Here is a 57,671-nt window from a genome sequence, read left to right as displayed (position 1 = left end):
GCATCAAAAGGGATAAATGGCCATAAATAAGGTACACCTAATCCTTTGTAACCTACTAAAAGTAATAGCCACAATGTGATACCTATTATGAATCCTCCTAACCCAAAGGCGGCTGTTAATACTAATAGAGCTAGCCTTACAATACGATTTGCTAAGCTGAGTTCATAGCTTGGTGTAGCATAAGAACCTACAGCAACTGCAGCTAAATACAACACAACTTCAGGTGAAAACAATCCGACCTGAATAGCAACTTCACCAATTAAGATTGCTGCAACAAGACCTAACGCAGTTGCTAAGGCACTAGGTGTATGGATTGCCGCCATTCGTAGCATCTCAATTCCAATTTCTGCGATAATAAATTGAATAAATAGCGTAATTTCCCCTGTTTCTTGCTCACCAATAAAATTTAAAGCCTCTGGTACAAACTGCTGATGGGTTGCTAACAAATACCAAATAGGTAGAAGAAATATCGATGCACCAACAGCAATATAACGAATTAATCTATGTATTGCTCCAACAAGCGGCTTTTGTCGGTACTCTTCTGCATGCTGTAAATGGTGCCAAAAAGAGGCAGGAGTAATCATGACACTCGGTGAGCCGTCAACCATAATTAAGACGTGACCCTCCAATAAATGAGTTGCTGCAACATCTGGTCGCTCCGTATAACGAACTAAAGGATATGGGTTCAAAGAATGACCGAAAATATATTCTTCAACACTTTTATCGGCCATCGGAAACCCATCGGTGTCAATCTTTTTTAAACGCTTTCTCAATTTCTTTACAAAATGCTGATCGGCGATATCGCCAATATATACAATTGCCATATCTGATTTCGATCTTCTGCCTGCTTGCACATATTCAACCCGCATCGTTCTATCTCTAACCCGTCTTCTTACTAGTGCTGCATTTAATACTAACGTTTCTACAAAACCGTCACGTGCACCCCTAATGACTTTCTCTGTATCTGGTTCCGCTGGCCCTCGAACGGGATATTCCCTTGTATCGATTAAAATAACTCGTTCTACTCCTTCTACGAAAAGAGCCGCAGGACCTGATAATACTTGATCTATCACTTCATCTAAATCATCACTTGTTTCAATTTCAACATACGGTATTGAATGTTTAACAAGCTTATCTAACGGCTTTACTTTTAAATCATCAACAGTTAATTTAGCTAAATGTTTTTGAACCTGTGTTAAGGCGATATCCTTCCCAAACCCATCAACGAGAAATAAACTCATTTTTCTGCCACCGTGTTCAAGCTCTAAATGAATGATATCGAAATTATCATCAACGGCTAATTCTTTTTTCACATAATCAATATTCTGTTCATAATGAACGGTTACTTTTTCCATACGATCACCCCACTTACATAGATTATTTGCAAATAAGTCCAAATCCATGCAAACAGACTAGTCATAATTTATTTCACAAAAACATATACATGACAAAAACAGTTTGTCCAAAGTGGAGGATCATCAAATGAATAAATGGAAATATGCACTCATTTTTTTATGCTTATCGTTTCTCGTAGGGCTATTTCTCGTCTATACTTTAAGACCCGAACCTTTACGTGAAACATTGACTTTCTTTCCAATTGATGAACATGTACATTTTCTTGAAACACACTCTACCATCAAGCTTGATTCCACAAAAGATGAGGATGAATACACACTATATTGGGAAACTTCTTCAACGTTAGATGGAAAAGCATATTTACGACATGATATTTCACTACTCTTTGAAGATGGGTTATTAAAGGATATTCAAACAAAATGGAAGAAAAACACAGATACGATCACTATGGAAAAAAAGCTCGACTCTGACGATAGTGGCCATTATCGTGTTGTGACATTTCATCATGCCGAAATCCATTATCCAAATGAAATCATTCGGAGTGCACAAGCCCTTAGCTTTGACCGTTTATATGTCATAGACTCGCCTCTTACCCCCTTAACGACGTTTCGCATACCCGAGACAGAGGAGCAATGGAGAGTAAGAGGGTTTTAGATTATATTTAGATCAACAACAACAATATGATTGGGATGACTTATTAGAGTATTACCATTTACCTAAAGATGAGTATGATTTAATCCCACTAACGGAGTTTATTCAGTATGAAGAGTTACCCGGATTAACAACAGAACAGTCACAAGCTTTTTTAGGGGGATTGTGGGAAGGCTTATATAAACATTACGTTCTAGGGATTACACAAGAAGACGGAACGGTTGTAAACCCAATTGGCAGCACCGTCCCGCTTATACTAATTCCAAAAACAACTGATCACTTTTTTATTTTATTCCGTACACCAGAAGGTGAGCCTGTGCAGCTTATTCAAACGATCAAGCATTAATGAATGAGGCTATTTTGAAGTTCAAGATAACTTTCTTTAGGTTCTATCTCGATAGCACGGTCAATAGCTGTCCGTGCTTCTTCATACTGCCCAAGCTCAAGATAAATAACCGCCATATTATAATGGGCTTCATGAAAGTCCGGTTTTAAGCGTATTGTGTCCTCTAATAAAGGTAATGCCTCATCATAATGACCCTTCATTGCTTTTGCAACAGATAATAAAAATGCCGCCTCTGGCATAGTTGGGTCTAATTCATAAGCTCGCTTTACATGCGGATACGCAAGCTCGACTTCTTCCTCTTGCAAATACATTTGCCCAACGACGAGCTCTGTCGTGACATTGGTTAGCTTTTGTTCATTAAATAAACCAAATACGAATAAAGCAACAATGAGTATTGGAGTTACAAACGCATAAATAAGCTGACTTTTTCGATCGTTTTTGCGTTGGGAGTTGAACGATAGCAGCTGCTAAAAAACCGCCAACTAATCCACCAATATGTGCACCGTTATCAATAACGGGAACAACGAAGCCGAAAACAAGGTTAATAGCTAAAATAACGAGAACATTCATCCCCATAGTCCTGAAAAATAACGAGCGATGTACGTAACCGAAATAAAGCAGTGCACCAAAACAACCGAAAATGGCCCCTGATGCTCCAGCAGAAATACTGGCATTAAAAGCAAAACTTGCAATTGAACCAACTATGCCGGCAATGAAATAAATCCATGCAAACCGAGCCGTACCAAACATTCGTTCAACAGTCCCCCCTAAGAAGAGCAACGCCAACGAATTCATTAGTAAATGTATCAAGCCTATATGCAAAAACATCGCACTCAAAAAGCGCCACCATTCTCCATCAACGATGGCTGGATTATATTTTGCACCAAACTTGATTAAAGTCATAATATCTGTGCTACTTCCATACCACTCGATAACTCCAAACATAATAACAATAAACCCTAAAAGAATATACGTTACAAATGGTTTTCCATATTGAAATAACGCCTTTTCCTGTTCTGTTTGTGCCTTGAAAACTTGCTCAATGTTTTGCTTTATTAAATATGTATGAAGTTCAAGCTGCTCAACCTGATCAGTAAAATAAAGCTCATTTACACTAGATTTTTCAATCTCCTCTTTTGTTAAAATAACGGTGTACACTCGTGACTTTTTCTTTTGATTGGCTGCTATTGGCTTCTTAATTTCTTCCCAATCATCAACTGGTGGATACTGTGAGACATATATATTCTTCCCTTTAACCTCGCGATAATGAAGTCTTTGACGCAATTGTTCAAAAACAAGTGCTGCTTTTTCAACATCTCTCCTTAACTCCCCAGCCCAATCTAGTTCACGACGAACAAGCCTTATCATTTGCTTTGGATTCACTTGTTCATTTACAAGCCATACTTCCTGATCTTTTATGGATAGAACTTTCCATTTTTTCTTATGAACATAATCATGGACTAGTAGCCAAAATAAATACGTAAGTCTTATCGTATCCATATGTATCACCTCCTTCATGATACCGGATTTCTGTTATATTCTGCTATACGTTACTTGAAGTACAATTATACTAAACAAATGAAATAAATGCTTTTATTATGTAACAACGAAAAAAGCGGCAAACGCCGCTTTCTCCCTTTATCCAGCTTATGGTCGACTAAATTGTAATACTGAACCAACAATTTTATCACGTACAAAAGGTATTTGCATTGCAAAGCTAACTGCTAGCTTGCGTAATAAACGCTTGCTCAAAAAAAGGTTTATAACTCGGTAGCGAAATTTATACAGAAAATAAACAGTCATCAGTACAGAAATAAAAGAAATCATTCGTTGCAACATTAGAAGCCCTCCTTTTACTTTTAATGTGTAACGAAACATTTTTTTATCCCTTTCTCCTATTTACATTATCCTCCAATATATTGGCTAAATATGGACTTCGCTCTTGAAATATCTTCTGTTCCTTGTACGAGAACTCGACCATCAGGAAACAAAACGAGCCTTTCATTATTCGATAATTCGACCCTAACAAGAAAAGGAGTCTCCTTTACGTTAGCAACTTGTGATAAACGCTTAGACCAACTAGTTAAGTCTAACTTTTGACCGGTATGTATTTGTACCGTTTCTCGTCCACACAACGTCGTTATATGATCGTCTTCTTCTAGGAGGGCTGGGTATTCTTTATTCTGACAAGTTGGGCAATTTTCTTTGCTTTTTTCCAACTTCATATCAAATTGATGATTGCTCCAAATATCGAAGCTTTTTAATGTATTTCGTAATGCTCCTACAGCACCAACGAGGTATTTCAAAGTCTCGACAGCCTGGTATGATGCTACAATATCAACAACAGGCTAATGACACCGATCGTGTCACACGTTTGTCCATCATTTCCCCCTTGGCTAATAAAGCAACGTAAGCATGGTGTCTGATTAGGTACAAAAAGAGCAGACATTCCCCGTGAGCTAACGGCACCACCATAGGCAAACGGGACTCCCCGTTTAAAAGCCATATCATTCAATAAAAAACGAGTCTGAAAATTATCGGTTCCATCTAACACAACATCCACACCATCCATTAAAGCAGGGAGTGTTTCTTTTGTTACATCTGTTACGAACGCTTCAATTTTAATAGTAGAGTTTATAGCCTCTAATTTTTCCTTAGCAGCAATTGCTTTTGGTGTTGAATTTTTAACGTCTTCTTCATCAAACAACATCTGTCTTTGAAGATTACTTTTTTCAACATAATCACGGTCAGCGAGCCGAACTAAACCAACCCCTGCTCGAACGAGATGATTGGCTAATACCGTCCCAAGTGCACCAACTCCAACAATTAACACAGCACTCTTTGCTAATGTTTCTTGGCCTTCTCGTCCTATTGGTGCAAAAGCATTTGCCTTGAATAACGTTCATATTGATCTTGTTGCTTCATTTAATTAACCTCCTAAACGAACAGCCAGCCGAAAAGAAGTGCAATGATTGCACCACTCGCCGTACAGCTTACATTTACGATATCATTATTAAGCCATTTAAATCCTCTAATATGCTCAGTACGTTTTCCACAATGAATCCTTTTCTCTGTTTTCAACATACAACGCTTACACTCGTAAAGAACTTGCCCGTACGCTCCAATTACTGTATCAATTACATTCCCAAGAAAACCGGCAACACTTATAATGAAAAAAAATATAAACTGGTTTGATATTTCAACGAAACCTATCAAACTTGCTATAACAAAGCTTCCAGCTAATGCTGCACACGTTCCAAGTAAGGATATCGCACCAGAGGTTCCTTTATCTACTCGCTTAAACGTTGCAATGTGCAGAGGTTTCCTTTTGCTTAACGGACCTAATTCGGAAGCCCACGTATCGGCATTCGCTGCAGCTAAGCTAGCGATAAAAGCTACAATAAGTAGCGGGTTTTCAACGATTCCGTATAAAATCGCCATAACTGCTGCTACCCCGCCATTCGCAAAAACTTGCATCGCATCACGTTGGCTACCTTTTTCATTAATTTCTTCTTTTTTAAGATGGTGATTAAAAGAACTTAAGAAGCTTGAACTAAAAAAGAACAGCCCTAACGTGAGCAGTCCTATCCAACCTAGTCCCCAAGTAATCGAAATGCCAACAAACATAGCCGCAAATGTCCCAAACAACGTTAATTTTTTTGAGTACCATGCAAAACTGGCAATTAAAAAGACACCAACGTAGGGCAATGCGATAAGCAATTAGATCCACCCACTTTCAGTCAAAATCTTTTGCACAGGTAAGTCATGTCCTTCATGTGGTAAAGTGGGGACCATTTGCTCATTAGTAGCTAGAGCAATCGTTTGACCATCATAAGCAGATAAATAGCGATCATAGAAGCCTCCCCCATAACCGATGCGAAAGCGATTATAATCAAATACGACGCCTGGGACAATCATTAAATCAATTTCATTACTAAAATAAGGTTTTGTCTTTTCCTTAATAGGTTCATATAAACCGTGATTAGACAGTTCTACTTCGTTCCAGTCTTTTATCTGATAAAAGTCCATTTTTTAGTTCGAAAATCAGTACGAGGGATAACAATAACTTTTTGCTCTTTCCATGCCTGTTCAATGATAGAGGCTGTATGTATTTCCCGTTTTGTCGATACCGTTATCGCTATGACATTAGGTTCTTTCCATTGAGCGGATTGCAACAGCTGTGAGATAATCAAATTGCACTTTTCTTCAAAGGCTTGATCAGACATTTGTTCAAGCTTCTTTAACGTTGCTTTCCGTAACAACTTCTTCTCCTCCACGACATGTCTCCCCCTTTACCATGTTTACACTTCCTTACTTTATATAAGAAAAAAGAAGCAGTGGAAAATCCAGCTGCTTACTTTGTTTCGCGGTGAAGCGTATGACGCTTTAATCTTGGGCTATATTTTTTAAGTTCAATACGCTCAGGATTCGTACGTTTATTTTTAGTCGTAATATAATTGCGATCTCCTGTCTCTGTGCAAGCAAGAGTAACTTGTACACGCATGTGCTATCCCTCCAAACTGTGCTTAGTTCATACTTGACTATAATAGCAAAACTTTCACCAACGTTCAAGTATATTTATTCTAGGATAGCCGTTGCTCAGGATTTTTTTGATGTTTCAACCATTTATTCATGTGTTCATCATACAAATCTTCCTCACATTGCCCTTCTATAAACCAAATACGCCCTGCTCGTTCAGCGTAGCCGTCTAAGCTTAACGAAATGGTAGCCATACGAATATGCTCTCCTCGCCAAATCGGTGATAAATTGAGCGTCCCAAGATGCTCATTCCAAATTATTTCTTCCTCGCCAACAGCTAACTGATAATGTTCATCTTGGAAAAATGAAGTTGATAACAACGTAACCCGATTTTGCTCGTATGTGACTATTGATTGCTTAAATGACGAAACCATTGATACAGTCGTACTCTTTGAATTGAGCTCATCCTTTTTAATGATAAGACGAACGTGCTTCGTATTCTTTGTTCCATTTTTTATAATTAGCGTTAATTCCGAGTTTTCATTTACCTCAGCTAAGTCTTTTACGATAGTGACTTGCAAATGCCAAATTTTATGATAAGCATTTAATATTGCTGTTCCACTACCTCGCTGAAACGAAACATTCCATTCTTTAGCTTTCAACCATGAAACATGTCCATTCATCCAAATTCCAATTGAACGAACGATGTCAAACCATTCGATGTTCATCTTAGCACCTCCGAAATTCTACTTGCATATTGCATTAGCTAACTTGGTCGGACTGATGACCATACATGATATCTTCCTGAACTTGTTGATAATCATCCATTTGATTGATTGGCTGCCAATAACCATCTACATAGCACCCGAGAATAGGTGTGTCGTCTACTATATGGCCTCTTTTAACGAACGTACGTAATAACTCCACAGCTATCGGTTCCATGATATACATATCGGTATGTATGGAAGGACGTCCAATTAATTCTTTCTTTTTGTCAAAAGGACGCACATAGCCACTTTCATCAACGATAATGGAATGTGCCCTCGAACGAAGTGAGTCCTTTGTTAAAATGGTACATTGACTTTTTCTACTAATATGCAGCTGATTAGCTTTTTTTAAATCAACATCCGTTACAGAAACGCCATTAACAAAAAGAAATGTCTCATCTAGGAGTGGCTTTAGCTGTTCAATAAATTGCTCTAAGTCTGGACGAAGTTGGATATAAGTAATCTTGCAATCGAACCTTTCTCCATTTCCATAATGTTCTTTTATATAAGATAAACGCTCATAACCGCTAACGATAACCTCTTTTATGCCTTGTTTTTTAACCAATCTAACTTATATTCAATGATTGGCTTTTGCATTAATGGCAGCATTGCTTTTGGAACAAAACTCGTTAATGGATGTAACTCATTTATGCGACCATCTGTCATGATGAGTGCCTTCATTCAAACCCTCCTTTACCGAAACTACTATTCCATAACCTAGCTTCATCATACCTATCTTCAAAGCAAGGAACAAGAAGTGGAATATGTCTCATTTTGTCACAGGGTTACTATTACAATCATAACTTTAGAAAAAAATATTTTTCGCCAACATTCGTCTGACGTCTCTTGTCATAAAATCTAGTCGGAACTAGACGAAATGACGAACAGCATGTATTTTTACGGCAATATCGACTTTTCACGTAACCGTTTATCCATACCTAATTGTTTAAAAATAGGGTTTCTCGTGATGATCGATAGCTGTATAATAAATAGAAGCATTACTAGAAAGAGAGGACAGCGAAAATTTATGATAGATTTAATCATCATTGTTTTATTGAGCAGCTCATTTCTTCTTTTTATTCTATCTTATTTTAAAAAAGACCGGGTGAGTGAATTAGAACAGCAATTAGAAGACCTGTCAATTCGTCATATGCAGGAGATGTATCAGCTTAAGAAGCAACTTAAAAAACTAGAGGGCGAAGTACGATTAAAGGAACAACAATCAGCCTTTGTGCAACAAGCAAAATCAAGCTCACAGCAGCAGCTTTTACGTGAAGTGATTAGCTTATATTCTCAGAATTGGGATTTTGAGAGTATCGCTGAACACACAGGTTTAACCGTTATTGAAGTTGAACGTTTATTACGTCCATATATTAACGATCAAGGGAAAAAGGGGGAGTTATAATGCCATCTAGTGGATTACAACAATTTGCTGGTGGATTGTTTCTTGCAACAGCCCTTATTGGCGGTGCACTCTACTTTACAAATGAACAAGAGGATACAAGCGAAGGAAGCGGCGAGACAAAGAAACCTATGATGGCAACTGTTGATTTGATTGAACGGTTAGAAAACGAAAACTATGTCGTGTTAGATGCTGAGGAATTCGCTAGTTTGCAAACGCAGTTAGAAGAGGCTGGCGAAAATAATACAGATGAAGATGAGTTAAACGAAGCAACATATGTGATGATTTTACAAATATCAGCAGGTATGACAAGTAATGATGTGGCCAAACATTTGGAATTAGGCCAGATCATTGAAAACGAGCAAGATTTTCTATCGTATGTTGCAACAAATCAACTATCTCACCGATTGAAAACGGGCCAATATGAAGTAACTAGTGAAATGAGCATCGAAGAAATTGTCGAGTTGATAACATAGCAAATTGAGGGTCGTTCCCTTAAAATTACTGTGTAGTATTCCACGAAAATCTCTTCTAACATGAACGAAGCCCCATTCAATCAACAAGAAACAAGCAAATTACCAACTAGGAAATTTGCTTGTTTCTTTACTATTATTGAATGATCGTATCCTCTCCATCAACAACCTCAGGAAGAGGCTCATCAGGTTTAATAGGACCATGACGCATGGCATTCTCACGTTCAAAATACCAATCTAATACTTCTTCGGCAATACTTTGTGCCATACGATTTCGACCACCGCGATTAGTCAATTTCACGTCTGGAACAATAATCGCAAAAGCAATTTCAGGATCATCAAACGGGGCATAACCAACAAACGTTTGATTGTTCCCTTCGACAATGCGTCTGTTCCCTGGTTCACCAACGGCAATCCGAACTTGAGCAGTTCCGGTTTTAGCAGCTAAATTATATGATTTATTGCGAAAGATATTATTTGCAGTTCCATCTCTATTTGTCACAACATCACGAAAACCATTCTGTACTTGAGTAATCTCTTGATCCGTATTATTAATCCGGTTCAACACTTTCGGTTCAAATTGTTGAACAATGGCCCCAAGTTCATTTCGATCAGTTACCGGCTCACGAATTTCACTGACAAGCCGCGGCTGCATTCGATAGCCATCATTAGCGATCGTTGAGACATATTGTGCTAATTGAAGAGTTGTATAGTTATCATACTGTCCAATCATAAGATCGGCTAAACTACCAGGATTTACGCCCTCACCATGAAAACCGCTTGATGCAGAAGGTAAATCAATACCCGTTTCTGCCCCTAGCCCGAATTGGCTAAATGAATACCGTGCCCGGTCAAAAGCATCTTGCGTAGCCGCAATAGGGAACGAACAGCTTGAAGTGTTGGCATTATAACAGCCAGCCATTCGAAGTCCGATCTCAAACATATACACGTTTGAAGACACTTCCAAGGCCTTGCGATCAGTTACCCATCCGTAAGTTGCGCGGTTATTCGAGCTTTTTCAATGTAGCCGCCTCGACCATCATTTAATCGAATCACTCGATCGTTCAACTGAGTTCCAGGTGAAATGATACCTTCTTGATATCCCGTTAATACACTAGCACCCTTCACAGAAGAACCCATCTCAAACAATTTATTAACCGTCCCAATATGGTCAGCATAGGTCGTGGGCTCGCGATCGTGTGGATCGAAATAGCCAGCCATTGCAAGAATATCACCTGTTTTCGGATCCATAAATACAGCATATGCTGAGCGATCTAAAATAAATGGCGATCCTTGCGTGACTTCTTTCTCAATTGCCTTCTCGAGAACTTGCTGTAGCTCCATATCTAATGTTAAAACGAGGTCATTTCCTCTTTTTCCGATACGTTCTTCTACTTCACGTTCAACCATCTGTCCGCCAGATTGGGTCATGACACTTTCAACGACAGCCTTCTGTCCACGTAATACATCCTCATATTGTTCTTCTAGAAAGCTTGTTCCGACAATATCAGAGCGTTCGTAGCCACGGGCTAAATAGCCATCGAGCTTCTCTCTTGGAATTTGTCTTGTTGTGCCGAATAGACCATAGAACGACTCCCCATATATATAGGACCTACGAGAATCTCTTAATATATCAACACCGTCAAGTAGATATAGATGTTCACTAATGCGATGTGCTTCCTCTTCTGTAATATCGCGCTTAATACGTTGCGGCGTATTAGCGTAGCCACGTACCATCTCTCTAAAAATAGCGATAATTTTCTTTTCATGTTCGGAAACAGATTCAACCATTTCATCTGTGATCGCTTCAATTTCCAGCAAATATTGCTCTGAATTTTCGAGACCATCACGTTCTTCCTTTGTTACTAACTCCATTCTCTCTTCATTGCTCATATTAATTAATAAGTAATCACGTATGTCACGATCAGTTACTCGATCAATGTCTTTTTCGTTCAGATCAAGCAATTTAGCTAATTCCTTTGCTACATCTAACATTTCTTCATGACTTGTACGATGAGATGGATTCGTATACGTAACCGTTAGCTCTAACTCATTATCAACGACAACATGCCCGTAACGATCAAACATAATGCCTCTAGGAGCATCAATTCGAGCAGTGGCATTACTCGTTCGCTGTAATTCTTGTACATACTCCTCACCTTGGACAATTTGCACCATTCCTAATCGTAAAATGAGTGCGGCAAACAAGGCGAATACAACAAAAAAGAGTACATTCAAACGAACAGGAACATGATGTTTCTTCTTTCCCTTTTTCGTTCTCCCCACATCCAGTTCCTCCTTACATAACAGAATAGACACCTAAATAAGGTGTCTATTCGATTAAAAGTGTAAACCCGCGTATGCCGTTGCTTCATTTGTTTCATGAACCTACAGTAAGTAGGTGGGTGTTCGCAAAATTTCTTCCAATGTCCAATACACGTTGGCTTACTGTCCAAAATTTAATATAAAACTCCCTTTTTTAATTCAAGGTTCGAAACAAGGTGAAGCTGACTAACACGGCAGGCAGTCGTATAGTATTTGACTTTATTATACCATTAGTTTTAGCTTTGTCAAATGAACGGAACGCCTCTAAACAGTTGTACTACCTGAATCTCCCTCACCTTTATCTTGCCTTGCAAACGCATAACTCTCCCCTCCGTTGTTAGGTTTAAAATCAATTTTTCTAACAAAGAAGTAAATTAAGGCGTGACCCGCACCTAAGATTAGTAGCAGGGTTGGTATCCCTTTCTCTTCAGAAAAGAAGGTAACTGTCGCAATAAATGTTAATACCGAGACAATTCTCCCTGTATTTAAAAACAACTCTCTTACAACAATATATTCTACCCGCATTTCAGCTGCCTTCCACCCTTTACCAATAACATCATACGTTAAGGAAACATATGGAACTAACAATAGCGGATACGCCATAGAAATAATAACACCATACGTAATTAATTTAGCAAACGTCAACTCTCCTATGACAATAATGAAAATGGCTAAATAAAGAATGGTCCCTCCGATGAAAATAAATCGTTTCCTCCGAGTTGATTTCACAACCCTTGTCACCACATAATAAGCGATAAATTGTACTCCTGATGCCACAAGGCCATATGTACCGATTGCAAGCTCACTTCCTGTGGCAATATACACCCAAACGACGATCACAAACATAAACGTACCTTCACGGAGCCCTTGAAAGAAGTGGGCATGTAGTACATGTCGCCAATTCGCATTTTTTTTGCGTTCTGCTAGAATTTGTCTAAAATAAAAACGACCTTCTGCTGAACGTCTTTGAATCATAAAGCTCATTAATACAGCAATGACAAACAAAATTAATGAAACCGTGAAAATGACCGTATAACCTGTAAACTTATCCATTCTTGTAATGATGATCCCTGACATAATCGGACCTATCATTCCTGCAAATGATGTTAATAGTCCTAAAAAGCCATTGAAAAAATCTCGCGTTTCAGGCTCTGTAATTTCAAAAGTTAATACATTAAAGGCAAGCCAATAAAAGCCAAAACCAAGACCAATCATTAAGCCTAAAACAATTAGAAACGAATTTGCACGGTCACCTAGCATTAAAACAGTTGTAAAAAATATCGCGAGTGCAATTACACCTGTCCTAAGTACGATCACGCGATCAACTCTTTTTGCGATTTTACCAGCTGTAATAAATGCAATCGGCTGCATCATAACAGAAGCCAAATTATAAAGGCTAAATCAATAAATTCACCGGATTGTTTCCATAAATATACATTAACAAATGTATTTGATAATGCAACACTTAATGAGTAAAGACCACCAATAGTCAGTAACAAAATTAAATCTCTAGTTATTTCTATATCACCAATGACCTTCTTAATGACCGATATCCTCACCTAACTCCACCACCCTCACAGTTAGTGTGTCACCTTCAAATGACGTTATACACACAACTGTTTGAGCTTTTATCATTTATCACGATCATGCTATGAGCTCTAACAATACGTACACACTAATCTGAACATGGGTGTAGTGGACGGTTGAATCTTTCTGATAGTGAGCTTCATAAGAAGGTTGAGTATCTAGCCGGAACAAATCTAACCCCAATCAGCTATTATTAATTAAAAAGAGCACAAGCCTTTTAGCTTGTGCTCCAATAAATTGCTGACATTATTTTGCTTCGTTAAAGCGCTTTGCAACCTCATCCCAATTTACCACATTCCAGAATGCATTTATGTAGTCAGGACGACGGTTTTGATAATTTAAGTAATAAGCATGCTCCCATACATCAAGGCCGAGGATAGGTGTTTTACCTTCCATTAAAGGTGTATCTTGATTAGGTGTGCTAGTAATAGCAAGCTTTCCGCCATCAACGATTAGCCAAGCCCACCCTGAACCAAAACGTGTAGCACCGGCATTTGCAAATTCTTCTTTAAATTTATCAAAGCTACCAAAAGCTTCATCAATTGCAGAAGCTAATTCGCCAGATGGAGCTCCGCCGCCGTTCGGGCTTAAAAGCTGCCAGAATAACGTATGGTTTGCATGTCCACCACCGTTGTTGCGAACTGCAGTACGGATATTCTCAGGAACTGCATCAAGATTAGAAACAAGTTCTTCTACACTCTTACTAGCAAGCTCATCATGTCCTTTTAGGGCATCATTTAACTTTGTTACATACGTGTTATGATGCTTACCATGGTGGATATTCATTGTCGCTTCATCAATGTGTGGTTCTAACGCATTTGCTGCGTAAGGTAACTGTGGTAATTCGTAAGCCATTTTAAATCTCCTCCTACAAATGATTTTCATTTTTTCGAAAGACTTATGAAACAAAAACGTTTAAAAAGTCTTTCCAACACTTACATTACCAAAATTTAAATATCGTTGCAACTAATAATGCTTTTGAATTTAAATAAGCCATGGATACTAATAGTACTACTACCCCAACACTTCCAGCTTGACATAAGAATATATATTATTTCGTACAAATAAAAAAACACCTTTCAAGGTGTTTGACCAATACTAATTATATGGCGGAGGAAGAGGGATTCGAACCCCCGCGCGGTTTAACCCGCCTGTCGGTTTTCAAGACCGATCCCTTCAGCCAGACTTGGGTATTCCTCCATTAAATGGTGGACCCTGTAGGACTCGAACCTACGACCGATCGGTTATGAGCCGACTGCTCTGACCAACTGAGCTAAGGGTCCAAATCTTATGTATTGGTAGCGGCGGAGGGGATCGAACCCCCGACCTCACGGGTATGAACCGTACGCTCTAGCCAGCTGAGCTACACCGCCAAATTGGTCCACAGGTAGGATTCGAACCTACGACCGATCGGTTAACAGCCGATAGCTCTACCACTGAGCTACTGTGGATCATTTTCGGAAAGACAAGAATTATAATAACATGAGTATTTAATAGAGTCAACATATTTTTTAAACTTATTTCGCTTGCTTTCATAAATTAACACAATTTTTTTATTATGACAAGCACTTATTTAGAAAAGATATGAAAAATTTCACACGAGTCATAGCTGCATTTATCCATGACTCGTGCCTGTAGCATAAACGACTAATCGTCTTCAGCTATAACAGCCTCTGCAATGTTAACGGAATGATCCCCAATCCGTTCCAGGTTACTGACAATATCGACAAAAATAATTCCCGCTGAGCCAGAACATTGCCCTTCATTCACACGTTGGATATGCTTCTTCCTTAGCTTTCTCTCCATTTTATCGATCTGCTCTTCTTTTTCAACAACAGAATTAGCCATATCTAGGTCAAGATGCTCTAACGATTGAATCGCTTCTTGTAATGTTGACAAAGTTAAATCGCACATTTCTTGGAGGTCTGCGATTGCATTCTCCGTTAGTTGTACTTTATTTGTTTTTTGATAATCCTTTAATTCAACAATATTCTCAATATGATCACCAATTCGCTCAATATCGCGTACCGTATCCATCAGAACTGAATGTAGCTTTGAATCCTGTTCGGATAGCGAACGAGAAGATATTTGAATTAAGTAATCAGTTATTTTTCGGTCAAGATTATTAATCGCATCTTCAAATTGAACCGCCAATTCAGCATGTCTTTTTTGTCCATTTACTAAATAATGGCTCACTTCAGCTAAGCCTTTTTCTGAAAACTCCGCCATACGTAATACTTCCTGCTTTGCTTGTCCTAATGCAATTGCTGGGGAGCTCCCAATAAAGCGTGGATCAAGATGCTTTGCCTTGTATTCAATATTAATTTCTTCCCCAGGTATCAGTTTTGTCACGATGATTGCTAAAATTGCGACAAAAGGAAGCTGTATAAGCATATTGGAAACATTAAAAATTCCATGAGCAAAAGCAATTTGCATTCTTTCTGATAATCCTAGTTCAACCGATAAAAATGATACTAAATTGTAAAAAGGAATAAATAATAATAATACGATAACTGTACCAATTAAATTAAAAATAACATGTGTTAAAGCTGCACGTTTGGCTGAGATCGATGCCCCAATTGACGCAAGCACCGCAGTAATCGTTGTACCTATGTTATCACCAAATAACACGGGTAAGGCAGCTTGTAACGTCATTGCTCCTTGTTCATATAATTGTTGCAATAAACCAATTGATGCACTCGAGCTTTGAACAGCAACTGTAAAAATTGTTCCAATTAATACACCTAAAAGCCGCATTTCACTCATGCTTACCGTCAAATCAGTAAACATTTGTAAATCACGCAATGGACGCATACCGTCACCCATTAATTCGAGCCCATAAAACAATGCACCAAAACCAAAGATAACTTGTCCAAAATTGTTTACTTTTTTATTCTTTATAAAGAAAATAAGCGCCGCACCTACGGCGATAATTGGCAGTGCATAAGCTGATATTTTAATTCCAATAATAAACGCCGTTACAGTTGTCCCAACATTCGCTCCCATAATTACGCCAATTGCTTGCTTTAAGGTCATAAAACCTGCATTAACAAGCCCGATTGTCAAAACGGTCGTCCCTGTGCTCGTCTGTAACAAGACAGTCACAAATATCCCTGCAAAAACCCCCATAACAGGATTTGTTGTAAATTTGTCAAGTAAGTCACGTAGTCTCTCCCCAGCTACCTTCTGTAAACCATCCCCCATAAACTTAATACCGAATAAGAAAATTCCTAGACCACCGAAAAACATGAACAAGAGCGTCTGTAAATCCAAAATCCTCATCCCTTCATTTGAAAGTCATGTCGCTTATTTTTCTCTTTATATTCGACAAAGCTCAACATAGACACCTAGTCTATTATTAAGTATTTTATAACGCTTTGTAAACACAAAATTCATAATTCATCAAAATTCCTTATATTTTTTACCTGACATTCATAAAATGAGCGACGCTTCTTCCTTTTTAAATCACTTTTAATTAATTTAAATGACGAATGAAACTATTTTTGATAGGATATATAGTATTGCCACATCGAAAGGGGCGTATCCTTTGTATGAGTTTTATGAGTTGGTTTTATAAAAGCTTCTATCAATTCAAGGTGATTGCTTATAGTCGATTTCGACCAATTACAAACACTCTTGGTCATATTTTGTTTCTCGTCTTTGTAGCAAGCTTACCTTATTTAATTATCATGAATGTTACGATTTACAATACCGTTCACCAATTGAAAGAGACGATCCATATCGGTCTTCCTACTTTTTCAATTGAAAATGGTCAGTTAACACTAGAAAATGACGAAACCTACATAGAATTGTATAATGACCAACTTGGATCGCTTATTCTTGATCCACATGAACAATTGACAGAACACGATTATCATGGTGAACATGTAATTATCTTTTCGCAGCACACAATTGAAATGTATAGTGCTAATGAATCATATTCCCTATCCTATTCTTTATTAGGATTAAATAATGTAACAAACAGCGATGTTATTGAACGGGTTGATCAACTTTCTAACTTTTTGCCATTATTGCTTACTATCGTTACCATACTTTTATACGTTATATTAGCTGGAACAGCTTACCTCGGTGTTACAATAATAGCTCTATTCGCTTTATTATTACGACAAAATCGTAAACTTGAGTATCGACATATGTGGAGTGTAAGTGCACATGCCATGACTTTACCGACAGTAGCGTTCTTTTGGATAGATGCTTTATTGCTTGACCTGCACTATATATGGTTTCTCCTTTTTAGTATAACGATGATTATATTTAGTATTCGCACTATTCCCTTACCGCGTTCAAAAGAGTCGATTAACCAAAATCAATAACAAACGACTATCATCGTTTTTTTTGAACAAACAATTAGGAAGGGAAAAGATGCTAGGACTTAAAGTATTTTAACCAAAGAAAAATCCGAACTTAAAACAGTTCGGATTTCCCTCTATCGACTTTTTGAACATGAAAATGTTATTCTGTTTTTTCTTCCAAAGGTTTTACAACAATTCGTGTTCCATCAACAGACGTTACTTCAATTGCAGTATTAACCTCTAACCAAAGTCCACCACTTGTTGCACTATACTGGCGACCGTCGATCTCAATTGAACCAGTTGGGCGAAATGGACTAATGGTACGACCTTTTTTACCGACTAACACCTTATATTCATCACTAATTGAATTATACCCTAAATCACTCGTTAAACGATCCTTTAATGTCATTTTTGCCCACAGTTCTCTTGATGGGAAAACTTTTAAAAATAACAAAGAACTAAATCCTCCTAAAATAAACGCCATTGAGACAAACACACCGTATAAAAAGGTTGGAGATGGAATCGACAATCCAACAATCATCAATATAACACCAATTAACGCTATCGTACCATCTGTGATGACTTTACCATCAATAATAATTAGTAATAGGCCTATAATATATAAAATGACAACCCATAAACCAGCATCTGCTGAAACATGATAGGAAAAAAATGTTGCCATAATAGCAATTCCGAGAATAGCAAAGATCCCTTTCGCTTTAACAAATAATTCACCGATCAAAAATAAAGTCCCTAAAAAAACAAATATAAAACCAATTGTCTCCGAATCTAACCATTGCATGGTAATCGACCTCCTTTTCTCAATCCATTAATTATATACGATTTATTATCTGGAAGGTTTCAATACCGTCTAAAATAGTTTAGCCGTGAATCATTCATAAGATTGATTTACGAACCACTAGTTGTATGTCCCCTAAATTTCTGGTCTCATTTCCCGTAAAAAAGCGAGTTATTTCATTTATTTAGATAAATAGTAAGGTGCTTCTAAATAGAAGCACCTTACTACCCTAAGTCTATGGCTAATTAAACCAACCTTTTATCGCGTCAATTACCCGATTTACAAAATCGAGGAAGCTGCGAATAAAGCTTTGAGTATCTTCACGGTTTAAATAGTCTCCAAGGTTATCACGAACCTTTGTGATTTGATTTTGAACCCGATCCCAGTCGATATTTAAATCTTTCATTCGCATAAATAACGATACTAGTCCATTCAACTCTTCATCCGTTAATGTGATACCCATTTCATTAGCGATTCGTTGAATCAAAGCACGTAGATCCTCTTCCGATTCAATTGGGTCATCACCAATTTCTTCTTTAATTCGATTCATTAGTTCAGTCGCATTTTCAGGACCAATAGTAAGACTTAATTCACCTGTTTTGACCATTTCTTCATTAGCAACTTGTTTTTGTTCTTCAGGGATTTCAATTTCCATCGCCGCTTCATACGCCTTTAAAAGCCCTGTTAAAGCTGCCGTTCCTGATACTTCAAACGGTGCTGTCACATAAATATCAGCGTCCTCTACACCTGCTGTAATGAGTGCGTTCATATACATTTCATCTGAAATCCAATCAATTCGGTTCGTCTCTACAGACAGCCCTGAACCACTTTCCGTTAATGTAATTTTTGATGAGGATAAGGCGTTTGAACCAATTCTGCTTGCAGCAATATAGTTACCTAAATATTGATGCTCCTCTTCGTTTGTCACATAAACGATCAGATTATCCTCTGTAACACCCATTTCATTCATTAACTGCTGCCTTTGAGATTCACTTAAATCTTCTCCTAGTGTAACGATCACATCTCCTGGCATTGCGTCCGCCATAGCTACTGATGGCAGTAAAAGAACCGTTATTAAAAAACACAAAAAACCTCTTGTTAATATTTGCTTCATTTGAATTCATCGACTCCTTCATCATTCAAACTACAATCCCTGCTTTAAAGAAACACCTTTTCAGAAGATAAAGAAAGGGACTTTTTGCTTATTTTTTATTATATCTGTGTTAAATGCTCATCAGAACATTGGTGAATGAATGGAAAACATGACCAACTTAACGCCATAAATAAGGCTAGTACACTTATAAAAAAGAAAGATGAAAATACTAATTGTTGTGAGTCATTCATCCAAACGCCGAATATGATTGGTCCAAATGCCACACCTAAAAAGCGAATCATTGAGTAAAACGAAAAAGATCGTACCTCTCATTTGATCTGTAACAACAACTGAAAGTGCCGCATTTGCAGCTGGGAGAAAACAACCAAGACCTGCAGAGAATATAAACATCGCTATCACAGTTAGTAAAAATGAGTGTTGTAAAAATAAACTAAGGGTACCAGTAATCATGACGAACACGCTCACAATCATCATGATTTTATAAGAATCTGTATTATTTTTTAACCGCTGACCAATCATGTAGGAACAAACAACTAAAGCGATTAGTGGTAATGCAACAATTACTCCATTCCATTCATTTGGAAAAGGAGAATGCTGTTCAGCAAGATACGATAAATAAAACAAATAGCCAAATAATAAAAACATCCCGACTCCACCACCATATATAATCGGTAGTAGCCACCGCCAATTAGTTTTTCCAATTCTTAATATCTCAACGACGGTATGTTTTAACGAGACACGCTTTTTTATTTTTGTATCTTTATTTACAGCTATATAAATCCCCGCTAATGCTACCATTGCAACAAATAAATAAATGACAAAACTGATATTCCATGAAACGTATAAAATAAGACCACCAATAACAGGACTAACTAATTTTCCAACACCGTTAAATACTTCAATACCTCCTATAGCTTTCATCCGTTTTTGTCCTTCAAATAAATCAGCTACAAAAGCTAGTGCAAGTGGCGAAACAACCCCTGCTCCAATTCCTTGTAGAACTCTACCCAAAATCAACCAATACCATACATGATTAACATTAAATAATGAAACAGCTGATATAGCACAGCCTATAATAATTAGAACTAACCCTACAATCGCTATCGTTTTTCGTCCAAATCGATCAGAAATGATCCCACCTACAAGGACAAACAAAGCTGCTGGAATAGAGAAGCTCGTTAATACCCATCCGCTTTCTACAGTTGTTAACTGAAATGTTGCTTGAATATGAGGAATTAACGGAATAAATAACGAATTACCCATCACCATAATAAAAGGCAATAAGCAAATAAAAAAGATTGTTATGTTAACGTTTATCCTATTCTTCAACAAGCTATTCACCACCCTCACAATTCATACGTTAAAAATTTTTCCAATTTAAGCATAATTCTTATACATGATTCATATACTTTTTTAAGGAAAAAGCTAGATATTCATACATTCATTCTAGGAGGACAAGCATTATGAAAAGACTACTTGCTTTTAGTGCGTTATTCATTTTTTTGTACAGCACTTATTATGATCTAACTATAGGCACTTTACCCAACGGACTTTCAACGCTTTCCTCTGAGGAAGTGTTAGAGCATGATGGTGATCTAGAAGAAGATCCAGAAGTTAGTGTCATTACACAAGAGCCTTATGAACGAATCCGAGTACAACCAGGGCAAACGGTTCTTTCTGTTGTCGAACATTTACATACAGGTCCGATCCCCGCAACAATTCAAGAAATTATTTATGATTTTAAAGAATTGAATGGGATAGAACCTGAAGAAATGCAAATTGGACAGGAATACTTATTTCCACTTTACCATTAAAATCTTTTTCAGTTCCGAAGAGTTTAATCCTTGCCAAATGAAACAAGTCATTGATAAAATGAATGAGACTGTCTAAGGAATTTGTGAAGGTTGCCTTATACCTTCAAAATAAAGGAGCGATAGGTCAATGACCGAAATAGTTCATCGTACAAAAACTCGTCCAGTTAAGGTCGGAAATTTGACGATTGGTGGAAATAACGAAGTTGTAATTCAAAGTATGACAACGACCAAAACACATGATGTAGAAGCTACAGTTGCAGAAATAAATCGTCTAGAGGAAGCTGGTTGCCAAATCGTACGTGTGGCATGTCCTGATATGCGTGCAGCTGAAGCAATTGCTGACATTAAAGCTAGAATTAATATTCCGCTTGTTGTAGATATTCATTTTGATTACAAACTCGCCTTAAAAGCAATAGAAGGTGGAGCAGATAAAATTCGGATAAACCTGGTAATATTGGAAGACGTCATAAAGTTGAAGCAGTTGTGAAAGCGGCAAAAGAAAAAGGGATCCCCATTCGAATTGGTGTTAATGCTGGTTCATTAGAAAAGCGAATTTTAGATAAGTATGGTTATCCAACTGCAGATGGTATGGTGGAAAGTGCACTCCATCATATAAAAATTTTAGAAGATCTTGATTTCTATGACATCATTGTCTCAATGAAAGCGTCTGATGTTAATTTAGCTATTGAAGCATATGAAAAAGCTGCAAAAGCGTTTGATTATCCTCTTCATCTAGGAATTACCGAATCGGGTACTCTTTTTGCCGGAACAGTAAAAAGTGCTGCTGGACTTGGTGCGATCCTAAATTTAGGGATTGGTAATACGGTTCGCATTTCATTAAGTGCAGATCCTGTTGAAGAAGTTAAAGTTGCTCGGGAATTATTAAAATCATTTGGGCTAGCAGCAAATGCAGCAACCTTAATTTCATGCCCTACATGTGGAAGAATTGAAATCGACTTAATTAGTATTGCAAACGAAGTAGAGGAATACATTTCGACAATTAAGGCTCCAATAAAAGTTGCCGTTCTAGGCTGTGCCGTAAACGGACCTGGTGAAGCGCGTGAAGCTGATATTGGGATTGCGGGTGCTCGTGGTGAAGGGTTGCTTTTCCGTAAAGGTGAGATTGTCAGAAAAGTACCTGAAGAAACTATGGTCGAAGAATTGAAAAAAGAAATTGATATCATAGCTGAAGAATACTTCAAAAAACAGCGCGAGGAAGAAGCAACTGTTTAAATTTATAACCATATAGTACGCCGACCACCCTCGACAATGATGGTGGTCGGCGTTTTTACTTGTACTCTTATCAGAAAAATGGGGAGAAAAAGACAGTCATAATAATGGAAACTGCTCCAATCCCAATAGCCCAATTTCCTAATGCATTTGCACCAACTCTACGCGAAATAAACCCAACGACAATTCCAGCTGCACCGAGTAAGATCGGTAGGAAAAACAAAGACAAGATGGAAAGCACAATCGCAAATGTACCTACACCGCGACCAGCAGTCATATCATCAGGGTTAGCTCGTGCTGTTTCAAACTGCTCAGTCTGATTAGCACCCACCCCATATTCCATCGCTGTTTCTTCCTCAAAATCTTGCTCATACGTATTTTCAGCTGCATACTCTTCGTTATAGCTAGTTTCTGAACGAAAATCGTTTTCTGGATTTGAGCTTAATCCTGAACCATTATCGCTACCTTCAACATGATTATTGACTAACGTTAAAGAACGATCATTATCATCGACTAAACGAACAGGTTCATTTTGATTCGGTCCTTTTGGATCTGCCATTTGTCAGTCCCTCCTCTTTGATCTATGTTCGGGGAACAGTCTTAGTATGACTCTGCAGTAATCAAATTATCATTGTTAAACATTGCAAATTAATTACTAGACCTTTTTTATAATTTCGTGTATGGTGAAAAGTGTTGAGGTGAAGATCATGATAAAAAAAGAAGAATGGGCTTTGATATTGATGGGACAATTACGGACCCCAATACGTTTATCCCCTATTTAAACAAACATTTCAAAAAGAAATTAACATTGGATGATATCGTTGAATATGATTTAACATCCGTTTTAGGAATTACTGAGGAACAGTTTTGGGAATGGATGGGTCAATTTGAAGGAACGATTTATTCAGAAGCACCAATAGCTATTGACGCCGAAAGAATTTTACATGAATGGAATCAACACCATGATCTAATTTATATTACGGCACGACGTAAACACTTATCTAACATTACCCATAACTGGTTTGAAGAAAAAGCTCTCCCTTTTGACTATATTGAATTAGTTGGAAAACACGATAAATTAGAAGCCATAAAAAAACATCAAATTGAGATCTTTTTTGAAGATAAGCACGATAACGCAGTGGCGATAGCCGAAGAATTTAACATCCCAGTAATCTTAATGGATACTCCTTATAATCGACTACCAGCACCGGAGTTAGTTATCCGTGCAACTAATTGGCTAGAAGCTAAATCTTGGGTAGACCAGTGGATATTAAATAGTTAAAACGCGGTTCATCATTCTTTTCAGTTGAAAATGAGGCATACTTAAATACATTGAGCCTAATAAAAAGAAAAATCCGAGCTATTTTTTACAATAGTTCGGTTTTTTACATTGGGCTTAATGGTATGTCCTATATTCACGGAAACTTACGATTGACACTCTTCGCACTTTCCATATATTTCAAATTTATGCCCAGTTACTTCAAAATCAGGAAAGGAATCGGATATTGAATCCATCGGGCAGTTTTCTAAATGCTTGGTTTTTCCACATTCTAAACAAATTAAATGGTGATGGTGAGAATCTGTCGAGCATGTAAATCGAAACCGTTTCTCGCCTTCCAATTCCGTAGTTTCTAAAATGCCTAATTCCGAAAACAAATGCTAAATTACGGTAAATTGTATCAAAGCTCATCCCCGGGTAATCAGGCTGTAGAAATTCCAACACATCTTTCGCTGATAGATATCTTTTTTCCTTAGCAAAAAGATGGAGCATGTCTTCACGTTTTCCGGTATGCTTGTACCCTTTTTCTTTTAAACATTCCATTGCATCGGTTACATTCATTCATTGTCACTCCTAACAACGCACTTTATATCACTATTTCAATATTAATTGTTTCACGTTCTTATATACTAACACCAAAATTAGATTAAACAAAGCAACAATTACAATCATCCCACCTGTAGCAATCATCCATTGATAAGAAAGATACAAACCAAGCAAAACCGCGAGTTGGGCAAAGATAATCCCAAATAAAATTAACTGTTTAAAGCTTTTAGCTACTTGAATGCTCGCAGCAACTGGAATGACAATTAATGCTCCGATTAACATGATTCCAACAACTTTAATTGACATTGAAATCATAAATGCGGTTAATATAGCAAAAATAAGATTAACAGCTCGTACAGGAATACCTGATGTTTTTGCAAATTCCTGATCAAATGAAACCGAAATAAACTCCTTATATAAAAAGGCTACTACTAAAAAAATGATGCCCGCTGCCGCAATAATAAAGTAAATATCCCCCATCGTTACACTTACAATGCTTCCAAACAAATAAGAATACCATTCTTGATAACCTGTTCTAGCTAAACTAATAAAAATGGCACTAAGCCAATGCCAGTTGATAAAATAATTGGAATCGCAAGCTCTTGAAAATCTTTATATATTGTTCGTAGCCTTTCTGTAAGTAACGCACCTATAATCGCGAACAGCAAGCCGAACAAAATCGGACTTATATTAGTAAACCAATGGCTTAACGTCCCTAACAAAACTCCTGCACTAATCCCTGTTAACGTAATATGAGAGATTGATTCTGAAATAACCGACACGCGACGAACTAATAAAAAGGAACCAATAATTGGAGCTATTAAGCCTATTATCACCCCGGCTACGATCCCTCTTTCGATAAACGATAATTCAATCATAGAGGTCGACCTTCTTTCTTATAATGGTCCTTCTCGAAATTAAGGCAACCAGCAAAATGCATACAGAAATCATGACAATCATGCCACCTGGTACTACATCTAAATAAAATGAAAAAATTAGTCCAAGAATGACAGAGATTTCACCAAAGATAATCGAATAAATAAATAACTGTTTAAATCCCTTTGCAAATCGCATAGCCGCTGCAACTGGTAATGTCATTAACGCCGAAACGAGTAAGATCCCGACTATTCTCATTGAGGCGACGATCACAAAGGCAACCATCACGATAAATATAAAATGGACGAGTTGACGATTTATGCCTGCAACGATTGCTTGCTCCTCATCAAACGATAAAAAGAATAACTCTTTAAAAAAAATAATAATGACAAAAAATACCGTAACTGAAATTAGAGCTATCGTCCAAACATCTTGTCACTAACGGTCATAACACTACCAAATAAATATTGAAATAAATCATTATTAAAACCATTTGCTAAAGATAAAAAGACAACACTTAATGCGATTCCCCCAGATAAAATAATCGGAATAGCGATTTCTTTGTAATACGTATAAGCTGTTCTTAGCCTTTCAATTAGAAGGGAACCAGCAACTGAAAATAGCATCCCCATCGTATAAGGACCTAAGATCGATATTGTTGGAACAGCTTTTGATACGTATAAACTTGCTGCGATACCGGCTAATGCAATATGCGATAGTGCATCAGCGATAAGAGATAATCGTCTAACAACAAGAAATACACCTAATAATGGAGCGATAAAACCGATCATTAAGCCCGTATATAAAGCATTTTGTAAAAATTCATATCGTAAAAACAACTCTATCATTCTTTAATGCCCTCCATGGTTATGTGTCAACATATGCACATCGTGTCCGTAGAAAGCCGATAAATCTTGATTAGCTTCAAACTCAGCGGTATTACCATGAAAATGGAGCGATTTATTTAAACAGGCTACATCCGTCACATGATCAGTCATTGCTCCGATATCATGAGTAACCATAATTAACGTTATACCCTTCTTTCGGTTTAATTGATCAAGCAAAGAATAAAAATTTTGTACGCTTTTAGCGTCAACTCCAACTGTAGGTTCATCAAGAATTAAAAGCTCAGGCTTACTGACTAATGCTCTTGCTATAAATACGCGTTGTTGCTGGCCACCAGACAGCTCTCCAATATTTTGATGTAAATATTCACTCATCCCCACTAACTCAATTGCCTCTTGAACTTGTTGTTTATGCACCTTCGTAAAAAAACGAAACATCCCAATCTTCCCGTATAAGCCATTGATACTACCTCAAAAACAGTCGCAGGAAATCCACTATTGAAACTATTTGCTTTTTGCGATACAAAACCAACTTTATCCCAATCACGAAACTTAGAAACCTTTTTTCCAAATAACTCAATTTGGCCTTTCTGTATCGGTAATAAGCCGAGTAATAACTTAATAAGTGTTGATTTTCCTGAACCATTAGGGCCAACTAACCCTAAAAAAGCTCCTTTATTCACAGTTAAAGAGATATTCTCAAGGACATTTCGATGATCATAACGAAACGAAACTTGATTCATTCGTATAGCTGCATGTTGATCCTGTTCCATCACCTAGTCCTCCTACATAATTTTTTATCAGAATAATTACGATTTAACTATATCCTTACCTATTATAGTACTTTTTTGTCATCTGTCCACTCATAAGCTATACTAATAATACTGATTTTTTATTTATTATGGTTTGTTAGGAGTGAAATGCTTGTCTACGTTATTTGCTATTGTTGATCTAGGATCAAATTCTATCCGGCTTGTTATTAATGAAATTGAGAAAAATGGACGCTATAAAGAAGTACATAATTTCAAAACCGTCGCTCGTTTAAGCTCCCATTTAAATGAGCAAGGTATTTTATCTAATGAAGGTATTCAAATTATTCTTGATACTTTATCACGGTTTAAAACAATTTTAACCTCTCATCAAATTAATAATATAAACATTATTGCGACAGCTGCTATGCGTAAAGCAGAAAATAAAAAAGAAATCGTTAAGCTTGTAAAAAAGAAATTGAATCTTGATATTCAAATTTTATCTGAATATGAAGAGGCATACTACGGCTATTTAGCAGTCGTCAATTCGATGTCAATTGAAACCGGTTTAACAATTGATATCGGTGGTGGAAGCACTGAAATTACTTATTTTAAAAACAGAAAATTAATTTATTATCATAGCTTTCCCTTTGGTGCTGTTACATTACATAAACAATTCTTTTCATCTAATCAATCACAATCAAGACAAATCCAAAGCTTGCGAAAGTTTATTCTCAATCAGCTCAAAACATTGCCATGGTTAAAACAAATATTAGTTGAATCGGTTATTGGGATTGGTGGAAGTGCCCGTAATTTATCTTTAATCCATCAAAGGCAAATTAATTACCCACTAGCAGGTATTCATCAATATGAATATCCTGCAATAGAACTTGTGCAAATGAATCAACATCTACAGAAAACAAGCTATGAAGATCGACTTACAATTGATGGGTTATCAAAAGATCGTGCCGATATTATCATCCTGCAGCAGAAGTCATCACATCTATTGTTCAATATGTAAAAGCAAAGTCATTTATTACGAGCCGAAAGGGCTTAAGAGACGGAGTTTTTTATGAAGAGCTGCTTCGAAAAATGGAGACAGCATTTTTTCCTAACGTCGCCGAAGAAAGCTTTTTTCAATTAGCACAAACATATGAAATCCAATTAAAACGTGTAAACCAAACCCATTTTATCGCAAAAAAGATTTATGAACATTTATCATCGATAATGATCAAGCATGACAAGGAAGAAGCGTTAAGGTTAATTCGTTACGGTGCAAATGTGTTCTATATGGGGCAATACATTAATCAAGAAGCGAGCAGTCAGAATACCTTTTATCTTTTAACAAACATGACAATTGATGGTCTAAGCCATAAAGAACGGTTAGCTATTTCTCTAATCGCTTCCTTTAAATCAAAATCACAGTTACAAAATTATGCTGCACCCTTTAAAAAGCTTATAACAAAACAGGATTTGAAATTTTACGAAACGATTGGTGCGATATTAAAATTGTCATATATACTTGATTGCACACATCAAAAAACAATTATTGATGTTGACCAGCTTTACAAAGACAAAGATGGGTACATTATTCAATTTGTTTATGTGAACGATCCTTACTTCGAAAAGTTTTATGCAGATAAATATATTAAGCACTTGGAAAAAGCTTTAAAGAAATCATTCCGATTAAAATTCGTGGAAGCAGCCGTTCTATCCTGCTAATCTTTACATAAAATTTACAATCAAATGCTAAAATGTAAGAGTGAACTGTATAGAAAGGTTGGTTTTAGATGGTGCAAAATAAAAATGAAGTAAAAAAAACGGATTTAGATTTAGACAACCCTGCATTTTATAACAATAGAGAACTAAGCTGGCTAGCATTTAATGAACGCGTGTTAGAAGAAGCAATCGACGAGAGAAACCCACTTTTAGAAAGATTAAAATTTCTAGCAATATTTAGTTCTAACCTTGATGAGTTTTTTATGGTTCGCGTTGCCGGATTAAAAGATCAAGTGAAAGCAGGCTATAACCGTCCTGAAAATAAGGCTGGTCTTACACCTAAACAGCAGCTTGCACGAATCTCGCAAAAAAATCATGCCTTAGTTCAATTGCAGGATACTGTTTTTACCGAAACACTATTACCAATGTTATACCATGAAGGATTTCATTTTTTAACGATTGATGAATGCAATGATGAACAGCTTGCCTTTTTAGAAAATAAATTTCAGCATTATATTTTTCCTGTTTTAACACCAATGGCAATTGATGCGTATCGGCCGTTTCCGATGCTTCTTAATAAAAGCTTAAACCTGGCCGTATTATTAACAAAACATGGTCAAACAGAACGTGATCAACTTGCTATTGTACAAGTACCAGCTGTCCTAACCCGATTTATCAAACTTCCTGAATCAAAAGGGAAAGAACAATTTATTTTACTCGAAAATGTGATTAGCCATTTTATTTATCACCTATTCAACGGCTATAAAGTTAAATCGGTATCCCCTTTTCGCATCACTAGAAATGCTGATTTAACGATTCATGAAGAAGGAGCCAGAGACCTATTAAGTGAAATCGAAAAAGAATTAAAGAAACGCAAATGGGGTGCGGCAGTTCGGTTAGAAATGCAAGAAGGCATGATGGATCACAATGTTCTTCAATTACTTCTTAACGTCCTTGAATTACACGAGGACGATATTTATTCATTACAAGGTCCATTAGATTTAACCTTTTTATTTAAGCTATACCAACAGCTATCAAAGGAGCATGAACATCTTGCAAATGAAACTTGGATTCCACAACCACCTGAAGATTTAATTGGGGAAGAGGATATTTTTGATGCGATCTTAAGTAAAGATATTTTTCTTCACCATCCTTACGAATCGTTTCAACCAATTATTGATTTTATGACAAAAGCAGCAGATGATCCAAATGTATTAGCGATCAAACAAACCCTTTATCGAGTGAGCGGTGATTCTCCCATCATACATGCTCTAGCCCTAGCTGCGGAAAACGGCAAACAGGTTACCGTACTTGTAGAGCTAAAAGCACGTTTTGATGAAGAGAATAACATACAGTGGGCAAAAAAGCTTGAAAAGGCAGGAGTCCATGTCATCTATGGGATTACAGGGTTAAAAACACATAGCAAAATTACACTCGTTGTCCGTCATGACCAAGGTAAAATTCAACGCTTTGTCCATTTAGGAACAGGTAACTATAACGACTCAACTGCTAAGCTTTACACAGATATGGATTATTGACAGCTAATGATAAGATTGGTATTGATGCAACAAATTTCTTTAATCATTTAAGTGGCTTTAGTGAAAAACCAAATTGGCACTTTTTATCTACTGCACCTTTCGATATTCGTGATACGTTTATAATGCTAATTGATCAGGAAATTCAAGCACATCAGGAAACCGGTCAAGGCCGAATTATTGCCAAAATGAATTCCCTTACCGATAAACCACTCATTTTGAAGCTATACGAAGCTTCTCGTGCTGGGGTAAAAATTGATTTAATTGTTAGAGGCATTTGCTGCCTTCGACCGGGAATTGAAGATGTAAGTGAAAATATTCGTGTTATAAGTATTGTTGACCGCTTTTTAGAACATAGCCGAATTTTTTATTTTCACCATGGTGGAGAGGAAAAATATTATTTGTCCTCAGCCGATTGGATGACTAGAAATATGGAGAAGCGAATTGAGATTCTCTTTCCTATCATTTCCCCTTCTATTCAAACTAGAATTAAAGACATATTAGAATTGACGCTTATGGATAACATGAAGGCACGCGAACAAAAAGCTGACGGGCATTATCAATATGTCGAGCGCCCTGCTCAAATGCAGCCAATTCAAAGCCAACTTTATTTTTACGAAATGGCATCACGTTTCTTCATAAGTGATGCAGAGTAGTATTTTAACAAAATAAAATCCGAACATTAATTCAAATTCTACCGTTAGACTTTTGAATTGGTTCGGATTTTTCTCTTTATAAACTTATATCGTAGAATTTTCGTATGTTGGGATGGTTATTATAACCGTTGTGCCAACATTATACTCACTCTTTATTTGAAAATTACCTCCATGGTCTTCTACTATTTTCTTACATAACGCAATCCCAATCCCATTCCCATTCTTTTTCGTTGTGAAAAAAGGACGGCCAATTTGTGCTAACACGTCATCTGGAATGCCTTTTCCATTATCCTCAACAGAAATCGTATAATAATCTCCATTTATCGTTGTTTTAATATTCAATTTACGTTGCATATGTTCATCCTCAAAGGCTTCTATTGCATTGCGCAACAGGTTTAACATCACTTGTTTCATCATCGGTTCGTTCACATACACTTTGGCATCTGTCTCTATAAATTGGTATGTAAATTGAACATTGTGTAATAAACATTCTGATTTCATTATTTCTACTAATGATTCCATGATTTCCAGTCCCGAATAGATGTGACGTCCGCTTTTTTTCCGGGAAATGGATAAAAAATCTTCAATTATGACATTCATTCGATCAAGCTCTGACATTATTGTAGAATAATACTTTTCATATTCTTTTGTTAAATGTGATAATTGTATAAATCCCTTTATTACCGATAAGGGGTTACGTAATTCATGAGCAACACCTGCTGCAATGTGAGATACAGTTTCTAATTGATGATGAAATGTTAATAAATTTTGAAATTGCTTATGCAAACTTCTATCTTCCAAACTTACCATAACATGATTAACTGAGAATGGAAAAGCATTTATAAAAAATTGGTAATCGTCTAATTCGAACTCAAAACAAACACGTTCACCATTCATTATCACTCTTCTAAAAACCTTTTCAATTTCTGGAAAAACAGGATGTACTTTTATTAAATCAGTAAGAGGTTTATTCATTAATTCATCAGATTCTAATCGCAATATTTCAAATACCGTTTGTCCCCATTTTACAACCTCCATACCCTTATCTAATTCAATATAAGGAATGCCAAGATACTCCATCAGATTGTAGTCATTTTCTTTACTACCCTCTTTTTTTATTCGGATGATCGAGTTTATATGAGATGCATTCATTCAACATCGCACTCCTTTTTTATACCTAGGTACAACCTCTCAATCCACAACTACTCTTTTAAAAAATGGAAAATATCAACTTTATTTATAATCTTTCGACTACCATCCTTAAAAATCCTTTTTTCTATTTAAGAAATTCCATATTTTTCTCTTTTTTTAATTAATCACACTTTTTTAAGATGATCATATGCTGTAGGCGAGTATCCATTAATTCATTGAAAGAGGTGTACTAATGAATAGCATTATGCAACAACTTATTAATCAAAAGGTAAATTCCATCACTTCGCCTGAATTGCTTGATTTAGCTAAATCATATAATATTTCTTTATCAAAAGATCAAGCAGACAAAGTGATTGCGATTTTACGTACGGAAAAAATAAATGTAGCGGACCAAAAACAGCTCGAGCGAATACTTCACCGCCTACAAACCGAAGTCGATCCATACGTTACTTCCGTTATCCAGCAGCTTCTAAAACAATTTTTATAACTCCAACCACATAAAAAAATGTCCATTCTAGACAAAGATCGAGAATGGACATTTTTATGTTAAACATTTATTATTTTTGTAAGCAATTCACTATCAAAATCCCCTTGCTTAAGCATTGCAATCTCATGTAAGTAAGGAGGTTTTTTATTTTTCTTATCTTCCCCAACATATGGTGTTTCTAAAATTTTCGGGACATCTTGAAGTTGCGGATGATGGACGATATAATGCAAGGCTTTAAATCCAATATGACCAAAACCGATGTTTTCATGGCGATCTTTTGCTGCCCCTCTCTCATTTTTACTATCATTAATATGCAAAACTTTTAATCGGTCCAATCCAATTATACGATCGAATTTATCTAACACTCCGTCAAAATCCTCTACAATATCGTAGCCAGCATCATGTGTATGACATGTATCAAAACAAACAGATAATCGCTCATTATGAGTGACACCGTCCATAATCATTGCTAGCTCCTCAAACGTACGACCGCATTCTGAGCCTTTTCCTGCCATTGTTTCTAAGGCAATTTGTACATCTCGTTTTTCCTCAAATACTACGTTTAACCCTTCAATAATTTTACGGATTCCAGCTTCCGCACCTGCCCCAACATGTGCACCGGGATGAAGTACAATTTGTTTAGAGCCTAAAGCTTCTGTTCGTTCAATCTCTGAACGTAAGAAACGGACCCCAAGCTCGAACGTTTCAGGTTTTGTTGTATTTGCTATATTAATGATATAAGGAGCATGTACGATTATATCTTTCATCCCTTGATCTTTCATATGTGATTGGCCAGCTTCAATATTTAATTCTTCTATAGCTTTTCTTCTCGTATTTTGAGGTGCTCCCGTATAAATCATAAACGTAGAAGCTCCATAAGAAGCAGCCTCTTCACTTGCACCAAGCAGCATTTTCTTCCCATTCATTGATACATGTGAACCAATCTTTAATGTCATTGTTTCCCTCTCCCTTAAAAATCCTATTTCTTCTGTCTTCTTTGCCGTTTCACTCGTTCTTCAAGTTGACGCTTTGCTTTCTTCTTATACCCCGGTTTGACCTTTTTGGCTTTCGCAACGGCTTTTCCGCCTGTATTTTTTTTCTCTATTTTTTTACCTATTTTTACACCTTCTTGTTTCGTTGCCACTTTCCTACTTTTCTTGCCAGGTACACCTAAAGGTGGTCGATCTAGCGTTAACCAATTACCTTGCTTAAGATCAGCATACGTAAATGATATTCCCTTTTTAATGAGCTTTTCTACCGCGTGCTGATCTTCCTGTTCAAAAATCGTGAATGCAATGCCATCAGCACCAGCACGTGCTGTTCTACCTACACGGTGAATATAAAAGTCTAAATCTTGCGGTAAGTTGAAATTAATTATATGACTAACACCGCGAATATCAATTCCTCTTGCAGCTAAATCAGTGGCCACTACATATTGAACTTTGACCTCATTAATTTGTCTCATGACTTGCTTACGTGCTCGTGGCTGTAACCCCCCATGAAGTCGCTCAACATTTAAACCTTTTTCTAGCATCGCATCGGCGACTTCATCAGCTTGGTCCTTTGTATTCGTAAAAATAATCGCTAAATATGGATTTATTGATTTTGCCAATTCCACTACAAAGTCTATTTTATTCCGATGCCGCAGTGGTACAATCCGATGCTCAATTTTGCGAGCAGCTGCTTGTTGTGGCTGAACATGTACGTGTCTTGGATCATTCATATATTTCTTCAAAAATGGCTGGAGCTTTTCAGGAATTGTCGCAGAAAAAACCATCATTTGCAGCTCCTCTGCCATTTTTGAAGCAACCCGATCAACATCATCAATAAATCCCATATCAAGCATCTGATCCGCTTCATCGACAACTAGCATTGTTGCAGTATGAACAAGTAATTTTTGGTCTTGTACTAAATCCGCTAATCGTCCAGTCGTTCCAACTACAATTTGTGGCTGTACTTTCAGACCTTCGACGATTCGTTGACGATCCGTTCCTCCAACAATCAGCTTAGCATGAACTCGTTGTTTTTCTTCAGCTACATCGACAAGCTTCTTTAATTCTTGAAAAAGCTGGGAAGCAAGTTCCCTAGTTGGAGCCGTAATAACTGCTTGAACCTCATGCTTTGATACATCAATTTTATCAACAATTGGTAATAAGAATGCCAATGTTTTCCCTGTACCCGTTTGCGATTGGCCAATAACGTCCTTACCACTTTTTATTGCTGGTATAAGTCGTTCTTGAATATCTGTTGGAAGTCGTAACCCTTGGTTACTTAGTGCATCAATTAAATATGATTTTAATTGAAATCGTTTAAAGTTATCTGCTATCATTTCATTCCCACTTTCTCATTCGTCATTGCAATAGTTCATTTTACCATATTCTTTAATAGCTTGGCTATTATCACCTCTATCATCCAATTTACATATAGCTAATAATAAGGAATCTAACACAAATAAATCCATTTTAAAGAAGAGATCATAACGTTATTGAGAGGAGTATCATTATGCATCAGTTTGGACCACCGTTTGGATCAATCCCTATGCAATCAACAATGACAGGAAGCATGTTTCCACCCCCTTCACCTACCGCGTTACCAGGTGGAGCACCAGGTTCATTATTTCAAGGTGGTAGTGGAGGATTTGGTGGATTATTATCACGCCTATTTGGCATAGGTGGTGGAGCTACTCAATCAATGGGCGGAGCCGCTCAATCAATGGGTGGAGCTATAGGTAGCGGACTAGCATCATCCGCTGGCTCTGGTATGAATTTAACAACAATGCTTACAAACGCTCAGAGAATTGTTGGACTTACACAACAAGTAGTACCGATGGTTCAGCAATATGGACCTTTAATCCGCAATATGCCGATGATCTGGAAGATTATGCGCAGCTCTGATAATAGTGATGAAGTGACCACTGAAGAAGGAACCACTCCAACTACTGAGGATGTAGAAATTGATAAGAAAGAAACAAAAACGGAATCTGCTGACTCAATTACAAACAAGAATGAAAAAGAGGAACGAACAGAAGTATCAGTTACCGTTGAAGAGGAACAGAGTTCACAACGTAGTAAAAAACGAGAAACAATTAATGGCATTCCTGCACCTAAATTGTATATTTAAATTTATTATGCATAAGCTTATTATAAACAGTGAATTTAGTGATTGACAAACAAACCCGATCAGTAGTAAAATTTACTTTTTGTATTATTTTTGTTATAATAGCTGTAATACTTGATTGGAGGAATGCCCATGTTTAATGTCGGAGACCATGTCGTTTATCCTTTCCACGGAGCTGGAACAATTACGGATATTGAAGAAAAGGACGTATTAGGTGAAACTCTATCGTACTATATTCTTCATTTCCCGCTTGTCGACGTCACACTTATGCTCCCTGAAAACCGAATTAATCAATCCGGTTTAAGAAAGGTGATTGATCAATCCGAACTTGATTCACTAGTAGAAGCTCTACAAAACGGACCAGAATTACCGTCTACAACGAGCCATTTCTCCCGAGAAACCGAAAACCTATTAAAAAGCGGTAGTATTATTGATGCTGCTCATTTAATTTCTTCACTTTCACGAAAACAAACTGAAAGGGCAAACGGTCTCCATATTCAAGACCGTAATCACCTTCAAAAAGCTCGTCAAATGATCGTAAGTGAACTTGTTCTTGTTAATGAAATGTCTGAAGAGCAAGCATATGAGTTTATCGATGATGCCTTACTTGAAATGAAGCAAGCGTAAGGATTGTCACACGTGGCAAACTCCTTTATACTAAAAGAATAAATAAGCATAGAGATGTTTCAACTAATCATTGGGGCATCTCTATTGTCTTTGTTAACGATGGAACTCAAGTAGGAGGACTAATTATATGAATGTAAAAAAAATATCTCCAAGAGGTTATTGTTATGGTGTCGTTGACGCTATGGTCCTAGCTCGACAAGCAGCTGCAAACCTTGATTTGCCACGTCCTATTTATATATTAGGAATGATTGTCCATAACAAGCATGTCACAGATGCATTTTCTGAAGAAGGAATTATTTCTTTAGATGGACCTAACCGCTTAGAAATTTTAAAGAAAGTTGACAAAGGGACCGTTATATTTACGGCTCATGGTGTTTCACCAGAAGTACGGAAGCTCGCCAAAGAAAAAGGGTTAACGGTTGTTGATGCAACATGTCCTGATGTCACACGTACACACGACCTCATTCGCGAGAAGGTTTCGGAAGGCTACGAAATTATTTACGTCGGTAAAAAGGGACATCCTGAACCTGAAGGAGCGATTGGAGTTGCACCAATGTCCGTTCATTTAGTAGAATCTGTTGAGGATGTTCATACGTTAAACTTAACATCATCTAAAATCATTATTACAAATCAAACAACGATGAGCCAGTGGGATGTTAGTGACATAATGAAAAAAGCGATGGAGCTTTATCCTCATGCTGAAGTTCATAATGAAATCTGTTTAGCAACTCAAGTACGTCAAGAAGCAGTTGCTGAACAAGCAAGAGAATGTGATCTTGTTATTGTTGTTGGTGATCCTAAAAGTAATAATTCCAATCGACTTGCACAAGTATCTGAGCAAATTGCTGGAACGAAAGCTTACCGAATTGGCGATTTGTCAGAGTTGCAATTGGACTGGCTTAAAAATGTTGAAACGGTAGGTGTCACTTCCGGGGCATCAACTCCAACGCCAATTACCAAATCAGTAATATCTTTTCTAGATCAATATGATCCAAAAGACGATTCAACATGGCAAGTCGAACGAGAAATTAATCTTAAGAAAATACTTCCTAAAGTAAAAATTAGATAAAAAAAAGGTGTTATTACGCGTAGCCGTTACAAGAGGATTTGTTCTTCTGAAAATCTAGTTCTTTCAGAAGAACGGGTAACGGTCAACTCTTTATGAAGCCATTCCCTCTTAAACGAACGTGAAAGGATCTGTATTTACCTTTGAAGAAATGACTTCTGTAGCTGCCTTTTTATCCTCAATATACTTCTTGAGAAATTGTTTTACTGCTTCTTTCATTATTTTTTCTACATTATGACCAGGATCAACAATCGACAATCCGTCCATCATAGCATCATGGGCTACATGATAATAAACATCCCCAGTTACGATTACATCTGCTCCTTTGTAGATAGCTTGATTCATATACTTATTACCATCTCCACCTAAAACCGCTACTTTTTTAATTGGCGTTTGAAGGTCCCCTACAACACGTGCTCCTTTCACAGAAAATGCTTCTTTCACATGCTGTGCAAAAGCTTCTAACGTCATTTCTTTTTCTAAATAACCGATTCGACCTAATCCTAAGACATTTCCATCGTTATGAAGTGGATACATATCATATGCTGGTTCTTCATATGGATGGGCTTTTAACAACGCCCGAATAACTCGTTTTTTTAAATTTTCAGGGAATATAGTTTCTATTTTAACTTCCTTTACTTCTTCTAACTTGCCCTGCTCACCTATATGAGGATTTGCCCCTTCTTCCGGTAGAAAGCGTCCGACCCCTTCAGATGAAAAGCTGCAATAACTATATTCTCCTATATGACCCGCTCCTACCTTTCCAAGTGCATCTCGAACTTTCTCTGCATCTTCTATAGGAACAAATACAGCTAACTTTACTAATGAGATCGATTGAGTTGGGGCTAATACATCAACATTTTGTAACCTTAACGCTTCAGCCATTAAATCATTAACCCCTCCTGGTGCCACATCTAGATTAGTATGTGCAGCGTAAATCGTTATATCATGTTTAATGGCCTTTTCAACAATTCGACCATGAGGTGTATTAATATCAATTTTCTTTAACGGTCTAAATAGTAATGGATGATGGGCTATAATCAAATCAACCTGTTGTTCGATCGCTTCATCAATTACTTCCTCAAGAACATCAAGGCAGTCATGATTTTTTGATAGGTTTATTTAACGAACCGATCATCAAACCGTTTTTATCTCCTTCTACTGCGAATGATTTTGGAGACCACTCTTCAAAAGCTTGGATAAGTGCTTGTCCATTTATTGTATTCACGATAAAACCTCCTCGACCATTTTAATCTTACTTTCCAAAGCAACTCGCTTTAATTGAATGACATTGTCTTCTTGTTTCGCCTGTTTAAGTGAGCGTAACACATTCTTCCAATTCGTCACTTCAGCTAACCACTTCTTGCGAAAAATGTTAGACCTTTCTTCCATCAAAAAAGGACCTAGTAATAACTTTGCCTCTTCCATTTCATTATATTGAAGGTCTTCACCACGTTCAGCAACTAGTACCTCATAAATTTTCCCTTCATCTTCAACAATCTCCTCGGCAATCAGCTTCCAAGTATGTTGCTTTAACCAGATTCGTATTAGATTTGCACCTACATTCGGTTGTAAAATCAACCTTGAAACACCCTCTAACTTTTCCTTTCCTTCCTCCAATATCGCAGAAATAAGACCTCCTCCCATACCACAAATCGTTATCGTATCTACTTCACCAGGCTCTATTACCGATAGTCCATCTCCTTTTCGAACGTAGATTTTATCTTCAAGCTGTAATTTCGTAACCTGTGTGTTTGCCGAATGAAATGGACCGTCATTAACCTCACCTGCTACAGTTAAAGAACTCTGCTTATTTAACGTTAAATAACATGGTAAATAGGCATGATCTGAACCGATATCTGCTACCTTTGCTTCGTTTGGTACGTATTTGGCTACCGTTAATAATCTTTTTGATAGCTGTAGTTCATTCATCCATTCTCCTCCTATCTAAAAAACATTAAGTATACTAGTCTTGCTAATGCCTCACACCAGATTGGCACTTATAATAATCGCTACTAGCCCCAAATTAAACGACACTTTTTGACGATCGTTTGTTCAAAATTTTTATAAAAAAGAAGGTATTTCAAAAAGGTTTAAATCTCCCTTTTAAAATACCCCCTTCACTTATTCCGATTGAGATAATAAATATTGAGCAATTGCATCTGCTTCTACGTCATTAAGATGATCAAAAGCAGGCATTGTACCTGGCCCTGTATGAATAATGTTAACTATCTCTTCAGCAGTATATTTTCCTTCTAATGCATTTAATGCTGGTGCAGAAGTACCGCTTAAATCGGCTCCGTGACAGGCAATACACGATTGAGTGTACAGTTCCTCACCTGCTACAATTGGATCTTCAAATTCTGTTACTTCTTCAGGTTCTTCATCTGAATGCATTTGCGTGCGCTGATCCATCGCCCAAAATGAGAGGGCTACCGTTAATAAAATACCAACTAATGCCGTTATAGCAAAAGGGAATAATGGTTTTCCTTTCAATGTTAGATCCTCCTTCATTCGTAGTAAATGCTCGTCAAGTATGTAGACGTTAATAATTCCCTTCCTCATTCTACTTTAAAATGAAATGAAAGAAAAGGGATTGTCCCCAGTTTTGCTTATTTTGTCACTCTTTTATCTAATCAGTACAACAACTCCTAAAATGAATGCCGCTGCACCTAATGAATAGAATAACTTTATTTTTTTCTTCCAACCAATTAATGACCAAGCTAGTGCATGGAAAATAGTCGTTAAGCCGAACAGATATTTTTGATCTTCTATGATGGCATAACCCAACTCAAGCGTTAGTAAATACAAAATGAGGGCCGCCATAAACTGAAACAATTGTGCCAGTATTGACGAATGATTGTTAGTTTGTTTGGCAACCATAAAAATGGCTAAAGTGAAAATAATGGCAATTGCTGTTTGCAATACTAATGCAAATTGAGTAAAATATAATATAAGAACTGTTAATAAAAACATTGCGTACACCATTAGGAGTGGAAAGAGATTTTTTTTGACAATGTTTTCGTCTCTCGGTCATTTCCTTCTGAATATAATGTTAGTAAAAAATCACAATAATGCTCTGGTAACAGTTTTGACTTACGCCAATGCTTAATCTCTTCAATAACGATTTCTTTTCGCTCTTTCCTCATATTCTCCTCCTACAAGAAAAAGGACTGTCCTTGTAAAAAAACAAGAGAACAGCCCTATGATCTTTCTGTATCAATTAAGCTAGAGCCTATTCCAAGAAATCCTTTAATCGTTTACTTCGACTAGGATGACGAAGCTTTCGAAGTGCTTTCGCTTCTATTTGTCTAATTCTCTCGCGCGTAACACCAAACACCTTTCCTACTTCCTCTAAAGTACGTGTTCGCCCATCATCTAAACCGAAGCGTAATCGAAGTACATTTTCTTCACGATCAGTTAATGTATCTAATACGTCCTCTAACTGCTCTTTCAAAAGCTCATACGCTGCTGCATCTGACGGTGCTAACGCTTCTTGGTCTTCAATGAAATCACCTAAATGGGAATCGTCTTCTTCACCAATTGGAGTCTCTAAAGAAACTGGCTCCTGGGCAATTTTTAATATTTCTCGAACCTTCTCTGGAGTAAGTTCCATTTCATCAGCAACTTCTTCAGGTGTTGGCTCACGACCAAAGTCCTGTAGCAATTGACGTTGAACTCGAATGAGCTTGTTGATTGTTTCAACCATATGAACAGGGATTCTAATTGTTCTCGCTTGGTCTGCAATTGCACGTGTAATTGCTTGGCGAATCCACCATGTTGCATACGTACTAAATTTAAAACCTTTATCGTAATCAAACTTTTCAACAGCCTTAATTAAGCCCATATTCCCTTCTTGAATTAAGTCCAAAAAGAGCATTCCACGACCAACATAGCGCTTTGCAATAGAAACGACAAGTCGTAAGTTGGCTTCTGCTAACCTGCGTTTTGCTTCCTCATCGCCTTGTTCAATTCGTTTTGCAAGCTCAATTTCTTCTTCTGCTGATAATAGCGGGACACGGCCAATCTCTTTTAAATACATTCGAACAGGATCATTAATTTTAATACCTGGTGGTACGCTTAAATCATTTAGGTCAAATTCCTCTTCTTTCTCCGTCTGTTGCAAACTAGGAACAACATCATCTGCATCATTAGAGATTTCTACACCTTGTTCACCGAGATATTCAAAAAATTCATCCATCTGATCTGAATCTTGGTCAAAAGCGGCTAATTTCTCTGTAATTTCGGTATAAGTTAATACACCACGCTTTTTACCTAGCTCTACCAATTGTTCCTTCACTTGATCGATCGACAATTCACCTTCCGCTAATGGGCGTAATGGCTTATCAGTCATTCGATCCCCTCCTTCCATTGTTCCAACCAACACAATAATTAAACCGATTAAAGCATTTGCTTTAATTGGTGAATCTCTGTTAACATCATCGCTGCTTTTATTGGATCCTTTTCCTTCTTCACTTCAAGTTCTTTTTGTTCTATTTCTACCCGTTTTGGATAGTTTTCAATCAACGTCATATAATCATTAAGCTCTTGTTCCTCATATTCATTATTTACTTCAAGCATCGCAAGTTCAGTCGCTAATCTGATTAAACGATCATCAGTTAATTGCCCAATAAATGAACTAGGATCAGCTTCATATCCTTTTGCATAATATGCAAATAAATAGGCCGCTAATGCTTGGTGCTCATCAATATAAAAGGCACCACCGAGTTTCTCCTGCACTAATTCTGCAACATGCTCATCTTTCATCATATGTGCAATCAGCATACGTTCAGCATTATGATGTGCTGGCAATAGCTTTTTCGGTTGAAACATCTGCTGCCGCACTTGAATGACACTCTTTTTCTCTTTATTCGTATGTGACTTTTTTTCACGGTATAAACGATATTGTTCCTGTTTTAGTGCATCTAACGATAAAGAAAATTCATCAGCAAGCTGCCTTAAATAGTGGTCACGCTCCACCGCTTTTTGCAAATTGGCAATTTCAATTAAAACAGCTTCAATGTACATCATTCGTTCTGATTCATTTTGCAAATTACGCCCTTGTCGCAAATAATGCATCTTAAAAGCCATCAACGTCATGCTAGACCCTATTACATCCGTTTTAAAGCGATCTGCACCAAACTCTTGGATATAGTCATCGGGATCATAACCGTTTGGCAAATTTGCCACTTTGACAAGGCAGCCTTCCTGCTGTAAAATCGAAGCATTTTTATAAGCGGCCTCAAGCCTGCTGAATCAGAATCGTAGCAAAGCGTAACGGATTGTGCATTACGTCGTATCATACGTACCTGCTCAGCAGTTAAAGCTGTTCCTAATGTTGCTACTCCATTTGATACTCCAGCAGCCCAAGCTGCAATGACATCGACATAGCCCTCAAATAATACTAAGGAGCTTTGTTTTCGAATCGCAGATCGTGCTAGATGAAAGCCATAAAGTGTCTCGCTCTTATGAAAAATGGGGGAATCAGAGCTATTTAAATACTTTGGCTTTTCATCCAATATCGTCCGCCCGCCAAAAGCAATCACTTGCCCTTTTGCATCCCAAATTGGAAACATTAATCGCTGGCGAAAGCGGTCATATGGTCCGTCATCAGACTCCCTAGCTCCCAACAAACTCGCCTCAACCATTTTTGAAATATCAAAACCTTGCTTTTGCAAAATCGTCGTTAGTGCATCCCAACGATTCGGTGCAAACCCGATTTGGAAATGTTCTACCTGTTCCTTTGTAAATCCTCTTTTTTTTAAGTATTCTCTACCAAGCTTTCCTTCCTCCGTTAACATGAGGACATGATGATACAATTTCGCAGCCACACTATGTGCTTTTTTCATTTCTTCATAAGGTCTCGAAGCATTCGTCGAAGCATGGCCTTCGATTGAACATTAATATTTGCCCGTTTTCCTAGTTGAACAGCTGCCTCAACAAACGTTAAACCTTCTAGGTCCATTAGAAACGTAAAAACATTTCCTCCTGCTCCACATCCGAAGCAATGATAAAGTTGTTTATCAGGAGATACTGAAAACGAAGGTGTGTTTTCTCCGTGAAATGGACATAAACCGCTATACTGTCGCCCTTGCTTTTTTAGTTGAACATGGTCACTAATGACGTCGACAATATCAGTTGAGCGCTTAATCTCTTCAATAACTGAATCCGGAATACGAGTTGTCATTTACTTCATCTCCAACATGCATTAATTCGACTCATTATGAGTTATTCCTGCTTTATCTTCAAGAATTTTTTTGAAACTTGATTTAAAAAATTGACGATCCTCCTGTTTAAAAGGTTTCGGGCCTTTCGTTTTATTTCCCATTCGCCGTTGCTTTTGAGAATAAAAACGTGCATCCAACATTTGGTCGATCTGTTTCTCCTTGAATTCTCTCCCCGAGGTGATAAAACAGTAATCCCTTTAGAAAGAAGTAAAGATGCTAAACCGTGGTCTTGCGTAATACATACATCCCCTTTTTTAGCATAATTAACTAAATAGAGATCTACTGCTTCCTTGTCAGGGTCAACCGTCACCGTACGAGCAGGTGCTTGTAAAAACAGGTCATGGGCATAAGAAGCGACAAATACCATGTCAATGCTGTACAGTATACACAAATCAACAATCTCATCTTTAACAGGACATGCATCTGCATCCACGTATACTACGAATGGTGAAAAGTTCATATTACTATCATTCAACATCCCTTTCAAATTTCCTGCTTCAATCCTAAAGAATTTGGTTGATTTTTGTCGATTTACATCCCTACTGTTTTTCCTTTACTATCTTTACCAAAAAACTAAGAAAAAGTCTTGACTTTTTAAATTTATTTGATCTTTTCACAAATATACCATAAGAAAAGCGACAAATTTACTATTTTGCTTACTATTTTTGCTATTGGCGAAACATATTTGATATGAGATTAGCTGTTTCCTCTACTGCCTTATTAGAAACATCGATCACTGGGCATCCGATCCGCTTCATCACCGCCTCAGAGTACACTAGCTCTTCTTTAATTCTATCTAGATTTGCATAGTGGGCATCTTCCTTTAAACCAAGTGCCTTTAATCGTTCAGCTCTGATACTATTTAATTTCTCTGGGCTAATTTTTAAGCCAATGCATTTTTTTGGTGAAACCTCAAATAATTCCTTAGGAGGATCAACCTCAGGGACTAACGGAACATTTGCAACCTTTAACTGTTTATGTGCTAAATATTGCGAGAGTGGTGTTTTGGACGTTCTTGATACACCTATTAGTACGACATCAGCTCGTACAATCCCTCGTGGGTCACGGCCATCATCGTATTTCACTGCAAATTCAATTGCTTCTACTTTACGAAAATAATCTGCATCTAATTTATACAACAACCCCGGCTCTGAACGGGGATGGATATTTGTTAACTCTTTTAGCCCATAGAGCATCGGTCCAATTATATCAACCGCTTGTACTTGTTCCTCACGTGCTTTCAACATTAAAAAATCACGTATCTCAGGTACGACAAGTGTATAAGCAATGAGTGCTTGTACCTTTTTCGCTAAATGAATGATTTCAATAATCGTTTCCTCATCATCAACGAATGGAATTCTTTTTACTTCAATACCTGCTCCATTAAACTGACTAGCAGCAGCTTTAACGACAAGCTCAGCTGTTTCTCCTACAGAGTCTGAGACAACATAAACAATCGGCTTTGTTCCTTGTTCGTCCAAGGCTTATCCTCCTTCTTAGTTGCTAGTTTTTCGCTGCAAATACTAATTCCTGAAAGTTAGCAAATGATTGAATGACATGAGCAAGTGCAGCCATTTGATTTAAACGATTATTACGTATTTTTAAGTCTTCAGACATAACCATAATATTGTCGAAATAAGCATTAATCGTTGGTGCCATTTGTTCAAAGGCATCATACGCACGTTCAACATCACCATTAGTTAGTGCATGACCAACCTTATCTTTTAAACCATTGTAAGCATCAAACATCTGTTGTTCTTCTTCTTTCTCAAATAAACCTGGAATAACCTCCTCAACATCTGTCGCTTTTTTAGCAATATTTGTTACACGACTCAATGCTTCAACAACCTGTTTAAATTGAGGGTTTTCGCGCTTTTCCGTAATGATCTTTGCTTTTTTAATGAGTGTTGGGATATAACCGATCGATTGTGCTAATACTGCATCAATGACATCGTAAGTCATCCCACTTTCCTGCAATACAGCTTTTACTCGTAACTGGAAGAATTGTAGCAACTCTTCTTCTACTTCTTCACGATTACGCTTTAGGACTTTATTTTCATTAGCAATCGTTAGGCTCTCTTTAATTAATTGTTCAATTGTGGCATCTAATTGATAGTCACGTAACATTTGAACAATACCTGCTGCTTGTCGGCGAAGAGCATACGGATCCTGTGAGCCTGTTGGAATTAGTCCAATAGCAAAGCATGTAACAATCGTATCAAGCTTATCCGCCAAACTTACTACAGTTGCAGCTAATGAATCCGGGCTGGCGTCTCCTGCAAAGCGTGGTTTATAATGTTCAAAAATACCATGAGCGACTGTCTGATCCTCACCGGCAAGCTCAGCATACACTTCACCCATCCGGCCTTGTAACTCTGTAAATTCTCCGACCATTTGTGTTACTAAATCAAACTTCGCAATTTCTGCAATACGTTTTGAGGCAGCTTTTGTTTCATCAGCGACATTGAACAACTCATTCATGATCGCAACATGTCGTTGAATTCGCCTTACTTTATCGGCTATCGATCCTAGCTCTTCATGATAAACGATATTCTCAAGCTGATTTAAGGCATTCTCAATCGGTAGCTTCTGATCCTCAGCAAAGAAAAACGCAGCATCTGAAAGACGAGCTCTCAGTACTTTTTCATTTCCTTTTGCGACATTTTCAAGGTGATCACGATTTCCATTGCGTACTGTAACAAAATATGGCAATAGCTTGCCATTTTGATCTTGAACTGGAAAATAACGCTGATGTTCACGCATAGAAGTAATTAAGACTTCTTTTGGCAACGATAAAAAGTCTTTATCAAAAGAACCGTATAGAGCTGTTGGATATTCAACCAAATGATGAACTTCTTCTAAAAGATTCTCATCAATTGTAATTACCCATTGTTTTTCAAGTGCCATCTCTTTTAGTTGCTTACGAATTTCATTTTTCCTCTCATTCAAATCAACCATAACGTATTGCTTTAACAAAGCCTGCTTGTATTCACTCGGTTTAGTAATAGTCACTTTTTGACCGAGGAAGCGATGTCCGTATGTGACATTTCCTGTTTGAATATTCGTTATTGAAAACGGGATAACTTCCGTTCCATACAATGCGATTAACCATTGAATTGGCCGGGCATATTTTAAAGAATGTGAGCCCCAGCGCATATTTTTTGGAAAATGAAGAGAAATAATAATATCCTTTAAATCAGGTAAAAGCTCAATTGTCTGTTTCCCAGCAATATATTTTTTTGCATAAATGTAATCGACACCCTTTACCTGTTTGAAAAACAAATCGTCAACACTTACACCTTGGCCCCGTGCAAAGCCTTGTGCAGCCTTACTCCAATTACCTTCTTCATCTATAGCAATTTTCTTTGCTGGTCCTTTTGCTTCTTCCTCCATGCTCGGTTGTACTTCAGCTAGATCAGATATCACGATAGCTAGGCGGCGTGGTGTCGCATATGCTTGCAGCTCAGTAAAATCTAGTCGTTGTTCCTTTAGCCATGTTTCAATTTTATCCTTTAATTGCTCAATAGCTGGTGTAACAAAACGAGCAGGTAATTCCTCTAAACCAATTTCAATTAAAAAATCCTTACTCATGACGATCTCCACCTTTCTTCAGCATCGGAAACCCAAGTCTTTCGCGTTCATCATAATATAGCTTAGCAGCTGTTCTCGCTAAATTCCGTACCCGGCCAATATAACCAGTACGTTCAGTTACGGATATAGCCCCACGTGCATCCAACAAATTAAATGTATGCGAACACTTTAAAATATAATCATATGCTGGGAAAACTAGGTTCTCATCCAATGCTCTTTTTGCTTCCTGCTCATATGTGGAGAACAAAGTAAATAACATATTTGTATCTGATACTTCAAACGTATAGGTAGAATGCTCATATTCAGGTTGTTTAAAAATATCACCGTATGTAAACCCTTCTACCCATTCTAGGTCAAATACATTTTCTTTATCTTGGATATAAGAAGCTAAACGTTCAATTCCATACGTTATTTCTGCTGATACAGGATTAGCCTCAAGTCCTCCTACCTGCTGGAAATAGGTAAATTGCGTAATTTCCATCCCATCTAACCAGACTTCCCAACCAAGACCTGCACAGCCTAGTGTAGGGTTTTCCCAGTTGTCCTCAACAAAACGAATATCATGCTCAAGTGGATTTATTCCAAGTGCCTTTAAGCTATCCAAGTATAGCTCTTGAATATTTAATGGAGAAGGCTTCATAATCACTTGAAATTGATGATGTTGATAAAGACGATTCGGATTTTCCCCATAACGACCATCTGCTGGACGTCTTGATGGTTCTACATACGCTACATTCCACGGCTCTGGACCAATTGTACGTAGTAATGTAAATGGACTCATCGTTCCTGCTCCCTTTTCGGTATCATACGCTTGCATAATCATACAATTTTGTTTTGACCAATATTTTTGAAGTGTTAAAATCATTGTTTGTACATTCATATTGCTCACTCCTCCGATTTTTTGAATTTGCGACATGAGATAAGTGTTTTAAAACAACAAAAAAACTCTCGTCCTATGTCTGCAATGACATAGGGACGAGAGTTGCTCCCGCGGTTCCACCCTACTTATTAGCTCGAACAAACGCTAATCACCTTCAACGATATGCTCCGGAATGCCTTCTTTATCCCCTTAAGCCCTAGCTCGCACCGTCCTAGGTTCGCTTTCTTAAGATTAGATAATTACTACTTTCCATCAACGCAACTTATTCATATAGTATGCATCATACTAAATAAAAGCTAAACCTGTCAAGAAAAATTGCACTAAATTCCAGTCCACGAAAATGCTAATCTGATTCATTTAATTTCATTCGCTCTAATTGTTCTAAAAATCGTTTAGACTTTAACGTTAATCCTGAATATTCGGCATAATAGTACTCAATCATTGTTTGTAAGTACTTCTTCGTTTCTCGTTTTAGCGATATACTTCCTAGCCGTTCAATCTCTACGTAAAAAATAGGCGCAGTAATTTCACATGTTGCTCGTTCACTTGAAAAGCATGGGTATCGTTTGGTCGACAAATAGGGCAAAGAAAACCAGCATGTTTAATAGAAAAAGCAACAGGTGAACGAACAGATCCACAACTTGCACAGTGATCTAGTCCCGGTTTAATACCAATAACTGCTAGCATTTTCATTTCAAAAATCATTTTCAGTACATCCACATCTAACCCTTCGTCTATATAGTGTAAGAGCTGATACAATAAAGAGAACAACCCCGTATAGTTTTTTTTCTCCTCGGTTATTTTATCAGTCAGCTCAAGAATGTACGAGGCGTGTGCGGCACGAACAAGATCATTCCTTATATCTCGGAATGATCTTGTAATATCAGCCTGATGTAAAACACCTAGCCACTGCTTGTTTGGATAACAAATACACCATACATAAACAATTGTGATGCAGATGAGAGCCTACTTTTTGGTTTTTTCGCTCCACGAGCCATAACACCTAGTTTTCCAAATTCCTTCGTAAATATTGTCACAACTTTATTCGTTTCACCGTAGTCGGTTGTACGAATAATTATTCCTTCTACCTTTTTCATCAACATTAGATAAGCACACCTTTATTTGAGGTGTCATTCATACTTAATGAGTTGGTGAATCGAGAGTCTCACCTTGTTCCACGTCATCTTGTTCAAATTGCTCATCTGAATCACGCTCTAATTCTTTCATTAACAAATACGTGTCTACATTTCCTGTCATTGAAAAAACTCTCCACGAAAAATCGAGCATATCAGATTCCACCTTTCTGTAAGATTAACGCTCTATACTAGTATGATGACCGAGATTTCCTATATCATGTTAAGGAAAAATTGTTAATTGAAAACGCTTGACAAAACGATTTATCCTTCTTTTCCCTTAATAACTCTCTTACTAATATGATAATCGACTGAACAAAAAAAAACAATGGCTAGCCGTCTAACCATTGTTACACTCTTATTACATTAATACTCATCTTCCTTAAAGCCGTATTCCCGTAAATGGCTTACTTTGTTTCTCCAGTCCTTTTGTACTTTTACCCATAGCTCTAGAAAAACCTTTGAGCCAAGTAAAGCTTCTATATCTACTCGAGCACGTTTTCCAACTTCCTTTAGCATTGCTCCTCTTTTGCCAATGATAATTCCTTTTTGAGAAGAACGTTCAACGATAACAGTCGCTCCTATATATACTGTTTCATTCCCTTCTCTTCTCTTCATTTGTTCGATATTAACAGCAACTGAATGTGGAATTTCCTCTCTTGTTAAATGCAATACCTTCTCACGAATCAACTCTGCAACAACAAAGCGCTCCGGATGATCTGTTACTTGATCACTCGGATAGTATTGCGGTCCTTCATCTAAATTCAAAGTAATTTGCTCAAGTAACGTTGAAATATTATTGCCCTCTAACGCCGAAATTGGAATTACTTCAGCAAAATCGTATTTTGTATGGTATTCATCAATCACTTTTATAAGCTTCTCAGGCTCGACCTGATCAATTTTATTAATGACAAGAAATACCTTAGGAGAGGCAGCCTTTAAACGTTCAATGATAAATTCTTCCCCTGGACCAAATCGTTCCGTTGCGTCGATAACATATAAAACTAGGTCGACTTCACGCAACGTATTCTGTGCAACCTTCATCATAAAATCCCCAAGCTTATGCTTAGCTTATGGATGCCTGGTGTATCAATAAAAACAATTTGTGCTTCGTTACTTGTATATACGCCTTGAATTTTATTACGTGTTGTCTGTGCTTTATCAGACATAATCGCAATTTTTTGACCAATTACATGGTTAATGAGAGTTGATTTCCCAACATTGGGTCTTCCAATAATTGAAACAAAACCAGACTTAAACTTCTTTTCTTCGTTATTCATTCATATCCTCCGCTTTAAATACTCCAGGCAGTAATTTTGCTACCGTAGTTTCTTCAAAATCTCCATTTAAATTTGCTAAAAATACAACCATCTCTGGATGGCAGAGCTCGGCCATTACTTGACGACAAGCACCACAAGGTGAAACAGGTAATGTCGTATCAGCAACAACAGCCATCCGCTTCACTTCACGCATTCCTTCTGAATACGCTTTGAATAATGCTGTTCTCTCTGCACAATTTGTTAATCCGAATGAGCATTTTCAATATTAGCACCCCTAACAATCGTACCATCTCCTAATTCAATAGCTGCCCCTACTGGAAATTTCGAGTAAGGAGTATAAGAAAAGTCTCTTGCCTTTATAGCCTCATTGATAAGCTGCTGACGATTCATACTTTCTCATCCTTTCTCTTTCTAACTCTAACGACCATTTGGCGGTCATCATAATCACCCGTTAGTTGTTCACCTTGCCCACCCTGTTCAGGAGGTACGACAACACCGCCTGAAATAATGAATTTTAACCCTTGCTCAACGGTCATATTTAAAAAGACAACATCTTCACGAGGTATTAAAACGAGCCAACCAGATGTTGGATTAGGTGTTGTTGGAAGAAATACATTAATACAATCTTTTGAAGTGATTTTTTGTACCTCTCCTCTCGTCTCACCTGTTTGGAATCCAACCGTATATAATCCTTTACGTGGATATTCAACAAGAACAACATTTTTAAATGACGAACGTTCTTGGGCAAAAGCATGTATAATCTGCTCGACCGATGTATAAATTGAATTAGCAATCGGAATTTTCCTAAAAGTGTGATCAATCGAGTGAAACACTCTTGAACCTTTACCTTGAAGCCTCATCGCTCCAACCCATGTTATGAGTAAAATCGTTAATACAAAGCCAATTCCTAATAACCGCTCTGAGAAGGGAGTGTAAACACCTAGAAAGTAAATACGGTTATCAACAGTAGTAATAATATTTAATCCTTTTAATATATCCGTAATAAATGAACCTAAAAACGCATCAACTAGACTAAACAATAGCTGCAATACATAAATCGTTGCAATAGCTGGCAATAAAAAGATAATACCCGCGATAATATTCTTTTGGAATTTTTTCCACATGACTGAAAGTGCCCCTCTCCCAACCATATAAGAAATGCGTTTGCGTTTTTCCATAGAAATATTACAAGTTTCCTCCATTGAATGGGGGTTCTTTCAAAAGGACAAAACATGGTAGTAATTAAATTCTATTTCCGATAAACGCTTCACGTCTTTTCTTACATTCGTACCTTTATTATAATAGTGTCAAATAATAAATCTGGTAGAAAACGTATGCTCTAATACTCTTTAATTCATAAGATTGCCCTTTTTATCAAAACGTAAACACCCCGTCATAAAAGCTTATCTAACATAGGCGGTATAAACATGAGCAATCCAATTATTACAGCAAAAAGAGAATAAATGAAAACAGCTGCTGCTGCTATATCTTTAGCCCGCTTCGCCATTGGATGGTATTCTTTTGTAACTAAATCGACTGTACGTTCTATAGCTGTATTCATTATTTCTAATGCAAACATACCTGCAATAATTAAAAGTAAAATAAGCAACTGAATGAAAGGTATACTGAGCAAGTAGGCTGCTATTAAGGCTAAAATAGCAATAACTAGATGAATATTCATATTCTGTTCATTCTTCAGTACATAAATAAGCCCTTGTGTCGCATAATAGAACGACTTTAACAGCCGTTTAAATCCTCTCCGATTTCTATCTTGTAAGTCCATATTGCATCAATATGTTCTCTTGCCTTGAGAACATTTCCTTCTCTTCGGCTTCTGTTTTATGATCAAACCCGAGTAAATGCAACATACCATGGACTGTCAAAAAGCCGAGCTCTCGTTCAAATGTATGCTTATATTCTTCAGCCTGCCGCTTTATATGTGGGACAGAAATAATGATATCTCCTAGCATATTAGGCATCCCTTCACCCACAACGTTCACTTCCCCATCGATTTGATCATTTAATGCAAAAGAAATGACATCAGTCGGTTGGTTTTTATTGCGATATTCAGCATTGATCTGTTGAATTTGTTCTTCATTAACAAACGTAATCGATACCTCAATATCACCCTTTAATGACTCCACTTCCGCAGTTTTGACAATTAGTTGTTGAACTAATTCAAGCTGCTTTTTATTTAAAGATTCTGTCTCATCAACAAGGTCAATTGTGACATTCATTTTTTATCTCCCTTTCCTTTCATATCTTCTGGGTACTCTATACGTTCATGGAATGTTCCTTTTAATGTTTCACATATCGAAACTGCAACTTGGTCTAATTCTTTTAATGTTAAATCAGATTCATCAAATTGACCATCCTCAAGCTTATCTCTAATTATTTTTCGTACGAGTGATTCAATTTTATCTGGTGTAGGCCTTTGCATTGAACGAACAGCTGCTTCAACACTATCAGCAATCGCTACGATGCTGCCACTTTCGTTTGCGGTTTCGGACCCGGATAACGGAATTGTGATTCCGGAATTTCCTGCTCACTTTCTTGATTTGCTTTATGGTAAAAATATTTCAAAAGAGACGTTCCATGATGCTGTTCCGCTATATCAATAATTTCTTTTGGCATTTTATATTCTCTTAACATTTCCGCCCCATCGTACGGATGTGCTGTAATAATCGTTCGACTTAGCTGGGGTGAAATTTTATCATGTGGGTTTTCCATCTTCATTTGATTTTCTATAAAGAAATGCGGACGCTTTGTCTTCCCTAAGTCATGATAATAAGAACCAACACGAGCAAGTAGACCATTTTCACCAATTGCCTCACATGCCCCTTCTGATAAATTACCAACTACAACACTATGATGATACGTCCCTGGAGCTTCAACAAGAATTTTCCGAAGCAAAGGGTGATTAGGGCTCGATAATTCAATCAAACGCGTTGTGGACAATATACCAAATCCTATTTCTAAAAACGGGAGCAACCCAATTGTTAAAACAGATGCGATAAACCCTGATAAAAAAGCAAAGACAAGATGCATTCCTAATTCAATCCAGCTAGGTTGCACAGCCTTTAAAAACAATAATGTGATGACAACAACAACATTAATTCCTGAAACAAATATCCCAGCTCTTAAAATACGGGATACTCTATTCGACTTTTCTAAGAAATATGCACCCGCAAACCCACTAAATAACATATAAAATCCATACGTGAAGTTAAATGTACCAGCAGTATCATTATTAAAAAACACACTTCCAATGATAGCAAACATGACGCTTGTAAACAGTGCGATACGTGTATGGATGAGAAGTGTAATTAGCATTGCTCCTAAAGATACAGGTACAACATAGGGTAAGCCAATAATCTCAATGATTTCAAGTAAACTCACCATTTTCATCAAAACAACAGTAATAAGAAAAATAATGATAAACATCAGAAAATGACTATTGTTCGTTTGGATCGATGTTTTCGCTTGACTTAAATAGTACGACAGCATGGCCATCATTAAAATGACAAGTAAGGCAAGACCAATATACGGGAGAAAATGAACTTGATCATCAAGCAACCCAACGAGCCTTAATTGCTCATATATTTCATGGTTAATCATTTCACCTTCGCGAACAAGTAGCTCACCTTCACGAATTAAGACGGTCTCGACATTTTCTGCTGCTTCCTCACGCATTTGCTGTGTTGCATTTGCGTCATATATATAGTTAGGGATAATAGCAAATTGAGCAACTTCCACCATTGCATCTAACAAACGGTTACTTACTGTCGATATCGCAATTTGGTTTTCTACGTCCTGCTTAGCATCAGCTAATTCACGTGTAGAAATCGATTCACTCATAATTTCATATACAGCATTCGTCGTCGATTCTCGAGCAATTTGCAGTTGAGAGTCCGTTGTTTGCAGAAACGTCATTAGTGTTTCATCCGATAAATCGTTGCTTGTCCCAGGAGAAAGTACCTCTTTTATATATGTAAGACGATCTTCAAATAATTGTTCCTCTGAAACCGGAGTTGGCTCTTCCTCCTCAAGCTCCTCACCGTTTTCTTCACTCTCTTCATTTCGAACTTGTGTAATAAGATCAAAGATATCATTTACTTTTCGTACTTGTGTTTCAGCATATTCCCTTTTCAATTCATAAACTGGACCAATTGAATCCCTTGCCTCTGCTCGTCTTGATTCCGTTTCAGATCTATGTTCTACAGTTATAGGTGACCGAATATCTTGATCGGCAATCTCAGACAATCGAACATCTAACGTATCATGCATCATATTTCCGAGCATTAGAAAATAAAGGATCACGCTGACAATCAGAAATAAGATCATACGTATATATCGATGATCTCGCACACGTTGCCACCACTTTAATTGATCAATCGGTGATTGTCGTCTCATCTATTTCACCTCAACTTATTAGCCCTCTCACAACTTTATTTACCAATGTGATAAAAGTCCCGCCATAATAGCCATTTATAGCAGGACTTCTATTTTACTATATATTATACGTTACTAAATTATAAAACGTTTCATTCTGGTTGTTCATCATATGCATCTAATATTTGCTGAACAAGTGTATGTCTAACTACATCAGCAGGTTGCAAAAAGATAAAACCGATTGATGATACCTTTTGTAAAATATCCATCGCCACTTTTAGACCGGATTTTTTCCCTCTCGGTAAATCAATTTGTGTTAAATCACCATTAATTACCATCTTTGAACCAAAACCAAGACGTGTAATAAACATTTTCATTTGTTCAGGTGTCGTATTTTGTGCCTCATCTAAAATGACAAAAGCGTCATCTAACGTACGGCCTCTCATATAAGCTAAGGGGGCTACCTCTATCGTACCTCTTTCCATTAATCTTGCTGTATGTTCTGTACCTAATACATCATGCAAAGCATCATATAGAGGACGCAAATACGGATCAACTTTCTCCTTAAGATCGCCAGGTAAAAAGCCTAAGCTTTCTCCAGCCTCGACCGCAGGTCTTGTTAATACGATTCGTTTTACATGTCCTGCCTTTAAAGAAGCGACTGCCATAACAACAGCTAAATATGTTTTTCCTGTACCAGCAGGCCCAATGCCAAACACCATATCCCGTTGTTTTAATGCTGTTACATAATGACGTTGACCTAATGTTTTAGCCATTATTGGCTTACCTTTAATGGTTGTTGCTATTGGTTCATCATATAAATCGACTAATTCATCAAGACGATTTGTTTCAGCTAATTTAATCGCATAAACTACATCACGCTCAGAAATCGTTACACCTTTACGAATCAATTGAATTAGAGTGAGCAAAATGTTCTCAATCAGTTCAGCTTGTGCATCATTACCAGTGACAAGTACTTCTTCACCCCTAGTTACAATTGAAACACCTAACTGCTCTTCAATTCTTTTTAGATGTCGATCATTTGGGCCAATGAGTGCTTGCGTCTCGTTGGCATTTTTGACTTCTAACGTAATCGTTTTTACTTCTGACAATAGACTCAATCTCCTTGAATAATCGGCTGCTCCGATGTAATATCTTCTATTACTTGGTAATGTATTTGTAGTTTAACTTTACCATTCTCAAACGCTTCGTGCAAAACTTTTTCTCCAATTACCTCAGCATCATCTGGCAAATATTGAATAAGCTCTGTTTTAGCTTGTTTTTTAGCAGCTGCAATCGCTTCTTCTTTCGAATATTCCCGTTCATATTGGGTAGATTCGTAATCAGTTACTCGTTCATATGCAATAGGTAATTTCCATTGAAAGAAATAAAAAGGTTTTGTATGAATATCTTGCTCTGTCGTTTCAAATGAATGAGAACCGAAACCCCAGATAGGTACTGAAAAATCGCTAAATGATAAATAATGTTTTACTTTTCTCTCTCCTGTTAACGTTGTAAATAGTGATTCTAACGGAACTTCCACATCAGACTTGTACCAAATTTCGCCAAATACTTCCGCCTTTGCTGGAACAAGCTCTCTATTTTCGTCATCCTCTTTCCCGATATAACCTGAAACTAACAAATCCCCTTTTTTGACAAAATCATGTTTTCTTACAACTGCTTGACCATGCTCTACAAACATACTGTAAATAATCGCTTCTTTTTTTGCAACAAGATTGCGGGGGCTATACCTCTCCGCTTCTTCAGGTAACTGTTGTTCAACTACTTCAAATTCATAAGTTGTCCCTTTTTGCCGTACACCAATCCATGTTGCATCTCTTACTTGCTCACTCACTTCACGCTGGATGTACTCAACGTCCGGTAACACAAATTGAAAAGCACCTCTTTTCACACCAAGATCTAAAATCGCTTGACGTAACTCATTTTCAACCTTTGGTGATGCCCCCTTAATATCAATATTCCAAACTATATTAGATAATATGAAAATTAGGGCAAAAGAAAGGGCAATGCCCGAGGCAAACCCTATTCGTTCTCCGATTTGCTTCACCAGAAATGGAAAACCTCTACGATGAGTAAATGAAACTTTGCAATCAGACTGACGGAGTAACACCCTAAGCTTCTTGACGTCATTTAAATGAATTGTACCAACTACTGATTGTTCACTAATACGTTTAATATTCCAAATCGCGATATTTTCCGTAATACAACGATTTAAAAAGCTTTCTACATAACGTCCTTCTACTCGAATACGTACAACCCCCGAAATATTGGAAAACCATTGATTTCTCAAAATATCCCCTCCTCATAACTTCAAAATCCCATATTATGTACCTTTCTTCTCCTCAACATAGATTACTTGATCAATGCGTCCTTCTAACAACAATTCTTCCGGTAAAATTGTTTTGATCACAAAATGATCTCCTTTTATGAGCAACTGCCCTTGCTTTAATAGCAATCGTAATTCTTGATTTGAGAATCGTAATACACCACGATGGTTTTCAATATAAATGTGAAGTTGGCCAATCATTGTTATCCGCGCAGATCCATCATTACATCAGCGGGTAGGCCCATATTCTTTGACATCCAGCTTCGGATATGATGTTTCCATTTCTTCATGTCAAGACCCCCTCTCCTTAATTTCTATGACAAAAACAAATAGAGAAGAACTACTCTTCGATTGTTTTCTTAAGTGTCAATTCTTCTTTGCATAAGAAAGTATACGAATCTGAACAACCAAGAGATGATATCAGAATGCTCACTTTATCATGCACTCGGATAATTCATACTGTCACAGGGAAAGATGCCGACCATTTTGAGGTGACTGTACTCGTACACAC

At 37.2% G+C, this 57,671-nt stretch carries 53 protein-coding genes, 4 tRNA genes, 1 other RNA gene and 14 pseudogenes (1 of these 72 running past the window's edge); 15 read left to right on the top strand and 57 right to left on the bottom strand.

The window, feature by feature from the left end:
- Positions 1-1,355 carry the 5' portion of a spore germination protein gene (locus JCM19034_RS00325; RefSeq protein ID WP_062046380.1) on the bottom strand. The gene continues 91 nt to the left of window position 1, outside the view, so the window shows 1,355 of its 1,446 coding nt (coding positions 1-1,355); the start codon lies at positions 1,353-1,355; its stop codon lies off the left edge, out of view.
- A 127-nt stretch (positions 1,356-1,482) separates the two neighbouring features.
- Here JCM19034_RS00325 and JCM19034_RS00320 point away from each other — a divergent pair, with 127 nt between their 5' ends.
- Both JCM19034_RS00320 and JCM19034_RS00315 read left to right on the top strand, forming a co-directional pair.
- On the top strand, positions 1,483-2,010 hold the full coding sequence (locus JCM19034_RS00320; RefSeq protein ID WP_062046378.1) for a hypothetical protein: 528 nt from the start codon (positions 1,483-1,485) through the stop codon (positions 2,008-2,010).
- Positions 2,011-2,170: 160 nt separating this feature from the next.
- Positions 2,171-2,353 carry a hypothetical protein gene (locus tag JCM19034_RS00315; RefSeq protein WP_062046376.1) on the top strand — a complete coding sequence of 61 codons (183 nt, stop codon included), beginning with the start codon at positions 2,171-2,173 and terminating at the stop codon, positions 2,351-2,353.
- On the opposite strand, the gene JCM19034_RS00310 is transcribed toward JCM19034_RS00315, so the two are convergent.
- The 12 genes from JCM19034_RS00310 to JCM19034_RS21425 all read right to left on the bottom strand — a co-directional run bounded on the left by JCM19034_RS00310 (position 2,350) and on the right by JCM19034_RS21425 (position 8,280).
- Entirely contained in the window at positions 2,350-2,658 is a 309-nt protein-coding gene (locus tag JCM19034_RS00310) for a tetratricopeptide repeat protein (RefSeq protein ID WP_062046374.1), read from the bottom strand. The two genes, JCM19034_RS00315 and JCM19034_RS00310, sit on opposite strands and share 4 nt — an antisense overlap.
- Positions 2,659-2,710: 52 nt before the next feature.
- The gene (locus JCM19034_RS00305) at positions 2,711-3,853 is read right to left on the bottom strand and encodes a rhomboid family intramembrane serine protease (RefSeq protein WP_062046372.1); all 1,143 of its coding nucleotides are present in this window, start codon (positions 3,851-3,853) and stop codon (positions 2,711-2,713) included.
- A gap of 147 nt (positions 3,854-4,000) precedes the next feature.
- A complete protein-coding gene (locus JCM19034_RS00300) occupies positions 4,001-4,192 on the bottom strand; it encodes a hypothetical protein (RefSeq protein WP_062046370.1) in 192 nt (63 codons plus the stop codon).
- A gap of 65 nt (positions 4,193-4,257) precedes the next feature.
- Complete coding sequence (locus JCM19034_RS24395; protein ID WP_370621758.1) at positions 4,258-4,659, bottom strand: hypothetical protein; 402 nt, start codon at positions 4,657-4,659, stop codon at positions 4,258-4,260.
- A 23-nt stretch (positions 4,660-4,682) separates the two neighbouring features.
- Complete coding sequence (locus JCM19034_RS24390; RefSeq protein ID WP_370621757.1) at positions 4,683-5,186, bottom strand: ThiF family adenylyltransferase; 504 nt, start codon at positions 5,184-5,186, stop codon at positions 4,683-4,685.
- Between the two features lie 104 nt (positions 5,187-5,290).
- Positions 5,291-6,073: a DUF92 domain-containing protein gene (locus JCM19034_RS00290; protein ID WP_231686744.1), complete on the bottom strand. Its 783-nt coding sequence runs from the start codon at positions 6,071-6,073 to the stop codon at positions 5,291-5,293.
- Entirely contained in the window at positions 6,074-6,382 is a 309-nt protein-coding gene (locus JCM19034_RS23815; protein WP_062046368.1) for a 5-formyltetrahydrofolate cyclo-ligase, read from the bottom strand.
- Positions 6,364-6,615 carry a 5-formyltetrahydrofolate cyclo-ligase gene (locus JCM19034_RS23810; protein WP_156323829.1) on the bottom strand — a complete coding sequence of 84 codons (252 nt, stop codon included), beginning with the start codon at positions 6,613-6,615 and terminating at the stop codon, positions 6,364-6,366. Before JCM19034_RS23810 ends, JCM19034_RS23815 begins: the two co-directional genes overlap by 19 nt.
- A gap of 92 nt (positions 6,616-6,707) precedes the next feature.
- On the bottom strand, positions 6,708-6,857 hold the full coding sequence (rpmG, locus tag JCM19034_RS00275) for a 50S ribosomal protein L33 (RefSeq protein ID WP_003323811.1): 150 nt from the start codon (positions 6,855-6,857) through the stop codon (positions 6,708-6,710).
- A 79-nt stretch (positions 6,858-6,936) separates the two neighbouring features.
- Entirely contained in the window at positions 6,937-7,560 is a 624-nt protein-coding gene (locus JCM19034_RS00270; protein WP_062046364.1) for a hypothetical protein, read from the bottom strand.
- Positions 7,561-7,594: 34 nt separating this feature from the next.
- Entirely contained in the window at positions 7,595-8,164 is a 570-nt protein-coding gene (locus JCM19034_RS00265) for an NDP-sugar synthase (RefSeq protein ID WP_062046362.1), read from the bottom strand.
- Positions 8,143-8,280 (bottom strand): sugar phosphate nucleotidyltransferase, encoded by a 138-nt coding sequence (locus JCM19034_RS21425; protein WP_156323828.1) that lies wholly within the window; start codon positions 8,278-8,280, stop codon positions 8,143-8,145. The genes JCM19034_RS00265 and JCM19034_RS21425 overlap by 22 nt, the downstream gene beginning before the upstream one ends.
- Positions 8,281-8,626: 346 nt before the next feature.
- On the opposite strand from JCM19034_RS21425, the gene JCM19034_RS00260 reads away from it, so the two are divergent.
- Positions 8,627-9,004: a hypothetical protein gene (locus JCM19034_RS00260; RefSeq protein WP_062046360.1), complete on the top strand. Its 378-nt coding sequence runs from the start codon at positions 8,627-8,629 to the stop codon at positions 9,002-9,004.
- Complete coding sequence (locus tag JCM19034_RS00255) at positions 9,004-9,477, top strand: endolytic transglycosylase MltG (protein ID WP_062046358.1); 474 nt, start codon at positions 9,004-9,006, stop codon at positions 9,475-9,477. Before JCM19034_RS00260 ends, JCM19034_RS00255 begins: the two co-directional genes overlap by 1 nt.
- A 133-nt stretch (positions 9,478-9,610) precedes the next feature.
- Here JCM19034_RS00255 and JCM19034_RS23805 read toward each other — a convergent pair whose 3' ends face one another.
- The 10 genes and pseudogenes from JCM19034_RS23805 to JCM19034_RS00210 all read right to left on the bottom strand — a co-directional run bounded on the left by JCM19034_RS23805 (position 9,611) and on the right by JCM19034_RS00210 (position 16,635).
- Positions 9,611-10,417 (bottom strand): penicillin-binding transpeptidase domain-containing protein, encoded by an 807-nt coding sequence (locus tag JCM19034_RS23805; protein WP_269431653.1) that lies wholly within the window; start codon positions 10,415-10,417, stop codon positions 9,611-9,613.
- 38 nt (positions 10,418-10,455) lie between these two features.
- Entirely contained in the window at positions 10,456-11,760 is a 1,305-nt protein-coding gene (locus JCM19034_RS23800; protein ID WP_269431641.1) for a penicillin-binding transpeptidase domain-containing protein, read from the bottom strand.
- Between the two features lie 61 nt (positions 11,761-11,821).
- Positions 11,822-12,003: non-coding RNA, 6S RNA (gene ssrS / locus JCM19034_RS00245), on the bottom strand.
- 60 nt (positions 12,004-12,063) lie between these two features.
- Positions 12,064-13,352: pseudogene (locus tag JCM19034_RS00240) on the bottom strand (MFS transporter).
- 280 nt (positions 13,353-13,632) lie between these two features.
- On the bottom strand, positions 13,633-14,241 hold the full coding sequence (locus JCM19034_RS00235; RefSeq protein WP_062046356.1) for a superoxide dismutase: 609 nt from the start codon (positions 14,239-14,241) through the stop codon (positions 13,633-13,635).
- A 252-nt stretch (positions 14,242-14,493) separates the two neighbouring features.
- Positions 14,494-14,586 (bottom strand) — tRNA-Ser (locus tag JCM19034_RS00230).
- 6 nt (positions 14,587-14,592) lie between these two features.
- A tRNA-Ile gene (locus JCM19034_RS00225) sits at positions 14,593-14,669 on the bottom strand.
- A 13-nt stretch (positions 14,670-14,682) separates the two neighbouring features.
- Positions 14,683-14,759, bottom strand: a tRNA-Met gene (locus JCM19034_RS00220).
- 6 nt (positions 14,760-14,765) lie between these two features.
- Positions 14,766-14,837, bottom strand: a tRNA-Asn gene (locus JCM19034_RS00215).
- A 196-nt stretch (positions 14,838-15,033) separates the two neighbouring features.
- Positions 15,034-16,635 (bottom strand): Na/Pi cotransporter family protein, encoded by a 1,602-nt coding sequence (locus JCM19034_RS00210; protein WP_370621796.1) that lies wholly within the window; start codon positions 16,633-16,635, stop codon positions 15,034-15,036.
- 302 nt (positions 16,636-16,937) lie between these two features.
- Between JCM19034_RS00210 and JCM19034_RS00205 the strand changes: the two genes are divergently transcribed.
- Positions 16,938-17,720, top strand: coding sequence for a DUF1189 domain-containing protein (locus JCM19034_RS00205; RefSeq protein WP_062046352.1), 783 nt, complete (start codon positions 16,938-16,940; stop codon positions 17,718-17,720).
- A 139-nt stretch (positions 17,721-17,859) separates the two neighbouring features.
- Here JCM19034_RS00205 and JCM19034_RS00200 read toward each other — a convergent pair whose 3' ends face one another.
- The 3 genes from JCM19034_RS00200 to JCM19034_RS00190 all read right to left on the bottom strand — a co-directional run bounded on the left by JCM19034_RS00200 (position 17,860) and on the right by JCM19034_RS00190 (position 20,944).
- Positions 17,860-18,501: an NfeD family protein gene (locus tag JCM19034_RS00200; RefSeq protein ID WP_062046350.1), complete on the bottom strand. Its 642-nt coding sequence runs from the start codon at positions 18,499-18,501 to the stop codon at positions 17,860-17,862.
- A 238-nt stretch (positions 18,502-18,739) separates the two neighbouring features.
- On the bottom strand, positions 18,740-19,612 hold the full coding sequence (locus JCM19034_RS00195; RefSeq protein WP_062046348.1) for a DUF1002 domain-containing protein: 873 nt from the start codon (positions 19,610-19,612) through the stop codon (positions 18,740-18,742).
- A gap of 222 nt (positions 19,613-19,834) precedes the next feature.
- Positions 19,835-20,944, bottom strand: a complete 1,110-nt coding sequence (locus tag JCM19034_RS00190; RefSeq protein ID WP_062046346.1) for an MFS transporter — start codon at positions 20,942-20,944, stop codon at positions 19,835-19,837.
- A gap of 131 nt (positions 20,945-21,075) precedes the next feature.
- Here JCM19034_RS00190 and JCM19034_RS00185 point away from each other — a divergent pair, with 131 nt between their 5' ends.
- The gene (locus JCM19034_RS00185) at positions 21,076-21,426 is read left to right on the top strand and encodes a hypothetical protein (protein WP_062046345.1); all 351 of its coding nucleotides are present in this window, start codon (positions 21,076-21,078) and stop codon (positions 21,424-21,426) included.
- A 127-nt stretch (positions 21,427-21,553) separates the two neighbouring features.
- A pseudogene (ispG, locus tag JCM19034_RS00180) lies at positions 21,554-22,659 on the top strand (flavodoxin-dependent (E)-4-hydroxy-3-methylbut-2-enyl-diphosphate synthase).
- Between the two features lie 70 nt (positions 22,660-22,729).
- Here ispG and JCM19034_RS00175 read toward each other — a convergent pair.
- Positions 22,730-23,215, bottom strand: coding sequence for a DUF4190 domain-containing protein (locus tag JCM19034_RS00175; RefSeq protein ID WP_062046344.1), 486 nt, complete (start codon positions 23,213-23,215; stop codon positions 22,730-22,732).
- Between the two features lie 165 nt (positions 23,216-23,380).
- Between JCM19034_RS00175 and JCM19034_RS00170 the strand changes: the two genes are divergently transcribed.
- Complete coding sequence (locus JCM19034_RS00170) at positions 23,381-23,938, top strand: hypothetical protein (RefSeq protein ID WP_062046343.1); 558 nt, start codon at positions 23,381-23,383, stop codon at positions 23,936-23,938.
- A 143-nt stretch (positions 23,939-24,081) separates the two neighbouring features.
- Here the strand turns inward: JCM19034_RS00170 and JCM19034_RS00165 are convergent.
- From JCM19034_RS00165 to JCM19034_RS00150, 4 pseudogenes are all read right to left on the bottom strand, one after another.
- Positions 24,082-24,496: pseudogene (locus JCM19034_RS00165) on the bottom strand (Fur family transcriptional regulator).
- A gap of 33 nt (positions 24,497-24,529) precedes the next feature.
- Positions 24,530-25,359 (bottom strand): annotated as a pseudogene (locus tag JCM19034_RS00160) (metal ABC transporter permease).
- A pseudogene (locus JCM19034_RS00155) lies at positions 25,352-26,205 on the bottom strand (metal ABC transporter permease). Before JCM19034_RS00155 ends, JCM19034_RS00160 begins: the two co-directional pseudogenes overlap by 8 nt.
- Before the next feature lie 3 nt (positions 26,206-26,208).
- Positions 26,209-26,975: pseudogene (locus tag JCM19034_RS00150) on the bottom strand (metal ABC transporter ATP-binding protein).
- Positions 26,976-27,126: 151 nt separating this feature from the next.
- On the opposite strand from JCM19034_RS00150, the gene JCM19034_RS22575 reads away from it, so the two are divergent.
- From JCM19034_RS22575 to JCM19034_RS00140, 3 genes and pseudogenes are all read left to right on the top strand, one after another.
- Complete coding sequence (locus JCM19034_RS22575) at positions 27,127-27,972, top strand: Ppx/GppA family phosphatase (protein ID WP_231686742.1); 846 nt, start codon at positions 27,127-27,129, stop codon at positions 27,970-27,972.
- Positions 27,973-28,043: 71 nt separating this feature from the next.
- Positions 28,044-28,673: a hypothetical protein gene (locus JCM19034_RS22570; RefSeq protein ID WP_231686741.1), complete on the top strand. Its 630-nt coding sequence runs from the start codon at positions 28,044-28,046 to the stop codon at positions 28,671-28,673.
- 68 nt (positions 28,674-28,741) lie between these two features.
- Positions 28,742-30,861, top strand: a pseudogene (locus tag JCM19034_RS00140) (RNA degradosome polyphosphate kinase).
- Positions 30,862-30,945: 84 nt separating this feature from the next.
- On the opposite strand, the gene JCM19034_RS00135 reads toward JCM19034_RS00140, so the two are convergent.
- Entirely contained in the window at positions 30,946-32,013 is a 1,068-nt protein-coding gene (locus tag JCM19034_RS00135) for a nitrogen regulation protein NR(II) (RefSeq protein WP_062046342.1), read from the bottom strand.
- A gap of 232 nt (positions 32,014-32,245) precedes the next feature.
- On the opposite strand from JCM19034_RS00135, the gene JCM19034_RS00130 reads away from it, so the two are divergent.
- Positions 32,246-32,500, top strand: coding sequence for a DUF2624 family protein (locus JCM19034_RS00130; protein ID WP_062046340.1), 255 nt, complete (start codon positions 32,246-32,248; stop codon positions 32,498-32,500).
- Between the two features lie 59 nt (positions 32,501-32,559).
- Here the strand turns inward: JCM19034_RS00130 and JCM19034_RS00125 are convergent, their stop codons facing one another.
- Positions 32,560-33,456 carry a deoxyribonuclease IV gene (locus JCM19034_RS00125; protein ID WP_062046338.1) on the bottom strand — a complete coding sequence of 299 codons (897 nt, stop codon included), beginning with the start codon at positions 33,454-33,456 and terminating at the stop codon, positions 32,560-32,562.
- Positions 33,457-33,479: 23 nt separating this feature from the next.
- Positions 33,480-34,829 (bottom strand): DEAD/DEAH box helicase, encoded by a 1,350-nt coding sequence (locus JCM19034_RS00120; RefSeq protein ID WP_062046336.1) that lies wholly within the window; start codon positions 34,827-34,829, stop codon positions 33,480-33,482.
- 173 nt (positions 34,830-35,002) lie between these two features.
- Here JCM19034_RS00120 and vrrA point away from each other — a divergent pair, with 173 nt between their 5' ends.
- The 3 genes from vrrA (at position 35,003) to JCM19034_RS00105 (ending at position 37,313) form a co-directional block, all read left to right on the top strand.
- Positions 35,003-35,620, top strand: a complete 618-nt coding sequence (vrrA, locus tag JCM19034_RS00115) for a VrrA/YqfQ family protein (RefSeq protein WP_062046334.1) — start codon at positions 35,003-35,005, stop codon at positions 35,618-35,620.
- Positions 35,621-35,749: 129 nt separating this feature from the next.
- Positions 35,750-36,244: a CarD family transcriptional regulator gene (locus tag JCM19034_RS00110; protein ID WP_062046332.1), complete on the top strand. Its 495-nt coding sequence runs from the start codon at positions 35,750-35,752 to the stop codon at positions 36,242-36,244.
- 127 nt (positions 36,245-36,371) lie between these two features.
- Positions 36,372-37,313: a 4-hydroxy-3-methylbut-2-enyl diphosphate reductase gene (locus JCM19034_RS00105; protein WP_062046330.1), complete on the top strand. Its 942-nt coding sequence runs from the start codon at positions 36,372-36,374 to the stop codon at positions 37,311-37,313.
- A 108-nt stretch (positions 37,314-37,421) separates the two neighbouring features.
- Here JCM19034_RS00105 and JCM19034_RS00100 read toward each other — a convergent pair.
- From JCM19034_RS00100 to yqfC, 23 genes and pseudogenes are all read right to left on the bottom strand, one after another.
- Positions 37,422-38,541: pseudogene (locus JCM19034_RS00100) on the bottom strand (Nif3-like dinuclear metal center hexameric protein).
- A complete protein-coding gene (locus tag JCM19034_RS00095) occupies positions 38,535-39,242 on the bottom strand; it encodes a tRNA (adenine(22)-N(1))-methyltransferase TrmK (protein ID WP_062046328.1) in 708 nt (235 codons plus the stop codon). The pseudogene JCM19034_RS00100 and the gene JCM19034_RS00095 overlap by 7 nt, the downstream one beginning before the upstream one ends.
- A 192-nt stretch (positions 39,243-39,434) precedes the next feature.
- Entirely contained in the window at positions 39,435-39,806 is a 372-nt protein-coding gene (locus JCM19034_RS00090) for a cytochrome c (RefSeq protein ID WP_062046326.1), read from the bottom strand.
- A 132-nt stretch (positions 39,807-39,938) separates the two neighbouring features.
- Complete coding sequence (locus tag JCM19034_RS00085) at positions 39,939-40,286, bottom strand: hypothetical protein (protein ID WP_062046324.1); 348 nt, start codon at positions 40,284-40,286, stop codon at positions 39,939-39,941.
- An 11-nt stretch (positions 40,287-40,297) separates the two neighbouring features.
- A complete protein-coding gene (locus JCM19034_RS21420; protein ID WP_156323827.1) occupies positions 40,298-40,459 on the bottom strand; it encodes a hypothetical protein in 162 nt (53 codons plus the stop codon).
- 86 nt (positions 40,460-40,545) lie between these two features.
- Complete coding sequence (gene rpoD, locus JCM19034_RS00080; RefSeq protein WP_062046322.1) at positions 40,546-41,664, bottom strand: RNA polymerase sigma factor RpoD; 1,119 nt, start codon at positions 41,662-41,664, stop codon at positions 40,546-40,548.
- 47 nt (positions 41,665-41,711) lie between these two features.
- Positions 41,712-43,497 (bottom strand): annotated as a pseudogene (gene dnaG / locus JCM19034_RS00075) (DNA primase).
- Between the two features lie 21 nt (positions 43,498-43,518).
- A pseudogene (locus JCM19034_RS00070) lies at positions 43,519-43,904 on the bottom strand (DUF188 domain-containing protein).
- A 301-nt stretch (positions 43,905-44,205) separates the two neighbouring features.
- Entirely contained in the window at positions 44,206-45,018 is an 813-nt protein-coding gene (locus JCM19034_RS00065) for a pyruvate, water dikinase regulatory protein (RefSeq protein WP_062046320.1), read from the bottom strand.
- Positions 45,019-45,040: 22 nt separating this feature from the next.
- Entirely contained in the window at positions 45,041-47,128 is a 2,088-nt protein-coding gene (gene glyS / locus JCM19034_RS00060; RefSeq protein ID WP_062046318.1) for a glycine--tRNA ligase subunit beta, read from the bottom strand.
- Complete coding sequence (glyQ, locus tag JCM19034_RS00055) at positions 47,121-48,008, bottom strand: glycine--tRNA ligase subunit alpha (RefSeq protein WP_062046316.1); 888 nt, start codon at positions 48,006-48,008, stop codon at positions 47,121-47,123. Before glyQ ends, glyS begins: the two co-directional genes overlap by 8 nt.
- Before the next feature lie 343 nt (positions 48,009-48,351).
- Positions 48,352-49,108: pseudogene (gene recO, locus JCM19034_RS00050) on the bottom strand (DNA repair protein RecO).
- 40 nt (positions 49,109-49,148) lie between these two features.
- Positions 49,149-49,295 (bottom strand): YqzL family protein, encoded by a 147-nt coding sequence (locus tag JCM19034_RS20685; RefSeq protein WP_082393650.1) that lies wholly within the window; start codon positions 49,293-49,295, stop codon positions 49,149-49,151.
- Between the two features lie 212 nt (positions 49,296-49,507).
- Positions 49,508-50,421, bottom strand: a pseudogene (gene era, locus JCM19034_RS00045) (GTPase Era).
- Positions 50,414-50,811 (bottom strand): annotated as a pseudogene (locus JCM19034_RS00040) (cytidine deaminase). Before JCM19034_RS00040 ends, era begins: the two co-directional pseudogenes overlap by 8 nt.
- The gene (locus tag JCM19034_RS00035) at positions 50,808-51,545 is read right to left on the bottom strand and encodes a DUF502 domain-containing protein (protein WP_062047298.1); all 738 of its coding nucleotides are present in this window, start codon (positions 51,543-51,545) and stop codon (positions 50,808-50,810) included. Before JCM19034_RS00035 ends, JCM19034_RS00040 begins: the two are co-directional and overlap by 4 nt.
- 269 nt (positions 51,546-51,814) lie before the next feature.
- A complete protein-coding gene (locus JCM19034_RS00030; protein ID WP_062046314.1) occupies positions 51,815-52,204 on the bottom strand; it encodes a diacylglycerol kinase family protein in 390 nt (129 codons plus the stop codon).
- Positions 52,188-52,658 (bottom strand): rRNA maturation RNase YbeY, encoded by a 471-nt coding sequence (gene ybeY, locus JCM19034_RS00025; RefSeq protein ID WP_062046312.1) that lies wholly within the window; start codon positions 52,656-52,658, stop codon positions 52,188-52,190. Before ybeY ends, JCM19034_RS00030 begins: the two co-directional genes overlap by 17 nt.
- Positions 52,655-52,861 (bottom strand): hypothetical protein, encoded by a 207-nt coding sequence (locus tag JCM19034_RS22565; RefSeq protein ID WP_231686740.1) that lies wholly within the window; start codon positions 52,859-52,861, stop codon positions 52,655-52,657. The genes ybeY and JCM19034_RS22565 overlap by 4 nt, the downstream gene beginning before the upstream one ends.
- A 35-nt stretch (positions 52,862-52,896) precedes the next feature.
- Entirely contained in the window at positions 52,897-54,834 is a 1,938-nt protein-coding gene (locus tag JCM19034_RS00020) for an HD family phosphohydrolase (protein WP_231686739.1), read from the bottom strand.
- A gap of 131 nt (positions 54,835-54,965) precedes the next feature.
- Positions 54,966-55,925 (bottom strand): PhoH family protein, encoded by a 960-nt coding sequence (locus tag JCM19034_RS00015; RefSeq protein WP_062046310.1) that lies wholly within the window; start codon positions 55,923-55,925, stop codon positions 54,966-54,968.
- A gap of 5 nt (positions 55,926-55,930) precedes the next feature.
- Positions 55,931-57,124: a sporulation protein YqfD gene (gene yqfD, locus JCM19034_RS00010; RefSeq protein WP_062046304.1), complete on the bottom strand. Its 1,194-nt coding sequence runs from the start codon at positions 57,122-57,124 to the stop codon at positions 55,931-55,933.
- 33 nt (positions 57,125-57,157) lie between these two features.
- A pseudogene (gene yqfC, locus JCM19034_RS00005) lies at positions 57,158-57,450 on the bottom strand (sporulation protein YqfC).
- Between the last annotated feature and the right edge of the window lie 221 nt (positions 57,451-57,671).

Origin of the sequence: Bacillus sp. JCM 19034 (genome assembly GCF_001310635.1) — a bacterium.
In the GTDB taxonomy this organism is placed as follows: Bacteria; Bacillota; Bacilli; order Bacillales; family Bacillaceae_D; genus Halalkalibacter.
This window is presented reverse-complemented; position numbering and strand designations above follow the sequence as displayed.

What these genes read in the sequence shown, in the direction of transcription:
- JCM19034_RS00320 (WP_062046378.1), top strand. Translation starts at nt 1,483, where the DNA reads ATGAATAAATGGAAATATGCACTCATTTTTTTATGCTTATCGTTTCTC.
- JCM19034_RS00305 (WP_062046372.1), bottom strand. Translation starts at nt 3,853, where the DNA reads ATGGATACGATAAGACTTACGTATTTATTTTGGCTACTAGTCCATGAT.
- JCM19034_RS00300 (WP_062046370.1), bottom strand. Translation starts at nt 4,192, where the DNA reads ATGTTGCAACGAATGATTTCTTTTATTTCTGTACTGATGACTGTTTAT.
- JCM19034_RS23815 (WP_062046368.1), bottom strand. Translation starts at nt 6,382, where the DNA reads ATGGACTTTTATCAGATAAAAGACTGGAACGAAGTAGAACTGTCTAAT.
- rpmG (WP_003323811.1), bottom strand. Translation starts at nt 6,857, where the DNA reads ATGCGTGTACAAGTTACTCTTGCTTGCACAGAGACAGGAGATCGCAAT.
- JCM19034_RS00270 (WP_062046364.1), bottom strand. Translation starts at nt 7,560, where the DNA reads ATGAACATCGAATGGTTTGACATCGTTCGTTCAATTGGAATTTGGATG.
- JCM19034_RS21425 (WP_156323828.1), bottom strand. Translation starts at nt 8,280, where the DNA reads ATGAAGGCACTCATCATGACAGATGGTCGCATAAATGAGTTACATCCA.
- JCM19034_RS00260 (WP_062046360.1), top strand. Translation starts at nt 8,627, where the DNA reads ATGATAGATTTAATCATCATTGTTTTATTGAGCAGCTCATTTCTTCTT.
- JCM19034_RS00255 (WP_062046358.1), top strand. Translation starts at nt 9,004, where the DNA reads ATGCCATCTAGTGGATTACAACAATTTGCTGGTGGATTGTTTCTTGCA.
- JCM19034_RS23805 (WP_269431653.1), bottom strand. Translation starts at nt 10,417, where the DNA reads ATGTTTGAGATCGGACTTCGAATGGCTGGCTGTTATAATGCCAACACT.
- JCM19034_RS00235 (WP_062046356.1), bottom strand. Translation starts at nt 14,241, where the DNA reads ATGGCTTACGAATTACCACAGTTACCTTACGCAGCAAATGCGTTAGAA.
- JCM19034_RS00210 (WP_370621796.1), bottom strand. Translation starts at nt 16,635, where the DNA reads ATGTTTTTCGGTGGTCTAGGAATTTTCTTATTCGGTATTAAGTTTATG.
- JCM19034_RS00205 (WP_062046352.1), top strand. Translation starts at nt 16,938, where the DNA reads ATGAGTTTTATGAGTTGGTTTTATAAAAGCTTCTATCAATTCAAGGTG.
- JCM19034_RS00200 (WP_062046350.1), bottom strand. Translation starts at nt 18,501, where the DNA reads ATGCAATGGTTAGATTCGGAGACAATTGGTTTTATATTTGTTTTTTTA.
- JCM19034_RS00195 (WP_062046348.1), bottom strand. Translation starts at nt 19,612, where the DNA reads ATGAAGCAAATATTAACAAGAGGTTTTTTGTGTTTTTTAATAACGGTT.
- JCM19034_RS00185 (WP_062046345.1), top strand. Translation starts at nt 21,076, where the DNA reads ATGAAAAGACTACTTGCTTTTAGTGCGTTATTCATTTTTTTGTACAGC.
- JCM19034_RS00175 (WP_062046344.1), bottom strand. Translation starts at nt 23,215, where the DNA reads ATGGCAGATCCAAAAGGACCGAATCAAAATGAACCTGTTCGTTTAGTC.
- JCM19034_RS00170 (WP_062046343.1), top strand. Translation starts at nt 23,381, where the DNA reads ATGGGCTTTGATATTGATGGGACAATTACGGACCCCAATACGTTTATC.
- JCM19034_RS22570 (WP_231686741.1), top strand. Translation starts at nt 28,044, where the DNA reads ATGGAGACAGCATTTTTTCCTAACGTCGCCGAAGAAAGCTTTTTTCAA.
- JCM19034_RS00135 (WP_062046342.1), bottom strand. Translation starts at nt 32,013, where the DNA reads ATGAATGCATCTCATATAAACTCGATCATCCGAATAAAAAAAGAGGGT.
- JCM19034_RS00130 (WP_062046340.1), top strand. Translation starts at nt 32,246, where the DNA reads ATGAATAGCATTATGCAACAACTTATTAATCAAAAGGTAAATTCCATC.
- JCM19034_RS00125 (WP_062046338.1), bottom strand. Translation starts at nt 33,456, where the DNA reads ATGACATTAAAGATTGGTTCACATGTATCAATGAATGGGAAGAAAATG.
- JCM19034_RS00120 (WP_062046336.1), bottom strand. Translation starts at nt 34,829, where the DNA reads ATGATAGCAGATAACTTTAAACGATTTCAATTAAAATCATATTTAATT.
- vrrA (WP_062046334.1), top strand. Translation starts at nt 35,003, where the DNA reads ATGCATCAGTTTGGACCACCGTTTGGATCAATCCCTATGCAATCAACA.
- JCM19034_RS00110 (WP_062046332.1), top strand. Translation starts at nt 35,750, where the DNA reads ATGTTTAATGTCGGAGACCATGTCGTTTATCCTTTCCACGGAGCTGGA.
- JCM19034_RS00105 (WP_062046330.1), top strand. Translation starts at nt 36,372, where the DNA reads ATGAATGTAAAAAAAATATCTCCAAGAGGTTATTGTTATGGTGTCGTT.
- JCM19034_RS00095 (WP_062046328.1), bottom strand. Translation starts at nt 39,242, where the DNA reads ATGAATGAACTACAGCTATCAAAAAGATTATTAACGGTAGCCAAATAC.
- JCM19034_RS00085 (WP_062046324.1), bottom strand. Translation starts at nt 40,286, where the DNA reads ATGTTTTTATTAACAGTTCTTATATTATATTTTACTCAATTTGCATTA.
- JCM19034_RS21420 (WP_156323827.1), bottom strand. Translation starts at nt 40,459, where the DNA reads ATGAGGAAAGAGCGAAAAGAAATCGTTATTGAAGAGATTAAGCATTGG.
- rpoD (WP_062046322.1), bottom strand. Translation starts at nt 41,664, where the DNA reads ATGACTGATAAGCCATTACGCCCATTAGCGGAAGGTGAATTGTCGATC.
- glyS (WP_062046318.1), bottom strand. Translation starts at nt 47,128, where the DNA reads ATGAGTAAGGATTTTTTAATTGAAATTGGTTTAGAGGAATTACCTGCT.
- glyQ (WP_062046316.1), bottom strand. Translation starts at nt 48,008, where the DNA reads ATGAATGTACAAACAATGATTTTAACACTTCAAAAATATTGGTCAAAA.
- JCM19034_RS20685 (WP_082393650.1), bottom strand. Translation starts at nt 49,295, where the DNA reads ATGCTCGATTTTTCGTGGAGAGTTTTTTCAATGACAGGAAATGTAGAC.
- JCM19034_RS00035 (WP_062047298.1), bottom strand. Translation starts at nt 51,545, where the DNA reads ATGTGGAAAAAATTCCAAAAGAATATTATCGCGGGTATTATCTTTTTA.
- JCM19034_RS00030 (WP_062046314.1), bottom strand. Translation starts at nt 52,204, where the DNA reads ATGGACTTACAAGATAGAAATCGGAGAGGATTTAAACGGCTGTTAAAG.
- ybeY (WP_062046312.1), bottom strand. Translation starts at nt 52,658, where the DNA reads ATGAATGTCACAATTGACCTTGTTGATGAGACAGAATCTTTAAATAAA.
- JCM19034_RS22565 (WP_231686740.1), bottom strand. Translation starts at nt 52,861, where the DNA reads ATGCAAAGGCCTACACCAGATAAAATTGAATCACTCGTACGAAAAATA.
- JCM19034_RS00020 (WP_231686739.1), bottom strand. Translation starts at nt 54,834, where the DNA reads ATGAGACGACAATCACCGATTGATCAATTAAAGTGGTGGCAACGTGTG.